The organism is Faecalicoccus pleomorphus DSM 20574 (assembly GCF_000420345.1).
In the GTDB taxonomy this organism is placed as follows: Bacteria; Bacillota_I; Bacilli_A; order Erysipelotrichales; family Erysipelotrichaceae; genus Faecalicoccus; species Faecalicoccus pleomorphus.
Map to the genome: position 1 here is coordinate 1 of NZ_ATUT01000014.1, position 54,281 is coordinate 54,281.

At 39.1% G+C, this 54,281-nt stretch carries 54 protein-coding genes, 2 tRNA genes and 1 pseudogene; 50 read left to right on the forward strand and 7 right to left on the reverse strand.

Annotated features, from left to right (window positions below):
* From G413_RS12180 to G413_RS11200, 15 genes and pseudogenes are all read left to right on the forward strand, one after another.
* Positions 1–311: pseudogene (locus tag G413_RS12180) on the forward strand (hypothetical protein); the annotation flags it as partial.
* A gap of 197 nt (positions 312–508) precedes the next feature.
* The gene (locus G413_RS11770) at positions 509–1,255 is read left to right on the forward strand and encodes a helix-turn-helix transcriptional regulator (RefSeq protein WP_022790187.1); all 747 of its coding nucleotides are present in this window, start codon (positions 509–511) and stop codon (positions 1,253–1,255) included.
* A 151-nt stretch (positions 1,256–1,406) separates the two neighbouring features.
* Complete coding sequence (locus G413_RS0106930) at positions 1,407–2,111, forward strand: gamma-glutamyl-gamma-aminobutyrate hydrolase family protein (protein ID WP_022790189.1); 705 nt, start codon at positions 1,407–1,409, stop codon at positions 2,109–2,111.
* 190 nt (positions 2,112–2,301) lie between these two features.
* Positions 2,302–2,790: a 5-(carboxyamino)imidazole ribonucleotide mutase gene (gene purE, locus G413_RS0106935; protein WP_022790190.1), complete on the forward strand. Its 489-nt coding sequence runs from the start codon at positions 2,302–2,304 to the stop codon at positions 2,788–2,790.
* An 8-nt stretch (positions 2,791–2,798) separates the two neighbouring features.
* Positions 2,799–6,491, forward strand: a complete 3,693-nt coding sequence (locus G413_RS0106940) for a phosphoribosylformylglycinamidine synthase (protein WP_022790191.1) — start codon at positions 2,799–2,801, stop codon at positions 6,489–6,491.
* An 8-nt stretch (positions 6,492–6,499) separates the two neighbouring features.
* Positions 6,500–7,879, forward strand: coding sequence for an amidophosphoribosyltransferase (gene purF, locus G413_RS0106945; RefSeq protein WP_022790192.1), 1,380 nt, complete (start codon positions 6,500–6,502; stop codon positions 7,877–7,879).
* Between the two features lie 3 nt (positions 7,880–7,882).
* On the forward strand, positions 7,883–8,914 hold the full coding sequence (gene purM / locus G413_RS0106950; protein ID WP_022790193.1) for a phosphoribosylformylglycinamidine cyclo-ligase: 1,032 nt from the start codon (positions 7,883–7,885) through the stop codon (positions 8,912–8,914).
* The gene (gene purN / locus G413_RS0106955) at positions 8,908–9,489 is read left to right on the forward strand and encodes a phosphoribosylglycinamide formyltransferase (RefSeq protein ID WP_022790194.1); all 582 of its coding nucleotides are present in this window, start codon (positions 8,908–8,910) and stop codon (positions 9,487–9,489) included. The genes purM and purN overlap by 7 nt, the downstream gene beginning before the upstream one ends.
* Positions 9,486–11,018, forward strand: a complete 1,533-nt coding sequence (gene purH, locus G413_RS0106960) for a bifunctional phosphoribosylaminoimidazolecarboxamide formyltransferase/IMP cyclohydrolase (protein ID WP_022790195.1) — start codon at positions 9,486–9,488, stop codon at positions 11,016–11,018. The genes purN and purH overlap by 4 nt, the downstream gene beginning before the upstream one ends.
* Positions 11,019–11,319: 301 nt before the next feature.
* Positions 11,320–13,827, forward strand: a complete 2,508-nt coding sequence (locus tag G413_RS0106965) for a ribonucleoside-diphosphate reductase subunit alpha (RefSeq protein WP_022790196.1) — start codon at positions 11,320–11,322, stop codon at positions 13,825–13,827.
* 8 nt (positions 13,828–13,835) lie between these two features.
* Positions 13,836–14,879, forward strand: coding sequence for a ribonucleotide-diphosphate reductase subunit beta (locus G413_RS0106970; protein WP_022790197.1), 1,044 nt, complete (start codon positions 13,836–13,838; stop codon positions 14,877–14,879).
* A 93-nt stretch (positions 14,880–14,972) separates the two neighbouring features.
* Positions 14,973–15,049, forward strand: a tRNA-Pro gene (locus G413_RS0106975).
* Positions 15,050–15,101: 52 nt separating this feature from the next.
* Entirely contained in the window at positions 15,102–15,752 is a 651-nt protein-coding gene (locus G413_RS0106980; RefSeq protein WP_022790198.1) for an HAD family hydrolase, read from the forward strand.
* A gap of 89 nt (positions 15,753–15,841) precedes the next feature.
* Positions 15,842–16,291, forward strand: coding sequence for a helix-turn-helix domain-containing protein (locus G413_RS0106985; RefSeq protein WP_022790199.1), 450 nt, complete (start codon positions 15,842–15,844; stop codon positions 16,289–16,291).
* 417 nt (positions 16,292–16,708) lie between these two features.
* Positions 16,709–17,803, forward strand: coding sequence for a PDDEXK nuclease domain-containing protein (locus G413_RS11200; RefSeq protein ID WP_022790200.1), 1,095 nt, complete (start codon positions 16,709–16,711; stop codon positions 17,801–17,803).
* Here G413_RS11200 and hypE read toward each other — a convergent pair.
* Genes hypE through G413_RS0107020 form a run of 6 tightly spaced genes read right to left on the reverse strand, consistent with a single transcriptional unit; the run spans position 17,800 to position 23,107 of the window.
* Positions 17,800–18,777: a hydrogenase expression/formation protein HypE gene (hypE, locus tag G413_RS0106995; RefSeq protein ID WP_022790201.1), complete on the reverse strand. Its 978-nt coding sequence runs from the start codon at positions 18,775–18,777 to the stop codon at positions 17,800–17,802. The two genes, G413_RS11200 and hypE, sit on opposite strands and share 4 nt — an antisense overlap.
* Complete coding sequence (gene hypD, locus G413_RS0107000) at positions 18,774–19,805, reverse strand: hydrogenase formation protein HypD (protein WP_022790202.1); 1,032 nt, start codon at positions 19,803–19,805, stop codon at positions 18,774–18,776. Before hypD ends, hypE begins: the two co-directional genes overlap by 4 nt.
* Positions 19,792–20,013 carry a HypC/HybG/HupF family hydrogenase formation chaperone gene (locus G413_RS0107005; protein WP_022790203.1) on the reverse strand — a complete coding sequence of 74 codons (222 nt, stop codon included), beginning with the start codon at positions 20,011–20,013 and terminating at the stop codon, positions 19,792–19,794. The genes hypD and G413_RS0107005 overlap by 14 nt, the downstream gene beginning before the upstream one ends.
* 4 nt (positions 20,014–20,017) lie before the next feature.
* Positions 20,018–22,201 carry a carbamoyltransferase HypF gene (gene hypF, locus G413_RS0107010; RefSeq protein WP_022790204.1) on the reverse strand — a complete coding sequence of 728 codons (2,184 nt, stop codon included), beginning with the start codon at positions 22,199–22,201 and terminating at the stop codon, positions 20,018–20,020.
* Positions 22,188–22,853 carry a hydrogenase nickel incorporation protein HypB gene (gene hypB, locus G413_RS0107015; RefSeq protein WP_022790205.1) on the reverse strand — a complete coding sequence of 222 codons (666 nt, stop codon included), beginning with the start codon at positions 22,851–22,853 and terminating at the stop codon, positions 22,188–22,190. The genes hypF and hypB overlap by 14 nt, the downstream gene beginning before the upstream one ends.
* A 2-nt stretch (positions 22,854–22,855) precedes the next feature.
* The gene (locus G413_RS0107020; protein WP_162138401.1) at positions 22,856–23,107 is read right to left on the reverse strand and encodes a hydrogenase maturation nickel metallochaperone HypA/HybF; all 252 of its coding nucleotides are present in this window, start codon (positions 23,105–23,107) and stop codon (positions 22,856–22,858) included.
* Positions 23,108–23,295: 188 nt separating this feature from the next.
* Here G413_RS0107020 and G413_RS0107030 point away from each other — a divergent pair, with 188 nt between their 5' ends.
* From G413_RS0107030 to G413_RS0107070, 9 genes are all read left to right on the forward strand, one after another.
* Complete coding sequence (locus tag G413_RS0107030; RefSeq protein WP_022790208.1) at positions 23,296–25,191, forward strand: NADH-quinone oxidoreductase subunit 5 family protein; 1,896 nt, start codon at positions 23,296–23,298, stop codon at positions 25,189–25,191.
* Positions 25,188–26,048, forward strand: coding sequence for a respiratory chain complex I subunit 1 family protein (locus tag G413_RS0107035; protein ID WP_022790209.1), 861 nt, complete (start codon positions 25,188–25,190; stop codon positions 26,046–26,048). Before G413_RS0107030 ends, G413_RS0107035 begins: the two co-directional genes overlap by 4 nt.
* Before the next feature lie 13 nt (positions 26,049–26,061).
* Positions 26,062–26,493 (forward strand): NADH-quinone oxidoreductase subunit B family protein, encoded by a 432-nt coding sequence (locus tag G413_RS0107040; RefSeq protein WP_022790210.1) that lies wholly within the window; start codon positions 26,062–26,064, stop codon positions 26,491–26,493.
* Positions 26,486–26,851 carry an NADH-quinone oxidoreductase subunit C gene (locus tag G413_RS0107045; RefSeq protein ID WP_022790211.1) on the forward strand — a complete coding sequence of 122 codons (366 nt, stop codon included), beginning with the start codon at positions 26,486–26,488 and terminating at the stop codon, positions 26,849–26,851. Before G413_RS0107040 ends, G413_RS0107045 begins: the two co-directional genes overlap by 8 nt.
* Entirely contained in the window at positions 26,833–27,912 is a 1,080-nt protein-coding gene (locus G413_RS0107050; RefSeq protein WP_022790212.1) for a hydrogenase large subunit, read from the forward strand. Before G413_RS0107045 ends, G413_RS0107050 begins: the two co-directional genes overlap by 19 nt.
* A 3-nt stretch (positions 27,913–27,915) precedes the next feature.
* Entirely contained in the window at positions 27,916–28,455 is a 540-nt protein-coding gene (locus G413_RS11205) for a 4Fe-4S binding protein (protein ID WP_022790213.1), read from the forward strand.
* 70 nt (positions 28,456–28,525) lie between these two features.
* Positions 28,526–29,233 carry an AzlC family ABC transporter permease gene (locus G413_RS0107060; protein WP_022790214.1) on the forward strand — a complete coding sequence of 236 codons (708 nt, stop codon included), beginning with the start codon at positions 28,526–28,528 and terminating at the stop codon, positions 29,231–29,233.
* Positions 29,230–29,535, forward strand: coding sequence for an AzlD domain-containing protein (locus tag G413_RS0107065; protein ID WP_022790215.1), 306 nt, complete (start codon positions 29,230–29,232; stop codon positions 29,533–29,535). Before G413_RS0107060 ends, G413_RS0107065 begins: the two co-directional genes overlap by 4 nt.
* Before the next feature lie 76 nt (positions 29,536–29,611).
* Positions 29,612–29,697, forward strand: a tRNA-Leu gene (locus G413_RS0107070).
* A 577-nt stretch (positions 29,698–30,274) separates the two neighbouring features.
* Here G413_RS0107070 and G413_RS0107075 read toward each other — a convergent pair.
* Positions 30,275–32,605 (reverse strand): hypothetical protein, encoded by a 2,331-nt coding sequence (locus G413_RS0107075; protein WP_022790216.1) that lies wholly within the window; start codon positions 32,603–32,605, stop codon positions 30,275–30,277.
* 279 nt (positions 32,606–32,884) lie between these two features.
* On the opposite strand from G413_RS0107075, the gene G413_RS0107080 reads away from it, so the two are divergent.
* The 26 genes from G413_RS0107080 to G413_RS0107205 form a co-directional block, all read left to right on the forward strand.
* Positions 32,885–33,868, forward strand: coding sequence for an NAD(P)-dependent oxidoreductase (locus tag G413_RS0107080; protein WP_022790217.1), 984 nt, complete (start codon positions 32,885–32,887; stop codon positions 33,866–33,868).
* A gap of 16 nt (positions 33,869–33,884) precedes the next feature.
* Entirely contained in the window at positions 33,885–34,541 is a 657-nt protein-coding gene (locus G413_RS0107085) for a bifunctional 4-hydroxy-2-oxoglutarate aldolase/2-dehydro-3-deoxy-phosphogluconate aldolase (RefSeq protein ID WP_022790218.1), read from the forward strand.
* Positions 34,542–34,550: 9 nt separating this feature from the next.
* Positions 34,551–35,039, forward strand: coding sequence for a PTS sugar transporter subunit IIB (locus G413_RS0107090; RefSeq protein WP_022790219.1), 489 nt, complete (start codon positions 34,551–34,553; stop codon positions 35,037–35,039).
* A 96-nt stretch (positions 35,040–35,135) separates the two neighbouring features.
* Positions 35,136–35,882: a PTS mannose/fructose/sorbose/N-acetylgalactosamine transporter subunit IIC gene (locus G413_RS0107095; protein ID WP_022790220.1), complete on the forward strand. Its 747-nt coding sequence runs from the start codon at positions 35,136–35,138 to the stop codon at positions 35,880–35,882.
* A gap of 2 nt (positions 35,883–35,884) precedes the next feature.
* Positions 35,885–36,706, forward strand: coding sequence for a PTS system mannose/fructose/sorbose family transporter subunit IID (locus G413_RS0107100; RefSeq protein WP_022790221.1), 822 nt, complete (start codon positions 35,885–35,887; stop codon positions 36,704–36,706).
* A 60-nt stretch (positions 36,707–36,766) separates the two neighbouring features.
* Positions 36,767–37,180, forward strand: coding sequence for a PTS sugar transporter subunit IIA (locus G413_RS0107105; protein ID WP_022790222.1), 414 nt, complete (start codon positions 36,767–36,769; stop codon positions 37,178–37,180).
* Between the two features lie 18 nt (positions 37,181–37,198).
* Positions 37,199–37,693, forward strand: coding sequence for a hypothetical protein (locus G413_RS0107110; protein WP_022790223.1), 495 nt, complete (start codon positions 37,199–37,201; stop codon positions 37,691–37,693).
* A gap of 14 nt (positions 37,694–37,707) precedes the next feature.
* Entirely contained in the window at positions 37,708–38,748 is a 1,041-nt protein-coding gene (locus tag G413_RS0107115; protein ID WP_027969109.1) for a zinc-dependent alcohol dehydrogenase, read from the forward strand.
* Positions 38,749–38,758: 10 nt separating this feature from the next.
* Complete coding sequence (locus G413_RS0107120; protein ID WP_022790224.1) at positions 38,759–39,589, forward strand: class II fructose-bisphosphate aldolase; 831 nt, start codon at positions 38,759–38,761, stop codon at positions 39,587–39,589.
* The gene (locus G413_RS0107125) at positions 39,586–40,416 is read left to right on the forward strand and encodes a Cof-type HAD-IIB family hydrolase (RefSeq protein ID WP_022790225.1); all 831 of its coding nucleotides are present in this window, start codon (positions 39,586–39,588) and stop codon (positions 40,414–40,416) included. The genes G413_RS0107120 and G413_RS0107125 overlap by 4 nt, the downstream gene beginning before the upstream one ends.
* A gap of 1 nt (position 40,417) precedes the next feature.
* Entirely contained in the window at positions 40,418–41,200 is a 783-nt protein-coding gene (locus G413_RS0107130) for an HpcH/HpaI aldolase family protein (RefSeq protein WP_022790226.1), read from the forward strand.
* 1 nt (position 41,201) lies between these two features.
* Positions 41,202–42,362 carry an iron-containing alcohol dehydrogenase gene (locus G413_RS0107135; RefSeq protein ID WP_022790227.1) on the forward strand — a complete coding sequence of 387 codons (1,161 nt, stop codon included), beginning with the start codon at positions 41,202–41,204 and terminating at the stop codon, positions 42,360–42,362.
* Positions 42,346–43,311: a D-2-hydroxyacid dehydrogenase gene (locus tag G413_RS0107140; RefSeq protein ID WP_022790228.1), complete on the forward strand. Its 966-nt coding sequence runs from the start codon at positions 42,346–42,348 to the stop codon at positions 43,309–43,311. The genes G413_RS0107135 and G413_RS0107140 overlap by 17 nt, the downstream gene beginning before the upstream one ends.
* A 12-nt stretch (positions 43,312–43,323) precedes the next feature.
* Entirely contained in the window at positions 43,324–43,965 is a 642-nt protein-coding gene (locus tag G413_RS0107145; protein ID WP_022790229.1) for a beta/alpha barrel domain-containing protein, read from the forward strand.
* Complete coding sequence (locus G413_RS0107150) at positions 43,965–44,903, forward strand: phosphoglycerate dehydrogenase (RefSeq protein WP_022790230.1); 939 nt, start codon at positions 43,965–43,967, stop codon at positions 44,901–44,903. Before G413_RS0107145 ends, G413_RS0107150 begins: the two co-directional genes overlap by 1 nt.
* Before the next feature lie 18 nt (positions 44,904–44,921).
* Entirely contained in the window at positions 44,922–46,100 is a 1,179-nt protein-coding gene (locus tag G413_RS0107155) for a mannitol dehydrogenase family protein (RefSeq protein WP_022790231.1), read from the forward strand.
* Complete coding sequence (locus tag G413_RS0107160; protein ID WP_022790232.1) at positions 46,100–47,239, forward strand: mannitol dehydrogenase family protein; 1,140 nt, start codon at positions 46,100–46,102, stop codon at positions 47,237–47,239. The genes G413_RS0107155 and G413_RS0107160 overlap by 1 nt, the downstream gene beginning before the upstream one ends.
* Before the next feature lie 4 nt (positions 47,240–47,243).
* Complete coding sequence (locus tag G413_RS0107165; protein WP_022790233.1) at positions 47,244–47,924, forward strand: ribulose-phosphate 3-epimerase; 681 nt, start codon at positions 47,244–47,246, stop codon at positions 47,922–47,924.
* Entirely contained in the window at positions 47,921–48,580 is a 660-nt protein-coding gene (locus G413_RS0107170; protein WP_022790234.1) for a ribulose-phosphate 3-epimerase, read from the forward strand. Before G413_RS0107165 ends, G413_RS0107170 begins: the two co-directional genes overlap by 4 nt.
* A complete protein-coding gene (locus tag G413_RS0107175) occupies positions 48,570–49,277 on the forward strand; it encodes an RraA family protein (RefSeq protein WP_022790235.1) in 708 nt (235 codons plus the stop codon). The genes G413_RS0107170 and G413_RS0107175 overlap by 11 nt, the downstream gene beginning before the upstream one ends.
* Positions 49,267–49,533: a UxaA family hydrolase gene (locus G413_RS0107180; protein ID WP_022790236.1), complete on the forward strand. Its 267-nt coding sequence runs from the start codon at positions 49,267–49,269 to the stop codon at positions 49,531–49,533. The genes G413_RS0107175 and G413_RS0107180 overlap by 11 nt, the downstream gene beginning before the upstream one ends.
* Before the next feature lie 3 nt (positions 49,534–49,536).
* Complete coding sequence (locus G413_RS0107185) at positions 49,537–50,727, forward strand: UxaA family hydrolase (RefSeq protein ID WP_022790237.1); 1,191 nt, start codon at positions 49,537–49,539, stop codon at positions 50,725–50,727.
* Between the two features lie 14 nt (positions 50,728–50,741).
* Positions 50,742–51,338 carry a hypothetical protein gene (locus tag G413_RS0107190; protein WP_022790238.1) on the forward strand — a complete coding sequence of 199 codons (597 nt, stop codon included), beginning with the start codon at positions 50,742–50,744 and terminating at the stop codon, positions 51,336–51,338.
* A gap of 44 nt (positions 51,339–51,382) precedes the next feature.
* Entirely contained in the window at positions 51,383–52,522 is a 1,140-nt protein-coding gene (locus tag G413_RS11210) for a glycerate kinase family protein (RefSeq protein ID WP_022790239.1), read from the forward strand.
* Positions 52,506–53,510: a 3-dehydro-L-gulonate 2-dehydrogenase gene (yiaK, locus tag G413_RS0107200; RefSeq protein ID WP_022790240.1), complete on the forward strand. Its 1,005-nt coding sequence runs from the start codon at positions 52,506–52,508 to the stop codon at positions 53,508–53,510. Before G413_RS11210 ends, yiaK begins: the two co-directional genes overlap by 17 nt.
* 209 nt (positions 53,511–53,719) lie before the next feature.
* Positions 53,720–54,281 (forward strand): transketolase (locus G413_RS0107205; RefSeq protein ID WP_022790241.1); only part of this gene is annotated, 562 nt, incomplete at its 3' end.

Sequence of the window (54,281 nt, forward strand, 5' to 3'; positions counted from 1 at the left end):
AAGATACGATCCGACCTAAACCGAACCAAAAAAACTATACAAGTCGGAATGGAAACAGTCTGGGCGAAGTGAATCAGCTGCATCAGGAATTCAAACAAATGATCAAGCATTATCATGGAGTCTCCATAAGACATCTTCAGCACTATTTGGATTGGCTTGTATTCCGTAAACAGATGAAATACCAAATCAGGGCGGAAGCCAGAAAAACAAAAGCTTATATGTTGGCTATGAAAGGATCTGTTTCCTTTGTGACAAAAGACATATGTTCTTTTGAGTTGCCAATTAATGTGCTTACGCTCTATCAAAATTAAAAACATCATTTTTAATTCTCTGCATCAACTTTTTAGTTGAACTTAGCGAAATCCAATAAAATGAGCTGCATAACTCAATATTCTATACATGTATAAGGAAGAAATAATTAAAATCATTGAATAAAGGGATGTTAAAGAATCTTTGCGTAACAAATTGACATGATTTTACCATACTGTAATTGAAGGAAGGTGATCTTATGTCAAATCTTTCTCAAAATATCCGTAAATATAGAGAACAGAAATCTATGTCACAAGAAGAACTGGCGCAAAAGCTTTATGTGACAAGACAGACCATATCTAACTATGAAAACGGAAAAACAGAACCAGACTTAGATAGAATTGAAGAAATGGCTGTACTGTTTGATGTGGACGTTCAGGAACTTCTACAAACAAAAAATAAGTATCCATTTCCCAAAAAGAAATTCATTCTATTGATTTTATTAGCTGCTGTTTTGGTAATTTGGATGATTATTGTATCTCATGACATAGATCAGATGAGAAAATATTATACGGTGCCATGGTCATTCTTAATTCTATGTCCGTTTGTGGCTTGTGTCTTATTATCCGGTATTGGTTATCTGATCGGTGATGTATTGACGGAAAGTCGGCTGTTGAAACGGGTATCAATGCCTTTATGGGTACATCGAGTGTTTTTGATCTTAACAAGTTTGATCTGTATAGGACTGATTATTTCTATATTGATGTATAGTTTTTACCATGTGTTTTATATCGAACTTCAAATACAAAATACAAATCAATGGATATCGCAGGGGTTTGCGTTTTGGAATCAGGTGCGCGCAAATATCATGGTGATGTTTAGTTTTCATCCTTTATTATATGGCATTTTTCCGATATTGGGATTCATATGTTCCTACAGCAAGAAAGTTGTTTCTAAAAAAAGAAATAAGTTGTTCTGTAGAGCGTTTATATTTTATGAAATCTGAATATCTTGTGGAAAAGGTAGAAGTTATGATTCCTAAATATGTTATCAGCATGGATACTATGAACTTTTCAAGAAATGAAATCTATCATATGAATATACTAGATTTTTTACAGGGAAAACCTGTATAATCGTTTTCGAAATGAGGGATGAAAATGAAAAAGATAGGAATCACAACTTCACAGATTATTATGATGGATCCATCTTTATGTGGATATAAAAAAATGAATGTGACCACAACATATGTACATGCTGTACAAAAGGCCGGTGGTCTTCCCATCATCATTCCATGTATCTGTTCTGAAGAAGAGATGAAACAATATATCGAGTTATGCGATGGTTTTGTCTTGATCGGCGGTATGGATATTGCTCCGATCTTATACGGAGAAATGCCTCATGCCAAGTGTGGTGCTTATGATTATGATGTTGATGTATCTCAGTTGGCTTTTACCAAGCTGGCAATTGAATCAAAAAAACCGTCACTGGCGATTTGTCGAGGAATGCAGCTTGTCAATATCGCTTTAGGTGGTACTTTAATTCAGGATATTCCTTCCTTAAGTCAGGAAATCAACCATGCCTTTGATTATGATGGCAATATCGTTCATACCGCATCACTGGATAAGGATGGTGGTTTATATAAGCTGTTACAAACCGATACGATTGCGATCAACAGCCTACATCATCAGGCTGTTGGTAAATTAGGACAAGGTTTACATATAGATGCCAAAGCACCGGATGGAATCATTGAAGCTATCAGTTTACCAGATCAGCCATTATTAGGTGTACAGTGGCATCCGGAAATGATGGTGGATACCGATCCTTTGATGGCAAAGCTGTTTCGTTGGGTCACTGAACACTAAAATGTGCAAATCTTCTTCAAAATAGTCATTGTATTGTAAAGAACCTTCATGTAAAATAACGTTGCAGGAAGTTTGTTTTTTGGAGGTCTTACTTATGGTCTTAAGAAGATTTACAAAACTGAAGAACATGGACTGTTTTAAGCGTGCCTAAAAAAGGTGCGCTTTTTTTAATGAAAGAGAGGACAAGAAAATGGACACAAAAAGAGTTTTGATCGTGATGGGATCACGCAGTGATCTGCCGAGCATGGAAGGCTGTATGAAACAGTTGGATGATTTTGGGGTAAGCTATACAGTACGCGTGTTGAGTGCACACCGCACACCGAATGCCGTTATCGAATTAAGTGAACAGGCGGTAGAAAATGGAGTACAAGTGATTATTGCGGCAGCCGGAGGTGCAGCTCATTTGGCCGGTGTATTGGCAAGTTCTACGCCGTTACCGGTGATCGGTATTCCGATTCAAACCAGTACTTTAGGCGGTATGGACTCTTTGTTGTCCACAGTACAGATGCCTCAGGGGGTACCGGTGGCTACCGTTGCCATTGGGAAAGCTGGTGCTCGCAATGCGGCCATCCTTGCATGTCAGATGATGGGCTTAGCCGATAAAGATCTTCAACAGAAGATCGTGGATTTCAAAAAAGCGCAGGCTGAAAAAGTATTGGCCGATTCTGTCGTAGAGTAGGAGGACGCATGAATACACGAATTTTTGTACGAAAGAAGGAACAGTTTCAGGTTGAAAGTGAATCGCTTTGCCATGAATTAAAGACTTCTTTAGGATTAAGCGATGATTTTGGTTTGGAACAATACAATATTTATGACATTTTTGAAGCGGATGAAAATGATATTGCTCTTTTAAAGAAAAATGTCTGTAGTGAAGTTGTCACCGATGAAGTGTTGGATACTGTTGATCTGGAAGGAAAGACGTATTTGGCTTATGAATATCTTCCGGGACAATACGATCAAAGAGCCGATAGTGCCATGCAGTGTTTGATGTTGCTCAACAATAAACAAAGCGTGCGTATTCATTCGGGAACATTACTGGTATTCTCTGGAACGATAGATGAAGCACAGTTGGAAAAGATTACGCAGTATATCGTGAACCCGGTAGAAGCTCGTGTTAAAGATCTTTCGGTTTTAGAAGATGATCAGGATGTAGAAGTCGCCGATGTACCGGTATTGGAAGGATTTACTTCGTTGTCTAAAGAAGAATTGGAAGTCCTTCGTCAAAAAGAAGGCTTGGCGATGAGTTTTGATGATATCGAACATGTACAAAATTATTTCCGAAATGAAGAAAAACGTGACTGTACGATGACCGAATTAAAAGTGTTGGATACGTATTGGTCGGATCATTGTCGTCATACGACCTTTGAAACGGTATTGGATTCTGTTGATTTTAAATGTTCGACTTTAAAAGAACAGATTCAAGCTTCCTATGAACGATATTTAAAGTTGCGTGAAAAGGTTCATGGCAATAAAAAGGAACAAACCTTGATGGATATGGCCACGATTGCCGGTAAATATCTTCGCAAGGAAGGCAAACTGGATGATCTGGAAGTCAGTGACGAAATCAATGCCTGCTCGGTTGAAATCAAGGTTGATGTCAACGGACAAAAGGAAGACTGGCTGTTGATGTTTAAAAACGAAACACACAATCATCCTACAGAAATTGAACCATTTGGCGGGGCTTCTACCTGTATCGGTGGTGCCATTCGAGATCCATTATCGGGTCGAAGCTATGTATATCAGGCTATGCGTATTACCGGTGCCGGAGATATTACCAAACCGATCGAAGAAACGATGGAGCATAAGCTTCCGCAGTCCAAAATTTCAAAAACGGCAGCCCATGGTTATTCCAGCTATGGAAACCAGATTGGACTTGCCACTACCTTTGTCGAAGAAGTCTTTGATGAAGGCTATGTCGCCAAACGTATGGAAGTCGGTGCCGTTGTCGGTGCGGCTCCTAAAAGTCATGTGAAACGAGAAAAACCACTGCCTGGCGATATCATCGTGTTGATCGGTGGTGCAACCGGTCGTGATGGAATCGGCGGCGCTACCGGATCCAGTAAAGAACATAATGAAACATCCTTGGAGAAATGCAGCAGTGAAGTTCAAAAGGGAAATGCCCTGATCGAGCGTAAACTGCAGCGTTTATTCAGAAATCCAAATTGTACAAGGCTGATCAAAAAGGCCAATGACTTTGGGGCCGGTGGTGTCAGTGTGGCTGTGGGTGAATTAGCCGATGGTCTGGATATCAATCTGGATGCGGTACCGGTTAAATATCAGGGCTTAGACGGAACGGAACTGGCGATCAGTGAATCACAGGAGCGTATGGCTTGTTGTATTGCGGCCAGTGATTTTGAAGCCTTCCAAAAAGAAGCCGAAAAAGAAAATCTGGAAGCCATCAAAGTGGCCGATGTTACGGATACCAATCGTCTGGTGATGCATTTTAGAGGCAAAACCATTGTCGATATGTCCAGAGCTTTCTTAGATACCAACGGTGTTCGCCAACATCAAAACGTAGAAGTTGTGGAAAGTACCTATGATGAAAAACCATTTGCACCAACACATTCTAACTTGATCGATACGCTGCAGGATCCCAATGTGGCCTGCCAGATCGGTTTAAGTGAAATGTTTGATGCCTCGATCGGAAAATCAACCGTTCTGATGCCATTTGGTGGTTTTTATCAGCTGACACCGGAAGAAGGAAGCGTACAGAAACTGCCGGTCTTTGGCATGACGCATACTTGTTCTTTGATGACCTATGGCTATGATCCAAAATTAAGCAAATATTCACCATACTTAGGAGCCAGCTATTCCGTTGTGGAAGCTTTGGCTCGCATGACCGCTTTGGGTGCCGATTATAAAACGTGTCGTTTATCCAATCAGGAATACTTTGAGCATTTAGGAAAAGATCCTGAAAAATGGGGCAATCCGATGCAGGCTTTATTAGGATTGATCGATGCCCAGCTTGCTTTTGAAACACCAAGTATCGGTGGTAAGGACAGTATGTCCGGTACCTATAAAGATATTCACGTACCGCCGACATTGATCACCTTTGCGGTTACGTCCGAAAAAACAGAAAATATTATTTCAGCCAGCTTTAAAAAGCCGGGTAACTATGTCTATTTGATCAAACATGATCCAAAAGAAGACCATACACCAAATTATGAACAGTTAAAGGATAACTTTGAAGCAGTTCGTAAAATGATGCGGGAAGGTAAGATCGTTGCGGCGAGTGCCGTTAAATTTGGCGGTATCGGTTATGCGATTGCCAAGATGGCTTTTGGAAATAAACTCGGTGTTGCCATTGAAAGCAATGAAGATCTGTACGGCTTTAACATCGGATCTTTGATCGTAGAAACAACCGAAACGATTCAGGATCCACACTTTACTTTATTGGGAATTACCAATGAAGAAAAACGCATTGTGTTAAATGGCGAAAGTGTAACAATCGATGAGGCTTTAGAAGCTTGGATGAAGCGTTATAACGAAGTGTATCCGGTTCGTGTCGATTTAGGAAAAGAAGTATTGGATACACCACTCACCGAAGCAAAAGTACCACAATCTAAAGTGGTTGTAGAAAAACCGGTCGTGGTTATTCCAATTTTCCCGGGACAGAACTGTGAATACGATACAACACAGAAATTTGAAAGAGCTGGAGCCGAGGTTCATCAAGTCGTTATCAATAATCTTACGGTAGAAAACCTGCAAAGAAGTATTGATACCTTAGCAGATGAAATTTCCAAGGCACAGATTTTAATGATCGTCGGCGGCTTCTCCAGTGGAGATGAACCGGATGGTTCGGGTAAATTTATTGCCAATGCCTTGCGAAATCCAAAGATTTGGAAAGCTATTTGCACGATGCGAGAAAACGATGGATTGATTCTGGGAATCTGTAACGGATTCCAGGCTTTGATCAAAGCAGGTCTGCTTCCATACGGTGATATTGAAAAACTGGATGCATCCAATCCAACTTTATTTAGAAATAATATCAACCGTCACGTTTCTCATATTGCCAGAACGCGCATTACTTCAAATAAATCACCGTGGTTAGCTTCTATGAAACCGGGTGAAATTCACAGTGTGGCCATGAGTCATGGCGAAGGAAAGTTTGTGGCTTCTGCCGATGTGATTGAAAAACTGGTACAGAATGGTCAGGTGGCTACGCAATATGTCAATGAAAAAGGACAGCCGACCATGGATGGTTTAGATAATATCAATGGTTCTACGATGGCTATTGAGGGCATCTTGAGTGAAGATGGAAAGATCTTTGGTAAGATGGGACATAGCGAACGTTATGAACCGGGTCTGTTCCAAAATATTGCGGGAAACAAAGACCAGAATATATTTGAAAACGGTGTGCGTTACTTTACGCATAAATAGGATCGTCTATGAAACAGACAAATGTGATTCAAGATTCTTCGGGAATCTTAGGGATCTTTGGCAGTGAGAATGCGGCCAACAGTGCGTATTATGGTCTTCATGCGATGCAGCATCGAGGACAGGATGGTGTCGGCATTGCGGTATCTAATGGAGAAACCGTTTCCTGTATCAAGGGATTAGGGCTGTTATCGGAAACGATATCCAGCGCTTCCCTACAGGATTTAAAAGGTTCGATTGCCATAGGACAGGTTCGTATGGCGACAACCGGTGATTCTCAGCTGGAAAATGTGCAGCCGATCATGGTTCGGGCCCATCAGGGACATTTTGCGATCGTCACCAGTGGCATGATCACCAATGCGATCACACTAAGAAATCAGCTGGAGGAAGAAGGATTGATCTTTCAGGGAACCAGTGATGCGGAACTGATCGCCCATTTGATTCAGATTCATCCGGGTAAATTTGTCGATAAGATTCGCGGTGTAGTGCAGATGATCGAAGGGGCGTATAACTTTATGATTGCCACAAGGGATTCTTTGTACGTGATGCGAGATCCCTATGGCATTCATCCCTTAAGTATGGGAAAAAGCGAACAAGGCTCGATCTTCAGCAGTGAAACCTGTTCCTTTGGTATCTTAGGCGCTCATTTTGAACGGGAAGTCAATCCCGGCGAACTGCTCTGTCTTTGTCCGGATAAAGTGGAATCCATACAACTGGTTCCAGCCCACAAGCAAACAACATGTGCCATGGAGTATGTGTATTTCTCTCGTCCTGACAGTATTGTCAATACACAGACGGTACATGAAGTGCGTACCCGTTGTGGAGAAGCCTTGGCAAGACAGGAGGATGTACAGGCAGATATGGTTATCGGTGTACCGGATACCGCTACCTCGGCAGCTGTAGCCTTTGCACGTATATCAGGGATGCCGTACGAGATCGGCCTGATGAAAAACCGGTATATCGGTTCGACCTTCATTCGACCGACCAAGCAGCAGCGCCAGGAAGGAATGCGCGTTCGTTTAAATGCGATCTCTTCGGTCTTGAAAGGAAAACGTGTGATCCTGGTCGATGACAGTATCGTTAAAGGATCAACGGCCAAGCGCCTTTCGGTATTGTTGAAGGAGGCCGGTGCCAAGGAAGTGCATTTACGTATCGCATCGCCTAAGATCAGCTATCCTTGTCTGTATGGAACAGAACGTACAAGACAGGAAGAACTGGCAGCCTATAATTATACCGAAGAAGAAATGTGTGCTTTGTTTCAAGTGGAATCCATTCGATTTTTAAGTCTGGAGGACTTTAAAAAATGTATTCCCGATACAAGCTGTTTAGCTTGTTTTAACGGAAATTATTCCGCAAAGCTTTGCGATTATATAAAAGAGATAAAGGAGTAACGTATGGCAGAACAATATAAAGAAGCGGGTGTCAATTTAGAGGCCGGATACGAAAGTGTTCGTCGTATCCAATCTCATGTAGCCCGTACCAAAGTCAAAGGCGCCATTGATTCATTGGGTGCTTTTGGCGGTATGTTTGATTTGAGTGTTTACAATTTAAAAGAACCGGTACTGGTATCTGGTACCGATGGCGTTGGTACAAAACTGATGTTGGCATTTGAAATGGATAAGCACGATACGATCGGAATCGATGCGGTAGCCATGTGTGTTAATGATGTGTTGGTGCAGGGAGCCAAACCTATCTATTTCTTAGACTATATTGCGGTCGGACAAAATAAGCCAGAAGTCATTGAGCAGATTGTTAAGGGTGTGGCCGATGGCTGTGTACAGTCTGCTTGTGCTTTGATTGGTGGCGAAACTGCAGAAATGCCAGATATGTACGATGTAGATCACTATGATTTGGCTGGTTTCTGTGTCGGGGTTGTCGATAAAAGTAAACTAAAAGATTCCCGGAATTTAAAAGTGGGCGATGTATTGATCGGCTTGCCAAGTACTGGTGTACATTCCAACGGATTCTCTTTGGTGCGTAAGGTCTTGTTCAAGGATAATCATCTGGATGCACATGCGACTTATGAGGAATTGGATGGTCAGGTGTTAGGTGATGTACTTTTGACACCGACTAAGATCTATGTCAAAGCTGTATCGTCTTTATTTGATCAGGTGGATATTCATGCGATGAGTCATATTACCGGCGGCGGTTTCTATGAAAATGTACCGAGAATGTTAAAAGAGGGAATGGGTGTTCGTATTGATACCAAGGCTTTCCCACGACCGAAGATCTTTGATTTCATCCAGCAAAAAGGAAAAATCGAAAATCAGGAAATGTACAATGTCTTTAATATGGGTATTGGTTTTGTGATGGCGGTCGATCCAAAAGATGTACAAAAGGTGCAGGATGCTTTACAGGCCATTGGTGAAACCAGCTATGTGATCGGCGAAGTCACGGACAGTGGCGAGGTTGATGTACAATGGTAAACATTGCGGTTTTTGCCAGTGGATCGGGAACGAATTTTGAAACTATTCTTCAACATATCGAGGATGGTTCGCTTCCGGTGCAATGCCAATGTCTGATTGTGGATAAAGAACAGGCATATGCTCGTACACGTGCCAAACAACATCAGATCGAGGACTACTATTTTAATCCGAAAAGCTATCCAAACAAAGAAGCGTATGAAAAGGATATTCTAAAAGTACTAAAAGATAAAAATGTGGATTTGATCGTATTAAGCGGTTATATGCGCTTTATCGGCAAGGTACTTTTAGAAGCCTATCCGAAAGCAATCATCAATCTGCATCCGGCCTATTTACCAGAATTTCCAGGGGCTCACAGCATTCAGGATGCCTTTGAGGCCGGTGTATCTCAAACCGGTGTCACGGTGCATTATGTAGATGAAGGCGTCGATACTGGGCCGATCATTCGCCAGGAGCGTATACCGATCGATCCAAATTGGAACCTGGAAACATTGGAAGAGCATGTACATGCCATGGAATATGACTTGTTCTGGCAGGTCATCAAAAGTGTTGCCGAAGAAATGGAGGGAAAGAAATGAAAAGAGCATTGGTCAGCGTGTCTGATAAGACAGGCTTAGTAGAATTTGTAAAAGGATTAGTGGATTGTGGTTATGAGATCATCTCGACCGGAGGAACCAAAAAAGCATTGGAAGAAGCAGGATTAAATCCAATCGGTATCAGTGATGTAACCGGTTTTCCGGAAATTATGGATGGACGTGTAAAAACATTGCATCCAAAAGTGCATGGAGCTTTACTTTGTGTACGTGATAATCCCGAACACGTCAAACAGTTACAGGAATTAGGCATCGAATATATCGATCTTGTTTGTGTAAACTTATATCCATTTAAAGAAACCGTACAAAAGAAAGGTGTAACCCACGAAGAAATCATCGAAAACATTGATATCGGTGGGCCAAGCATGTTACGAAGTGCTTCAAAAAATTATAAGAGCATCACGGTTGTCTGTGATCCAAAAGATTATGATAAAGTCTTAAAAGAAATTCAGGAAAATGGAGATACATGTCCGGTAACTCGTGAATTTCTGGCAGCTAAAGTGTTCCGTCACACGGCTCGTTATGATGCGATGATTGCCGATTATCTGACCAAGAAAACCGGCGAGGAATTCCCGGAAAGTTTAACCATTACTTTTGATAAGGTACAGGATCTTCGCTATGGAGAAAACCCACATCAGAAAGCAGCTTTCTATAAAGGTATGAATCCGCAGTACTCTTTGGCCAATGCGACACAGCTTCATGGTAAAGAACTTTCCTACAACAATATCCAGGATGGCAATGCGGCTATTGAAATCCTTAAGGATTTTGAAGGTCAGTGTGCTGCCGTTGGTTTAAAACACATGAATCCATGTGGTGTAGGTATCGGTGAAAATATCGAAGCGGCCTGGGATAAAGCGTATGAAGCCGATCCTGTCAGCATCTTCGGTGGTATTGTTGCTTTAAACGATACGGTGGAAAAAGGTTTGGCGGAAAAATTATCCAAGATCTTTTTGGAGATCATCATCGCACCGGACTTTACACCGGAAGCTTTGGAAATCTTAACGCGTAAAAAGAATATTCGTTTAATGAAGCTGGATACGACATTGTCTGTGAATACGTCTTTGAAATATACGAATGTCAATGATGGCTTGCTGGTACAGGAAATGGATATGCATCAGATCAAGGAAGAAGATCTGCGTTGTGTGACAAACCGAAAACCAACACCGGAAGAAATTAAGCAGTTGTTGTTTGGATGGAAAGTTGTCAAGCATGTGAAGTCGAATGCGATCGTATTGGTTAAAGATGATATGACGATTGGTGTCGGTGCTGGCCAGATGAATCGTGTCGGTTCTGCCAAAATTGCGATCGAAGAAGCCGGAGAAAAAGCCAAAGGTTCGGTTATGGCCAGTGATGCGTTCTTCCCGATGCCGGATACGGTCGAAGAAGCCATCAAAGCCGGTGTAACAGCAATCATTCAGCCAGGTGGATCGATTCGTGATCAGGACAGCATTGATGTCTGCAACGAACATGGCATTGCGATGGTTTATACCGGAATCCGTCATTTTAAGCACTAAGATCAGTTAAGAAGCGAAGGCGTTGTTTCTTCGCTTTTTGTATGGAAAAAGATTGAAAGACGGATTCAATATTGTTACAAATGGGGCAGAAAGCAGGTATTTGTATGTATGAAGTCAAAGAATCGGATTGGAAAATATTTAGGAAAAGAGCTCAGTGATGAACTGCAGGAATATATCAATTTCTTTATATACGGAAGGTAGCACAACAGCTATCTTCTTTTTTATATTCTCTCCATGGTCAAATCAATAGAGCAAAGCCTATATTTCTGTTATGGTAATACGGCAAGGAGACTCTAATTGTATGAATATTATTAAACGTGATAAAACCATTCAACCTTTTAATGTAGAAAAAATTAAAATTGCCATCAAAAAAGCATTTGCCTCTTTACATTCTGAGATTGATGAGGCGGTATTGGATCAAATCGTGATTGAAATACAAGATGAATTTCAGTCTCGCAACCAGACACCGACAGTTGAAGAAGTACAGGATTTAGTTGAAAGAGAGTTGATGAAACACTCTTTTTATGATGAAGCGAAGGCTTATATCTTATATCGATCCCAGCGCGCCAGACTTCGTGAACAGATCGCTCAGTTTGAAAAACTTGTTTATAATCCGGCTGTGCCAAAGATCTTGATGCAGGTGGAACGTGAATTTGGCTATGATCTATCGACTTTATATCAGAAGTTTAAGACTTTTTATAAAGCAGAGGATTCGCAAAAAGAAACAGAAAAAATGTTGGTTCGTGCCTGTGTAGAACTGATTTCCATGGAACAGCCGCAATGGGAAATGATCGCAGCTCGTTTTCAAAGTGAATTCCTTCATCAGGAAATCAAGGCTCGCATGTTAAAGTATGGTGTACATTCTTTTGCGGAAAAGATCGCTTATTTGGAAAAAGAAGGTTTATACGGTGATTATATTCGTCAGGCTTATAGTGATTCAGATATTGATGAATTAGAAGCGTATATCAAAGAAGAAAGAAATGATTTGTTTACCTATTCAGGTTTAGATTTATTGATCAATCGTTATTTGATTCGCTCTCACAGTGGTGAGATTTTAGAAAGTGTACAGGAGATGTTCATGGGGATTGCGATGCATCTGGCTTTACCGGAACAAGATCGTGTATTCTGGGCTAAACAAATCTATGATATTTTAAGTGAATTGAAAGTAACGATGGCAACTCCAACGATGTCCAATGCACGTAAGCCGTTTCATCAGATGTCAAGCTGTTTCATTGATACCGTACCAGATTCTTTAGATGGGATCTATAAATCTATTGATAATTTTGCACAAGTTTCTAAACATGGTGGAGGAATGGGTCTATATTTTGGTAAGGTTCGTGCGAATGGCAGTGATATTCGTGGCTTTAAAGGTGCTGCCGGCGGTGTCATTCGCTGGATCAAGCTGGTCAATGATACTGCTATTGCCGTTGATCAGCTAGGTGTTCGTCAGGGGGCAGTAGCTGTCTATCTGGATGCCTGGCATAAAGATTTACCAGAGTTTTTACAGCTTCGTACCAACAATGGTGATGATCGTATGAAAGCACATGATGTTTTTCCGGCCATATGTTATCCAGATCTTTTCTGGCGCATGGTCAAAGAAGATTTGGATGGCACATGGTATCTGATGTGCCCGCATGAAGTTTATACCATCAAAGGTTATCATTTGGAAGATTCTTATGGAAAAGAATGGGAAGAGAAATACTGGGATTGTGTGCAGGATGATCGCATTCATAAGCGCACGATCAATATCAAAGACTTAGTGCGTCTGATCTTAAAATCTTGTGTGGAAACAGGAACACCGTTTACCTTTAATCGGGATATCGTCAATCGTGCCAATCCAAATCCGCATCAGGGGATGATCTATTGTTCAAACTTATGTACGGAAATTGCGCAGAATATGAAACCGATCCATCATTTGCCTAACGAAGTGGTTCAAGTCGATGGACAGGATGTTGTCGTAGAACGTTATGTACCGGGTGATTTTGTCGTCTGTAACCTGGCAAGCTTAACGCTAGGAAAAATCGATGTCAAAAACGATAAGGAGTTGGAACATATCGTATCGGTTGTAATTCGTGCTTTGGATAATGTCATCGATTTGAATTATTATCCGATTCCTTATGCGAAACTGACCAACCATAAAGTACGTCCGATTGGTTTAGGAACCAGTGGATATCATCATATGTTAGTCAAGAACGGCTTCCGTTTTGAAAGTGAAGAGCATCTGGAATTTGTCGATCAGCTCTATGAAAAAATCAATTATTACGCGATTCGTACGAGCATGGAACTGGCAAAGGAAAAAGGGAAATACGAAATTTTTGAAGGAAGTGACTGGGATACCGGTGCTTATTTCACAAAACGAGGTTATATATCGGAGGCATGGAAACACTTGCAGGATGAAGTTCATCAAAACGGAATGCGTAATGGTTATTTATTAGCCATTGCTCCAACGAGCTCGACATCCATCATTGCGGGAACCAGTGCGTGTTGTGATCCGATTATGAACAAATTCTTCTTAGAGGAAAAGAAAGGTTCCATGATTGCCCGTGTGGCACCGGATTTAAACCAGCAGACTTTCTGGTTGTATAAGAATGCGCATTTGATTGATCAGACATGGTTGGTTAAGGCGGCCGGTGTTCGTCAGCGTCATATTGATCAGGCACAATCGGTAAACTTGTATATCACAACAGAATTTACAATGCGTAAGCTTTTGAACTTGTTTATACAGGCATGGGAAGAAAATGTGAAAACATTGTATTATGTGCGCTCTAAATCGCTGGAAGTCGAAGAGTGTGAGAGCTGCAGTGCATAGGAGGTCATATGGAACAATTACAGAAAAAGGCATTATTTAATGAAAATGGCGATATTGAGGTTACAAAGCGTCGTATGATCAATGGAAATACGACAAATTTAAATGACTTCAACAATATGAAATACAGTTGGGTATCGCAATGGTATCGTCAGGCGATGAACAACTTCTGGATTCCGGAAGAAATTAACTTATCACAGGATGTCAAAGATTATCGTTCATTAAAACCGGCCGAAAAGACAGCCTACGATAAGATCCTTTCTTTTTTGGTCTTCCTGGACTCCTTACAGACAGCAAACCTTCCCAATGTTGGTGAATACATCACGGCCAATGAGGTCAATTTGTGCTTGTCTATTCAACAGTTTCAGGAAGCCGTGCATTCTCAAAGCTATTCATATATGTTAGATTCTATCTGTTCTCCACAGGAACGAGATGATATTCTTTATCAGTGGAAATACGATGAAATCTTATTGAATCGAAATAAATTTATCGGTGATTTATACAATGCGTTTCAAGAACATAAAGATCCTTTCCATTTTATGCAGATGATCATGGCAAATTATATCTTGGAAGGAATTTATTTCTATTCCGGATTTATGTTCTTCTATAATTTGGGACGTATGGGAAAAATGCCGGGAAGTGCGAATGAGATTCGTTACATCAATCGAGATGAAAATACACATTTATGGCTGTTCCGTTCGATCATCTTAGAACTTCAAAAGGAAGAGCCGGAATTGTTTACACCGGAGCGTGTTGAAGTGTATCGTGCCATGTTGAAAAAAGGTGTGGAAGAAGAGATCAAATGGGGCAAATACGTCATTGGTAATGATATTGAAGGTTTGACTATGGAAATGGTAGAAGACTACATTCACTATCTGGGAAATTTCAGAGCACATAGTTTAGGCTTTGAACGCTTGTATGAAGGCTATGACAGTGAACCGGAAAGTATGAGCTGGGTATCGATGTATTCCAATGCAAATATGATCAAGACTGATTTCTTTGAGGCAAAAAGTACAGCCTATGCCAAGAGCAGTGCGATTGTCGATGATTTATAAAATCTGAGGGGTTGAAGCTTTATTTCAACCTCTTTTACTTTTTAGTTGAGATTCCCTTCAAATCGAGGTATATTATTAAGGTATCGATCTTATCGGGATGTAGCACAGCTTGGTAGTGCGTTTCGTTCGGGACGAAGAGGTCGCAGGTTCAAATCCTGTCATCCCGACCATGAAATAACAGTCGTCTGAGGACGGCTTTTTTTGTAAAAGGTAAGGAACATAATGAAAAAAGGAGCAATCTTTGATATGGATGGCTTGCTGTTTGATACAGAAAAGCTATTTGATATCGCATGGCATAGAGTGGCAGATAAACATGGTCTGACATTGACACAAGAGTTTTTTAACACATCACGTGGAACCAGCGGGGATGTAATGTTAAGAAATCTTAAAAGTTATTTTCCAACAAAGGATCCAAAAATTCTATTGAATGAGTTGTTTGAAAATACTACAGAGTTGACCAGGCATCAGGTGCCACTTAAAAAAGGTGTTTTAGAAATATTATCATTCTTTAAAGAAAATGGATTAAAAATCTCAGTTGCCAGCAGTTCTCCATTATCAATGATACAAAATAATTTACAGGTCTCAAAAACGGAATGTTATTTTGATGTGGTCACTAGTGGACAGGAAGTAGAACATGCCAAACCATCACCGGAAGTATTTTTATTGGCAGCTAAACGAATGGGAGTCGATGCCAGGGATTGTTACGTATTTGAAGACGGGATACATGGGGTCCATGCCGGAGTGAATGCAGGATGTACAACGATCATGATACCGGATATGTTAAAACCAACGCAGGAAATATTAAATATGCCGGTGCATATTTATAAAGATTTGTTAGAGGCCAAAGCAGCGATTGAAACAGGAATTCTATAAATGCATAGAAAACGGGCTCAACTGTATATTTTCATTGATAGACAATAAGAAATCCTCCATCTACAATAGAAGCAGATGGAGGATTTTATATGAGTTTGGGAAACAATTTATATAACGCAAGACGAAAAAAAGGATTATCACAAGAAACAGTCGCGGAGATTTTAGGTATTTCTCGACAGACAGTATCTAAATGGGAAACCGATGAAACACTGCCGAATGTTTTTCAGGCGAAAGAAATGGCACGACTATATGAATTGAGCTTAGATGATTTGATGGAATATGATACAGATGTGCAGGAAATCGAAAAGGTCATCCAGAATACCAGTGAAGAAACGCAAAAAAAGATCGATTGGACCAAAATGTGGTCTAAACAGTATCCGGTTTTAGGAATCTATGCAGATGTAGTGGATGTAGAGCGATATGCTGATGGCTTACAGGAGTTATTGGATGATTTAAAGAAACGATATGATTATAATCAACTGGATGCGATGTTGGTTTTAAAAGACATATTGGGTAAAACATGGAATCAGAATAAATAATTTAAATGAAAAAAATAAAACTTCTATGTAAAGTTTTATACATAGAAGTTTAGGATCGATAATTATATTTACTATCAAGATCAAAGTATATTCACGTCATTTAACTGTTTTGGAACATCAATGTCAAAAATCACTTAGCTGTGGGCAGGAATCCCTGGCTAAGCTTTTTTTATCAAATTATTCCAGTGTTTATGAATTCTCTGCGGAACGTAGAATGGTTATCCGCTTGCTCCCGCCTTGCTATATTGTTGTAGGTACTATGGCGAAGTTTGAAACTTTAGTATGTTTCTATTGTGAAATTAAAGGTTTAAAATGATAGGATTTCTGTTGAGTGTAAAAAAATGATTTTTTATGGTTTTGGTAAGAAATAGGTCACTTTTATCCGATAAAGTTGTACATAACAGGAAGGTGATCGAAATGAACAAAAACGTAGAAACAAGAAACAGCTTAATTGAGTTTACGAAAACAGATGATATTGTTTCAGATATGAAACATATTATTGATACTTCTCAAAAGAATGCTTATCAGGCCATAAATACGGCCTTGGTCTATCGCAATTGGTTAATGGGGTACCGTATTTCTGAAGAAATATTGAAAGGAGATAAACGAGCAGAATATGGTGGGCAAGTTATAAAAAAGCTTTCAAAAGAATTGACAAGGATTTATGGAAAAGGGTTTACCAAAACAAATCTATATAGTTTTTATAAATTTTATACTATGTTTCCAGAGATTTTCCACTCACTGCGTGGAAAATTTAATTCTTTTTTAAGTTGGACGCACTACCGAGTATTAATTCAGGTGGAAGATAAAAATGCCAGAGAATGGTATGCTCGCGAAGCATTTATGGAAACTTGGAGTGTTAGAACTTTACAGCGAAATGTTTCGTCTCAGTATTATTACCGCATGTTGAAAACGCAGAGAAAAGATCACGTAAAAAAAGAAATGGAGGCATTAACGGCTGAGTATCAAAAAGATCAACTGGAATTTATTAAAAATCCAGTTGTGGCAGAATTTCTGGGTTTGTCTTCCAATGCTGATTTTACAGAGGCAGATCTGGAGAAGGGGATCATTACCAATATCCAGAATTTTTTGATGGAGCTAGGTAAAGGGTATGCCTTTGTCGCAAGGCAACAACATATACAGACTGAAAAACAGGATTACTTTATCGATCTTGTTTTCTATAATTACTATTTAAAATGTTTTGTGTTGATTGATTTAAAATCCAGCAAGATCACCCATCAAGATGTTGGTCAAATGGATATGTATGTTCGAATGTATGATGAATTAAAACGTTCTTCGGATGATAATCCAACCATCGGTATTATCTTGTGTTCGGATACAGATGAAGATATTGCGCTTTATTCCGTTTTGAAAGAAAATGAACATTTATTTGCGACAAAATATAAGCTGTATCTTCCAACTCAGGAAGAATTGAAAGCTGAAATAGAAAAGCAAAAAACGTTGTTTTTGCTGCAAAAGACAGAAAACGGACAAAAGAGGCTAAACATCTAACAGATTCTGGGTAAAGGTTGACCGGACAGCTTATGAAGTTGGCGTGTTGCTCCAATCTTTGTTTTTAAATATAGTTTTTGCGGATGTTCTTTGGTAATTTTGCCGATAATTTTGGCACCATCTTTTAATTGCTCACAAAGTTGTTTGGCATCATTTTCATTCATGATACAAAGCATACGTCCTTCACAAGCTAAATATAAAGGATCAAAACCTAAAAGGTCACAAAGTGTTTGTACATTTGGATCGACAGGAAGTAAAGCTTCATAAAGTTCCATTCCAAAGTCTGATTTTTCTATCAGTTCAATGCATGTGGTCGCGACACCGCCTCTGGTTGGATCACGCAGGATTCTAAGACTATCATATGCCATGGCTTTCATAGCTTTTTCTTTTAAACAGGCACAATCGGAAAGCAACTCTCCCTGTAAATGAATATCTTCACGGGCCATGAAAATACTGGCACCATGGCATCCCATAGCACCGGATAAGACAATGACATCGTTTTCCTGATATTGGTAGGAGGTTTGTCTTTGAAGAATTCCAATACCAGCTGTGTTGATATAGATTTGATTTCCTTTTTGTCTTTCAATGACCTTAGTATCACCGGTTACGATCGAAACATCTGCGTTTTTCGCGGTCTGCTGCATGGAATGTAGGATCGTTTTTAAGTCATCGATATGAAAACCTTCTTCAACGATCAAAGAACAGGACAAATATTTAGGGATTCCTCCGGCCATGCAAAGATCGTTGATTGTGCCGCAAACGGCCAATTTTCCGATGTCACCGCCGGGAAACTTCCATGGATCGACTACAAAGCTGTCGGTGGAAAAAACTAGTTTGTTTTGTGGATCCGGCAAGATGGCCCCATCTTTTAATTCAGTCAGATGTTGATTTTTAAAGGTTGGTACGATCAGTTCATCAATCAAATCGGAAGTTAGTTGTCCTCCGCTTCCATGATCCATCAAAATATCGTTCATAATAGATCCTCGCTTTCATATAAATAACTGGCAGCGCATGCCCCTTCACTGGATACCATGCAAGGGCCAATCGGTGTTTGTGGCTTGCAGACAGTTTTAAATAAGGGGCATTGTTTTGGCTCTTTTTGTCCGCATAAAATAGAGGCACATTGACAGCCTTTGGGTTCCGTATTCGTTAAAGGGGGTAAATTAAATCGTTTCCAGGCATCCCAGGTTTCATATTCTTTTTTTAACTGTAAACCGCTTTTTGAGATGTTTCCCAAACCTCTCCAAAGACTATCCTGTGGTTCAAAGACTATCTGAATGATCGCTTGTGCTGTTTGGTTTCCTTGAGGTTTTACGATACGTCCATATGTGTTTTGAATGGCAGGTTTGTCCTGGTTCAACATTTGAATCAACAGTTCAATTGAATATAAGATGTCTTCGGGATCAAAGCCGCTGATAACACCGGGGCGATGATATTGGTTTGGCAAAAAGGAAAATCCTTGTTCACCGATAATGGCGGCGACATGTCCCGGACAAAGAAATCCATCGATTAGTGTGTTTTCTTGTTCTAACAAAGTGCATATGGCAGGCTTTGTCTGTTTTAAAAGACTCAAAAAGAAAAAGTTTTGAATGTTTTGTCGTTGGGCTTCTAAAATCGCAATGGCACTTCCAGGTGCAGTTGTTTCAAAGCCGACACCTAAAAAAATCACATTCTTAGACGGATTTTCTTTGGCCAGTGTTAAGGCATCCATGCAGGATAGACAAATTTTGACCTGTGGCAATCCTTGAAGAGATGAATATTTATTTCCGGGAATGCGTAAAAGATCACCATAGCTGCAAAGAAGGGTATTTGGTCTTTGTGCCAGATCATAAGCTAAGTCGATCAGAGATGAAGGAGTCACACATACCGGACAGCCCGGGCCACTGATCAGTTTTACATCATCCGGAAGCAGACTTTTTAGACCCGATCGGGCAATGGACATGGTATGCGTTCCGCAGATTTCCATCAACTGGATAGGGCGTTTTGGTTTACTGAAATGCATTGAATATCTCCTGATATAAATCTCTTGTCTTTTGGGCTTCCTGGGAATCGACTTTTTCAATCGCAAAGCCGGCATGGACCATGACTTCATCACCGATTTGTACATCGGGTATAAAATCGATTCGTATAGTTTGCGAAATTCCGTGAGCACCGGCTATGGCGGTGTTTCCTTCGATTTTTTCAATGGTTAAAGGAATAGCAAGGCACATGTTATCACATCCTTTTTTGTGCAATGGCTAATTGTCCTAAGGCAATACCTTCATCGTTACAACTGACTTGCGTATGCCAATAGACTGTATATTGAAGTTCCTGCAGACGATAAACGATTTCTTTCAACAAGTATTGGTTTTGAAAACATCCGCCACTTAATACGATGGGTAGATGCTTAGGATTTAAATGTAGCGTTTGATCGATGGTCATTTCAATGATTGTATTCATCATTTTGGCTGCTTGTATCTCTGGTGCTTTTGTTTCCGTTACAGCGTGATGGATCATTTCTGACCAGTCAAAGAATCGAATATTATTTTCTTCATAGAAACAAAGTGGATACGATTCCGTTGTTGCGGCGGCCATAGATTCTAATAATACAGGGGCCTGTCCATCGTAATCCTGTGCTTTTGTATGCGTAATCAGAGCATAGAAACCATCAAAAAGGCGGCCCATACCACTGGTTTGAATGCTTTTGGGCAGCATTTGTTTTAGAATCTTTTGTTTGCCGGTTTCAAAAATGGGGATTTCACAGTTGGATTCTATGGAGAGTGCCAGGGCGATTCTTCCGATTTCATGAATGGCTTTGTCGCCGCCTAATAAAGGAATCTGTTTGATGGATCCAACACGTTTAAAATCAGCATAATCACCAACTAAAAATTCAGATCCCCAGACCGTATGATCCTTTCCGAATCCGGTTCCATCAAAGATGATGCCGAAACAAGTTTCATCTAAGTTATTTTCCATCATACAGGAAGCCATGTGCGCATGGTGATGCTGCACCTGTATCAACGGAAGAGAAAGATTTTTGGCAAACCGTGTCGTTGTATAGTCCGGATGTAAATCGCAAACGATTTGTCGGGCTTCTAAATCAAACAATCTTTGATAGGTACATAATGCTTGTTTGTAATGATTGAAGGTTTCTACTGTTTCCAAATTTCCAATATAAGGGCTTAAAAACACATAGTGGTCTTTTCCCCAGGCAAAGCTTCCTTTTTGATGAGCACCTAGAGCCAGTATTCCGGTTACATCGGTTTTACTGCTTAGTGGTGTAGGAACATAACCTCGACTTCGGCGTATAAAGTAAGGTTTTCCCTGAAAGTTTCGCAACAAGGAATCATCACAGCGATTTTCAATAGTGCGATCATGAAGTAAGAAGGAGTCTGCGATGTGTTTTAAGTCTTCCAAAGCCTCGTTGTTATCGATCAAAACCGGTGTATTGCTTAGATTGGCACTGGTCATGACTAATGCATCCATTTTTTCCATCAGTAAAATATGCAAAGGACTGTACGGAAGCAAAATGCCCAGATCCTTATTTTCGGATAATTCTTTATAAGCTTCTTTCTTCTTTTTTGCACATAGTACAATCGGTCTTTGGCAAGATGTCAAAAGCTGTTCTTCATCGACTGAAACCCTGACAAATTCCTTGGCGGTATTGATATCTTTGACCATGATGGCAAATGGCTTTGTTTCTCGATGCTTGCGTTGTCGTAAGCGAAGAACGGCTTTTGGATTACGGGCATCACAGGCTAAATGAATACCGCCGATGCCTTTGATGGCTACGATCTTTCCTTCTTTTAAATCCTGAATGGCATTTTCTAAAGGATCACCTTTTTTCTGTTCTCCTTGATAAAAAAGGGTAGGGCCGCAATTGGCACAGGCATTAGGTTGTGCGTGATAGCGGCGATCTTGTATGTCTTCGTATTCCTGCTGACACAAAGAGCACATCGTAAAATCTTTCATTGTTGTATTCTTTCGATCATACGGAATGTCTTTAACGATCGTATAGCGAGGGCCGCAGTTAGTACAGTTGATGAAGGGATAGCCAAATCGCCGATTTTTAGGATTTAACATTTCGTTGATACAGTCCTGACAAGGTGCCATATCCGGAGAAATCAGCGTTTGATGGATACCGCTTTTACTTTCCTGAATCGTAAAGCTGTTCCAGGTTTCTAAAGGTTGTTTTGTTGTGTCAATCGATTCGATCTTCGAATGACAAGGCGCTTTTTGTGGCAGCTCTTTTAAGAAAGCTTGTACATCTTCTTTATGTCCTTGGATATGAAGGATAACGCCTTTGCTGTCATTATAGGCTGTACCACTTATGTGGTGTGCTTTGGCAAGTCGATGAAGGAACGGGCGAAAACCGACACCTTGTACGATTCCTTGTATCCGAATTTTAAGATGGATCATGAAGCAGTGTTTCGATCCTTTCTTTTACATGGTTGACTAATTCTTCAATGCCCTGTTGGGTAGTTGTGCTTACCGTAAAGAACGGTGCTTTTGGGTTAATGGCTTTATAGTCATTTTGCACACGATTTAAATCAAAGGAAAAGTAGGGTAATACATCGATCTTATTGATGACCAGACAATCGGTATCGGTAAACATCAACGGATATTTGACAACTTTATCATCGCCTTCTGGAACGCTTAAGATCGTAATGCGCATATTTTCTCCAATATCAAATTCAGCCGGACAGACCAGATTGCCGATATTTTCTACAAAAAGAACATCGATTTGGTCTAAATCAAACTCCGGAAGAATTTTTTGAACGCTCATCGCTTCAATATGACAGGCGCCATCTGTGTTCAATTCCACGCAGGGAATATTTAGATCATGTATGGTTTTGGCATCGATATCTGTTGTGATATCTCCCTCAATCACACCAATTGAATAGTCTTTTTTTAGATGTTGGATCAATATTTTTAACACACTAGTTTTACCGGCACCCGGTGATCCCATGATATTGATCAAGATTGTGTGATGTTGATGTAATGTTTCTTTGACTTGATCGGCTACATCTTCATTCCAATCCATGATTTGATGATATACTTTGATTTCCATAGCTATTCCACCTTTATGCTTTCTATCATACATTCCTTGCCGGATAATCGCTTGAGATCCATGCTGTGGCAATAAGGGCATTCAATATGCCTGCGATCGATCTCGGATTCTTTATGACATTGATTACAATATACTTTTAGTCCGATTTCTTTTACTTTGATCTGCACATTTTCGGCAATTGTATCTTTAGAAATGACATCCATATACATTTGAATGCACTCTGGAACAAAGCCGCAAAACGGACCTAGAATCAATGAAATTTCGGTGACTTTTTTGCCTGATGTTCTTTGGCGATTTGTAGGACATCCTGCAGGATATGTTGGGTGATTTCCATTTCATGCATATCCGTATTATACCCCCTAAAAAATAAAAATAGAATGGAAACCCTTTTCATTTAGGCATATAATGTGAATTATGAGATAGATCAGAGGGGGAATGTCGTTTGTATTTGATACCTGCTTTGACACTGATACCTTTCATAGGTGCCATTCTTATTTTTTTAGATTCAAATAGTAAAAGACGAGGGTATGTCATTTATGGAACCGTAGCTTTGATGATGTTGTGCTGTTTTTTACTGGTGGGGCAATGGATTTTGCAGGGTGCAAAACCATGGCATTTGTATCCTCAGACTGGCTTCATTGATTTATTGATGCAGGTCATAGAAGTATTTTTGATGATCTTTATTGTATATAAAAGCTTTAAGCACAAAAAGCGATGGATTTCTCTTTTAGCCATCAGTCAGACAGTCCTTACCTTATGGGTGGAACATTCTATTCCTCTTGTGGAATCGACACATACGACTGTGGATTCTTTGGCACTGTTGATGTGCATACTTTGCAGTGTGGTTGGTGGACTGATTGGAGTGTATTCGGTTGGCTACATGAAAAGTTATCATGAAAATCATCGTGGAATCATCGATCGAAGCAATACCTTTCTTGCCTTGCTGTTTGTATTTATGGCCGCCATGTTTGGACTGGTTCTTTCTTCCAATCTGATCTGGATGTATTTTTTCTGGGAAGTTACCAGTGTGATTTCTTTCTTGTTGATAGGATACACACAGACGGATGAAGCGATTGATAATAGTTTTAAGGCATTATGGATGAATTTGCTTGGCGGAATCGGCTTTGCGGTGGCCATCTGGCTTTGTGCTATGCAGAATCACAGTGTACAGATGCAGGATATCGTTTCCGGTGGGAACACGATGATCATCGGCATGCTCTGTCTTGCCGGATTGACAAAAAGTGCACAGTTGCCATTTTCTACATGGTTGTTTGGGGCCATGGTGGCACCGACACCTTCCAGTGCGCTTTTGCACAGTGCAACGATGGTCAAAGCCGGTGTCTATTTATTGATTCGCCTTGCACCGGCCTTATATGGAAATCTTTGCGGAATGGTGGTTGCCTTTATCGGAGGCTTTACCTTTATTACGACCAGTATGATGGCCATCGCACAAAACGATGCCAAGAAAGTATTGGCTTTTTCAACGATTTCCAATTTAGGATTGATTGTTGCCTGTGCCGGTATCGGAGTAGAACAAACGGTGTGGGCTGCCATCTTTTTGATGATCTTTCATTCCGTTAGTAAATCCATGTTGTTTGAAAGCGTGGGGGCTACAGAAAACAGCATCGGTTCCCGCGATATTGAACATATGCATGGCTTGATCTTACGTTTGCCAAAGCTTGCCTATATCATGGGAATCGGTATTGCCGGTATGTATCTGGCACCGTTTGGGATGTTGATTAGTAAATGGGTGGCTCTAAAGGCTTTTGTGGATTCAGGGAATGTATTATTAGTGATCTTTATTGCCTTTGGTAGTGCTTCTACGATGTTTTACTGGACAAAATGGTTAGGAAAATTGATCGCGATGCACAAACCAAATACACCGGATCATGATGCGACACGAAAAGATGAATACTTTTCCATGGGCGTATTGGGTGTGATCATGATTTTACTGTGTCTATTATTCCCGTTACTGGCCGGCTTTGTGGTCAATCCAATCGTTTTATCTTTGTTTGGAGCTACACAGGATGTCTTATCGATGAGTGAATTGACCACTATGGTCATCATGGTGTGCAGCGTTTTGTTGGTGCCTTCGATGATGTTTTTGATTACACGTATGGCACCGCGTGATTATGTGCCTACTTACATGAACGGTGTGAATGTGGGTGATAACTCTCATTTTATCGACAGCATGGGAGAATCGAAAAAACTCTATCTTTCTAACTGGTATCTGCGCTTTGAGTTTGGTAGAAGACGATTGCTTCGGCCATCACAGATCGTTGCCGCCAGTGTTTTGATTGTGACTTTTGCGATTCTTTTGGGAGGTGCAATCGGATGAATCGATATATATCTTTGATCTTATATCTGCTTTTGGCTCCTTTTATCGGTGCTTTTTTGGATGGCATCGATCGTAAGATCACAGCTCGTATGCAGGGGCGCAAGGGACCATCGATCTGGCAGCCGTTTTATGATTTATATAAGTTATTCTCTAAACAGATGATTGCGGTCAACAGTGTGCAGCTGTTGTTGAATTGCAGCTATTTGATCTTTTTGGCGATTGCTGGCGGTATGGTATTTTTCGGAACCGATATTTTGATGTCGTTGTTCATCTTATCGACAGCTGATATGTTTTTGATCCTTGCGGCAAGCAGTGATTCATCGCCATTCTCCAATATTGGGGCCAGTCGTGAAATGATGCAGATGATGTCGTATGAGCCGATGACTCTTTTGATTGCGGTCGGCTTTTATCTGGCAACCGGATCGTTTCGTGTGGATGAGATCATTGCCCAAAACAGCGCTGCTTTTTGGATGATGCCCGGATTGTTTGTTGGCTATATTTTGATCATGGCCATCAAATTAAGAAAATCACCCTTTGATCTTTCAACTTCGCATCATGCCCATCAGGAAGTTGTCAAAGGGATCACGACCGAAATGTCAGGGCCGACGCTTGCGATTATGGAAATCGGCGAGTATTACGAAAAGATGTTATTGTTGGCGGTGGTTGCTTTGTTCTTTATTCATGGTGAGCCATGGAGCTGGATCATCGGTATTCTGGCCTGCCTTGCGGTGTACTTCATCGAAATTTTGATCGATAATATCAGTGCTCGTGTAAACTGGCGAAAGCTTTTGGATATATGCTGGTTGATTACTTTGTTGTGTGGCGGAATCAATGTTTTGATTCTGATGTTGATATAAAGGTGGTGTCGTCATGGATCGTTTAAAAAAATCGCCATGGATGTTACATTATGATGCCAGCAGCTGTAATGGCTGCGACATTGAAGTATTAGCTTGTACGATGCCACGTTTTGACTTAGAGCGTTTTGGCATTATTAATACCGGAAATCCGTTTCATGCCGATATTTTATTGATCACTGGGGGTGTTAACCATCAAAGTGCGCAGGTGGTAAAACAAATTTATTCCCAGATGCCTAACCCAAAAGTGGTGGTGGCTGTGGGAATTTGTGCCTGCAGCGGTGGTATCTTCAAAGATTGTTACAACATATATGGCGGCGTGGATACCGTGATTCCGGTCGATGTGTATGTGCCTGGCTGTGCCGCAAGACCACAGTCCATCATCGATGGTGTCTTACAAGCAGTAGAATTATTGGAGAAGAAAAAGGAGGAAGCGCATCATGAGTGATCGAATCCTGAAAATTGAAAAAGGCGATCTGCTGCAGATGGCAGTGCAAAAGAAAATGGATGGATGGAGACTGGCGCAGATTTGTGCTGTTACGATCGATCAAGCGTATGAAATGAGTTATACCTTTGTCAAAGATAAAGATATGGAAACCCTGCGAATCCATCTACAGCCTAAAGAGCCGATTATTTCTTTAACGCAGATTTACCCTTGTGCTTTCTTACAGGAAAATGAGGCGGCCGAGCTTTTTGGAGTTTTGATTGAAAACATTACGATGGATTATAAACATAAGCTATATCGTATTGATGTGAAGGCGCCTTTTGGGCCAAAGGAGGATGCATCATGGCAAAACGAAGCATAATTCCTTTTGGTCCACAGCATCCGGTTCTGCCGGAGCCAATCCACTTAGATCTCGTATTAGAAGATGAAGTGGTTGTAGAAGCCATTCCCAATATCGGATTTGTGCATCGAGGCTTGGAAAAGCTGGTAGAAACCAGAGATTTCAAACAATATGTCTATGTGGCAGAAAGAGTCTGTGGTATCTGCAGCTTTGGTCATGGATTGGGGTATTGTGAAAGTGTAGAGCATGTCATGCATATTGATGTTCCTAAAAGAGCACGATATCTTCGCACACTTTGGATGGAATTAAGTCGCATTCACTCTCACTTGTTGTGGCTGGGGCTACTAGCCGATGCGTTGGGGTTTGAAGCTTTGTTTATGCAAAGCTGGCGATTGAGAGAAAAGGTTCTTGATATTTTTGATAACACGACAGGTGGAAGGATCATTTTCTCCGTTAATCAGATCGGAGGCGTTTTAAAAGATATCGATGCTTCCATGTTAAAGGAAATCGATACGATCTTATATGATATGGAAACGGATTTAAAACCGATCATGGATACTTTTTTAGAAGATATGCTGGTGAATTCCAGGTTACGAGGATTGGGTGTTTTATCCAAAGAACAAGCCTATTTAGCCGGTGCTGTCGGTCCTATGGCAAGAGCCAGTGGAATAGATTATGATTCCAGAGAAACCGGATATGCGGCCTATGCCGATTTAAACTTTGGTCCGATTACAGCTACAGAAGGCGATTGTTACGCAAGGTGTAAAGTAAGACTGGCGGAAATTTTACAGTCCTTTGAGATCCTGCATGAACTGATTTCAAAAATACCAGGTGGAGATATCAATGTACCGGTTAAAGGAAATCCAAATGGAGAATGTTTTATTCGTATTGAACAACCACGAGGGGAAGCCATTTATTATACAAAAGGAAATGGTACAAAATATCTGGATCGCTTTCGATTGCGAACACCGACAACCTCCAATATACCACCTATGTTAGATTTGTTGAAAGGGTGTCAGCTTGGGGATGTGCCGCTTTTGATTTTGACGATCGATCCTTGTATCAGCTGTACAGAGAGGTAGAGTATGCGATCTAAAAAACTGTTTGTATTTACTCGTCAAGTTTTAAAGAATTTAACTTCTTCTCCGGTGACTGAAGCCTATCCATTTCAGGAAGCTTCTTACAGTGATCGTATGCGAGGCCATATTTCCATTGATATCGATCAATGTATTTCTTGTACCTTATGTGCACAAAACTGTCCACCTCGTGCCATACAGGTCGATCGAAAATCCGACACCTGGAGTATCGATCGATTCTTATGTGTGCAGTGCGGCAACTGTGTTCAGGTTTGTCCGAAACATTGTTTAAAAATGGAGAAAGGGTATACAGCACCCAATACAAAAAAGACAATGGAAACCTATACACGTCCACCACAGAAAAAGAAGATCCCCCAAGCTGGTGAATCGTGTGTATTCTGCGGTCTATGTGCTAATAAGTGTCCCAGACAGGCAATTCATGTAGATCGAGAAACAAAAGAATGGCTTCTTAAAAAAGAGGATTGTGTGCATTGTGAACTTTGTGCTAAAGTGTGTCCAAAACATTGTATAGAAATGAAAGAAGAGTAATGAATGCATTGAATTTATTACTCTTTTTGATAATGATGGGGCGGGTGTATAATCGTATCCGGTGATATGTATGATTCTTAATTCGTGGAAACAAGGACTTCAAGACGGTATTCCGATAGCGTTAGGCTATGTTTCCGTTTCTTTTGCGTTTGGTATGATGGCAAGTAATCAAGGCATACCGGTTTGGGCAAGCGTATTGATTTCTTTTTCTAATTTAACCAGTGCCGGACAGTTTGCCGGACTGGGGATCATTGCGGCCAACGGTTCTATGATGGAGATGGCCTTATCGCAGTTTGTCATCAATCTTCGTTATTTTTTGATGTCTTTATCTTTGACACAGAAGCTGGATGAAAAAACCAAAACTTTACAGCGAGCTGTAATAGCACATGGCATTACCGATGAGATCTTCGCACTTTCTTCCAGTAAACCCAAGAAAGTAGGATTTCTATATATGATTTCATTGATGTTTCTGCCAATTTTAGGCTGGACAGGCGGCACATTCTTAGGAGCCGCAGCCAGTACCTTATTACCGGTTATATTACGCGATTCTCTGGGAGTCATGATCTATGGCATGTTTTTGGCGATTATTATTCCCCCGTGCAGAACTTCTAAAAATATCGGAATTGTTGTATTGATGGCAGCAGTGACAAGTTGTTTGTTTCAAGTGTTGTCCGCTTATATATCCATAGGAAGTGGATTTGTGATCATTCTTTGTACGTTGTTTGCGGCTGGGGTTGGTGCCTTTTTATTTCCAATAGATGGAGAGGAACAGAGATGAATCGGTTATTGATATATATTGTGGTGATGGCTGGTGTCACCTATTTGATTCGATGCTTACCATTGATTTTCTTTCGTAAAAAGATTCAAAATCGCTATATTCAATCTTTTTTATATTATGTACCTTACGCGGTATTAGGCTCTATGACTTTTCCTGCCATTTTTACATCAGGAGGCGATCTTCTTCCTTCCTGCATAGGGTGTATAGTTGCATTATTCTTAGCGTACCAAAAACGAAGTTTACTGGTCGTTGCCTTAGCGGCATCTGCTGCCGTTTGTATCAGCACTATCTTTATTGGGTAGGCTCAGATTACATCCAGGCACACCAAAAAGATATTGAAAAAACATAGACTTTATGCCATAATATTAAAGCACAAATGCAGAAGTGGTGGAACGGCAGACACGCTGTCTTCAGGCGGCAGTGCGAGCAATCGCGTGAGAGTTCAAATCTCTTCTTCTGCACCATAGTCTCTAAAGCCCTTTATCTAAAGGACTTTTTTTGATTTTATATGGTTTAATGTCAGTTTTACTGCCAGGTAGAACAGTTTATCTATGAACTATAGAAAAATTATTCATGAACCATAAAGGGGCATTGATTTTACAAAAACCAGGTTACTGCAGAGTGTATCATTGTGCTTCTGGATCATATTCGTATTTACAGCGACAGCAAATAAAATGGATTTTTTATTTATGATGAGGAAGATACGGCAGACAAAACGAAAGTGGTTTGAAAAGAGGATCACTGAATTTAGATACTGATCCTCTTTTCTTTAGTGATATCCTTTTTACAAAGTTGAGGCATTATCTATTCCTTATTTATGGCTATGCTGTTCTATATAATGTGATATTAATTATGTTGGGTCACTATTTTGCAGGTCAAGCCAAAAATAAAGGTAATCAATTTAATAATATTTAATCTTGTGAAAAAAGATTGGAAAAGATAAATTGATAAATTTTCTAACGACTTTTCATAAATAATACAAATCTGAAGATTTGTATAAGAAATTAAGGTTTCGTCTTCTTATTACTTTTTTCCGATTTTTTATTTGGAGATATTTTCAATTTGAGAGAATAAAGATTGATAAAGAATCTCTATGTCTCCGCTTTCAAAATGGATATCTTTGAATTGGTAGAACATGTGTAAACTATTGGCAATAACTGGAAAGACTTCCATGTCTTCATCTCCTTCTAAGCTGAAATGTTCTTTTTTATTTAGGATCTTGTTCAATAGACAGTTTCCTTGAAATAAGAAATCAATGATCATGGAGTTTGTGATAGAAATCTTCAATTGTTTACAGAGATATTCCAAACTTAAATAGAAAAGGTTATTTGTTAACCTGGTATTTAAGGAAGGAAATATTATCTGCATTGATTTTAAATAAGTGTTACTTTCGCGAGTGTCTTGTAAACACAAAGAATTACTTTGCACAAAATCTTGACTTATATGTGTGTTTTTTGTGATCAGTTTAGAAAAAGTGATCGAGTTCATTTTAGTGCTATCTAACTGGGTGATTAAATCTAAGAATACTGATAGAGATCCAAAAGTGAATAAAAACACAGGAACTTTTGTATAAGTAAAGATGTTACTTCCAAGTTTTGATATTAGTTGTTGGTTAGCGATCATGTAGATTCCTTTGCCACGATTTAAATGTGTAACAACATTGTAGATTCGTGATTTGACGGCCTCGATATTTTTATTGGTGTCAAAATCCGAAAAATCCACTGAATAAAAAATTCTTTTCCTTGCGAGAATATTAAACTGATGCGCATAATTTTCCGAAAGATGACTGGAATGTGTAATGATCAATATTGGGGTTGGTGATTCGTTTGTGATCACAAAACATTCATTGATCAATTGTGCAAAGATGTATTTTTCGCTTTCCATGAGATGGAACACTTCCGGGGAGGAATTTGATATGATTCGTAATATAGAATCAATCATATTTTGTACATTGGGTTTGATTTCCTTAGGGTAGGGGATTTTAAATTTTTGTATTGAAACACGGTTGTTGATGAATTCGCTAATGGTATTGATGATAAAATCCACTAAGAAAATATCGGTGTATAATGTTGTATTTTTTATAATATTTTCGATTTTATCTGCTAAATCGCTCTTTTCATTCGTTAATGAGGTAGGATCCTTAAAGTTTGTTGGTGCATTCAATATGGCATACTGTAAATTATTTTCAAATTCAGAGGATAGATTAATATTGATTTGCTCATTTTCATAATTTAAAAGTTCGTTTAACTGTGTAGAAGGAGCGATATGAATCGTGTCTGCCAACTTTGATAAATATAAAGATAATTTTGGGTCTTCTTTGGTGTATTTGATATTGTTGGGCATATAGGAATCATCTAAAACTAAAGGAATTCTAGGATTTTTTGATGTATGAAAGAAACACAGAGCGATAATTCCGTAAATGGTTTTGTTTAGTTTTTCTACATTTTCATTTTGCCCATATTGTATGAGTTTGTTGATAAACAAAGGGGTCAATTGGATCTCCTTTTTAAAAGAAGAGGCATTGGATATCAGAAAGTTGAGTATTAGCTCCAGAATTTCTATGGTGGGGCGTTCATTTAGGGGCTGTATAGTGAAGTTCTGGGAATAATAATAGTCGGATAAATCAAACAATCTATTCATATTATTATGAAAAATAATGGAAATCGCATTAAGCTCTGTACCTTTGTTCGAGTATAGATCAATCATTTCTGTCAAAAAAGAAGAGAGTTTGATTTTCTCATAATGATCAAAGATTTCTATAAGGATCCATTTATGAACAATAGGGTCGATTGCATTTAATATATAATCTGGATTTCGTACAATCAGTGAGTAATTTGCATAAAAAATAGATACCTTCTTTTCTAAGTGTTGGTGATTTTTTGCGTATTGAAATAAGTTTTTGGCCAAATATTTTTTCCCTATTCCTGAAGGGCCGGAAAAAGAAAACAGATAGAGATTATTATTTCTCCTTGATATCATAGGCAAAATGGAAGAGATGGTTTTATATAAAGAACCATTTTTTTTAGATCCAACTACTTGCGAAAGTTCATCTTTTTTTTCTTCTTTTTCAGAATAGAGATAATTCTGCAGTGAATCATCCTGATTTAAGATGGAAGGAATCTCTACAAAAGGATAAAGATTTTCAATGATTTTCCGAGAAATATACAAAGTAGGACGACCACTGGTCTTGATTAGTTTTCCTTCCTGGAAAAGCTGGTTCAAAATACGGGAAATATTGGAGCGGTCAATATGCAAATTCAAAGACAAAATATGTGCATTGCAGCTAGAAAAATCTAGATTGTTCTCTACGATAGCTTTTGATGTGTACTCTTGAATGGTTTGAAAGATTAATTCTTTACGGGATGTAGGCATGTTTATTCTCCTTTCCAAATGGCAAGTTTACATTTTAGTAAAGATTTTAGTTTGTTTTTCACTGTTTATTTTACACGAAAACATAATACTGTGAATACATAAATATTAATTTCGTATTTAATCCGTGTAATGTGCGCGTAATATATCCATAAAATGCTTTATTTTTGGCAGTTTAAGGATATTTATTTTGTGTAACACACTATTTTTATAGTGTGTTTTGACTTCCTTTTTTAGTGTATGTATAAAAGAAATAGGCAAAGAAAGGAGAGACTTTAATTCATGGAAAAAGTTGCGATTGTGAATGTGAAAAGTTTTGGAAGAGAGTTTCCAGAATTTTTAGATGAGCTAAAAGAAAAAGTTGGTTATGTGGAAAAGTTTATATTTAGCCAGGATGCTTCTCAACAAGAGTTGATCGATAAATTGAAAGATTTTCACTATATCATTTTAGGAAATGATCCAACCTTCAAAGCGGAATTCTTTGAAAGTTGTCCAAATTTGAAATTGATTGCCCGTCATGGACTAGGTTTCAATAACGTGGATCTGGAAGCGGCCAAAAAACATAATGTATATGTAACAAAAGAAGAAAATATCATCGAACAAGATGCTGTGGCTGAACATGCCGTTTCTTTATTAAATGTAGTGGCTAAAAACATTAACATTGCCAACCAGATGGTGCATCAAGGTGAATGGGGGGTTCGCCGTGAACGTTTAATGGGGTATCAGATAAGAGGAAAAGTAACCGGTGTTATTGGATATGGAAATATCGGAAGACGATTTGGGGAAATCATGAAATATGGTTATAAAAATCGAATTTTAGCTTATGATCCATATTTACCGTCAGAAAAAGCCGAAGAGTATGGTATCGAGTTGGTTACCTTAGAAGAGTTGATGGCCAAATCTGATTTCATTTCGATGCATTGTAACTTAACAGATGAAAATAAGAAGATGATTAACAAAGATACTCTAAAGAAAGTTAAGAAAGGGGCCATCTTGATCAATTGTGCTCGTGGCGCTTTGGTCGACGATGAAGCAGTTTTAGAAGCAGTCGAAAGTAGAGATTTGTTTGGATACGGAGCCGATGTGTGTTCTCAGGAACCAATTCATCCAGATAATCCGTTATTAAATCATGACCATATTGTATTAACACCGCATGTTTCTGTTTATAACTTAACTTGTACAGAAAACATGAATCGAAAAGTTATGGAAGATATTTATCTAATTATGGAAGGTAAAAAACCCAATGTCATTGTAAATGGACTATAGAGAAGGAGGAGAAGAAATGACAAGACAGGAAACGATTCAAACAATTGAAAAAGAAAAGATCGTAGTGATCACTCGAAACATTTATGATGAAGACTTATTGAAGCTGGCGCAAGCTTTGTATGAAGGTGGAATTCGTTGTTTTGAAATCACATATGATCCAGCTGATCCAAACACAATGACAAAAATATCAGAAAATATGAAAATGCTCGAAGATCATTTTCATGGAGGATTAACTCTTGGTGTGGGAACGGTACTTAATCCAGAACAAGTAATCAATGCCAAAAATGCAGGGGCAAAGTTTATTGTTTCGCCAAATTTCAAAAAAGAAGTGGTAGAGGAAACTTTGAAACAAGGATTGGTTTCTATGCCAGGTGCTATGACGCCTACAGAAGTCTTAGCTGCCGATGAAGCAGGAGCCGATTTTATTAAGCTGTTCCCAGCAGGAACGTTAGGAATCAAATATTGTAAAGATATTTATGCTCCGATTCATCATGTGAAATATATTGCTACGGTATCGGTTACAGAAGAAACATTTGAAGAATATTTAAAAATTGGATTTGCCGGGGCTGGAATCAGTTCACGTTTAATTGATAAGAAATTGCGTGAAGAAGGCAATTATCAGGAATTAACGAACAGAGCTAAGAGATTTGTAGAAATTGCAAAAAAATATTAGGAGGAAAACATGGACAATTTAAAACTAACTCGTATCGATTTTCGTTTGATACATGGACAGGTAATGACGCGTTGGGTAAAGAAATATGATATTGAATCTATCGTGGTTATTGATGACAGATCCGCTAAGAGCGCTATTTTGAAAAAAATCTTGTTGAATGCCGCTCCAGCAGGGGTCAAGGTCGAAGTGGAAAGTATTGAGAACGCTGCAAAAAGGTGGCAGGCAGGAGAAATGCCAAAGAACAATTTGTTGATTTTATTTAAAGATCCTGCATCCGCTGCTAAAGCCTATCAGGCAGGCGTAAAATATCCTTCTCTACAGGTCGGTGGTGTTGAAGGTGCCGGTGACAAGAAAAACATTTGTCGAAATATTGTTATGTCACAGGAAGATATCAACGCTTTGAAACCTGTATATGAAGCTGGGGTAAACATTTTCTGTCAGCCAATTCCAGAAGATGCGGAATATCCATTTAAATCAGCTTTAGAGAAATTTGACTAGCAGCGTTTCTAAAAGAAAAGGAAGGAGGAATCAAATCAAGAAACTCTTAAAATTTAATGCTTAAGTAATTCAAATAGTAAAGGAGAGAAAAATAATATGGTACAAGCATTATTAATGGCTTTACTGGCGTTATTCAACGGAACACAGGGACCAACATTCTGGTATTTCTTCCGTGAACCAGTTATGGCCGGTTTTTGGGTAGGATTGATCTATGGTGACCCTGTAATGGGTACTATGATCGGTGCGACAATCAACGTTTCCTATTTAGGTTGGATCAGTGCTGGTGGAGCCAATGCATCTGACTTATATTGGGCAGGTTTGTTAGGAACATTTGTTGCCATCCAGGGTGGCATGGATATTCAGCAAGCTGTTGCGTTTGCCGTTCCAGTTGGTTTGTTAGGTAACTACATGCATGTTGCTTACATGACAATTGCTTCTATCTGGCCAGTACGTATGGATAAATTGGCTGAAAAAGGAAATTGGAAGGGCATTCGTAGATTACAGTTGTTAGGTGGACCTTCCGTCGTTGTATTAGTACGTTGTATTCCAGTATTCGTGATTGCTTACTTTGGTAGTGAATATATTCAAATCTTAATTGATAGTTTACCAACATGGGCTATGAATGGTTTGAGCGCAACCGGAAAACTTCTTCCAGCTCTAGGTATGTCAATGCTGATGAAGTTTATGTGGAAAAAGGAATTGGCAATTTTCTTCGTGCTAGGTTTTACAGTTGCAGCTTACTCTGGAATGACAGACTTGTTGCTGTATGCCATCTTAGGTACAGTACTTGCGGTTGTCCTTCTTAAACTTGGATTCCAGGCAAAACCTAAGGAGGTTGAATAATTATGGAACAAATTCGTTTAACTAAAAAAGATGTCAATAAAGCCGTTGGCTGGTGGTGGTTCACATCCCACATGACATATAACTATCAACGTCTTCAGGCTGGACCTTTGGCCGGGATGATGGGGCCAATCTTAAATAAACTTTATAAGGGTGATAAAGAAAAGGTTTCTGAAGGTCTAGTAAGACATATGCAATACTTCAACACAGAACCACGTTGGGGAGCTATCCTTCCTGGTATGGTTGTAGCGTTGGAAGAAGGTATGGCAAACGATGCTAGTGGTGAAATTGATGGTTCAATGATTACCGAAATCAAAACTGCTTTAATGGGTCCATTGGCTGGTATCGGTGACACGATTTGGGCTGGCCTGATCAAACCGGTAATCCTTTCCATTATATTGTCCTGGGCACAAGAAGGTAATGTTTGGGCAGCATGGTTGTATGGTATAGGAGTTACTGCTTTAGACTTTGCGGTTACATACATTATGTTTACTCAAGGTTATAAATTAGGTATGGATTCTATTGACAAGTTCCTTGAAGGTGGATTCATTGCGAAAGTTACTACATTCTTAGGTATTGTTGGTTTGTTCTGTCTTGGAGCCATGATTGTTAAATACGTTACGATTTCAGCAGTTTTGACACTCGAAATGACAACGACAACTTTGGATTTTGGAGCTATTCTAAACCAGATTTTCCCATGTTCCGTTCCTCTAGCTTTAACGTTCTTAGCTTATTGGCTGCAAGTTAAAGGCAGAAGCGTTACCACTGTATTACTGATTTTGTTCGTGATTGGTTTTGCTGGTGGTGCTATCGGATTCTTAGGATAGGACATAGAAATCAGGAAAGGGGATAGCTCCTTTCCTGTTCATAGAGTATTTGGAGGATTTATGATTCGAATTTTAATTGTGACACATGGAGAATTGGCAAGTGCCTTAAAAACAAGTTCCAAGATGTTCTTTGGCGAAATGTCTGACAGTTTGGAAACGATTGGATTGTTTCCTACTGATAGTCCAGATAGCTTGCAGGTAAAAATCAAAGAAAAGATCAATGAGATCGATGACGGCTCTGGTGTATTGATTTTTGTGGATATTTTCGCAGGTTCTCCATTCAATAATGTGGCGATTGTTTTAGATGAGTTAAAAGAAGACCACAAGTTACAGTGTTTTACAGGTGTCAATATGCCATTACTTATGGAAGCTTTGGCAAGTTGCCAAACGATGGATATTGAAAGCCTTACAGACCATTTAGAAAAAGTTTCTAAAGATACGATCGTTAATTTAAGAAAAGCATTGGACATTTAATAGAAAGTTGGTGACATCATGCTCTTTGGTATTCAGACAGAAGTATTTGAAGATACAAAATCACGAAAATTATTACATGTAAAGAAAAAAGATCTTTATTATCAGATCACAAAAAGCGATGAGGCAAAAGTATTCTTGTTCTCAAAAGGCTTGATTAATGCGGTTTCCCTGGCTCTTATATTCGGTTTAATCTTACGTTGGCCAATTTGGGCTTATGTGGTTACGGCATTACTGATTTACGGATTTATTTTATATATGTTTAACGATAAAGTTTTACCAAAGATGCCTGTTGTCAACGCGAAAACAGTTGTCCGAAAAGAAGTGCCAAAAAAAGATAGAGGTTTTTCAATAGCTGGTATTGCTTACCTTGTCATCGCGTTTGGTCTTCTTTATTGCTTCTTTACTAATCAAGTTGAAAAGGGAATGATGACATATATCGTAATTGGGGCCATAGCTATTTCATTGGTTATGGGGGTTATGAACTTGTTTACTTACGGAAAAAAAACCGAATAACATAGGAGAAATGTATGGAAATATCAAAAGCATTGGTCGTTGAAAGCGTGAACCATTTGAAGTTTGTTGATTTGCCAAAACCGAAAATCGGTGATTTTGAAGTGTTATTCAAAACACAATATTGTTCATTGTGTACCGTAGATCGAAGAACCTATAAAGGGACACGTAAGAAAAAACTTCCTTTCCTAGGTGGGCATGAATGCAGCGGTATCATTGAAGAAGTGGGAGATGGAGTGGTAGGTGTAAAGGCTGGAGACAAAGCCATCTTTACTTCCGGTTATTGCATGCAGTGTGAGCTCGATCGAACAAATCGCGGTACCCAGTGTAATAAAAAAAGCGAAATGCCTCCTCGTGCTGTTTTTGATGGAACGATATTAGGTGGTGGATTAAGTGAGTACTTGGCTATACCTGCGTGGCAAGTGATCAAAGTTCCGGATGATGTGGACCTAAAATATGCCTGTTTGACGGAACCCTTGGCTTGTTGCATACACAGTATCCGTAAATCAAGAATAAAAATTGGGGAAACTGTTTTGATCATAGGTCTTGGGGTCATGGGATATTTTCAGTTAAAACTAGCTCTTATGCAGGGAGCACGGGTTATTGTCAGCGAACCCGATCCAAAACGTCAAAAGAAAGCTTTAGAGAGTGGAGCTTGGGCAGTGTTGGATCCCACACAAGAAGACTTAGCTCAAAGAATTCATCAATTAACCAACGGATTAGGGGCTGACGTGGTCATTAATACGATTCCTGCTTCTTCGATTTGGATGTCTTGTTTTGATATGTTGGCTCCTTATGGACGATTGATTGCGTATAGTTCTCAAGATGAGAAAAAAGGAATTCCAGTTGATTTTGGACAAATTCATGGAAAAGAATTTGAAATCATTGGGACACTGAATCCTAACTTAGATGATAACGATGCTGCTGTAAAATTGATTAGTTATGGAATGATCGATATGGAACAGGTGATTGATGAAATTTATCCATTTGATCAGGGAAAACAAGCTTTTGATAAAGCTTGTGAACCAGGAATGTATAGAGTGCTAATTTCATATTAGGAGATTGTTTATGTTAGTGACTTTAAATGAACTTTTACAAGATGCGAAAAAAGAAAACTATGCCATTCCCGCAACCAATGTGGATAATGAACATAACGTAAGAGCGGCTATACAGGCTGCAGAAAATAAGCACTCTCCTTTGATTTTGAATGTGACACCGGTTGCCAATCCGGATCTTGTCTTGTTCGGAAGTATTTGCAGGCGATTGATTGAAAAGGCCAATGTACCGATTGTTCTCAATCTGGATCATGGAAAAACATTTGAACAATGTATGTTGGGGATCCGCGCAGGATTTACCAATGTCATGATTGACCGCTCGTGGCTTCCATATGAGGAAAATGTAAAAGAAGTAAAAGAAATGGTGAAGATGTGCCATACCCTTGGTATCACTGTAGAAGCAGAGCTTGGACATGTGGGAATTGGTGAAAACTACCAACACGATGGCAATACAGCATTTACTCGTGTCGATGAGGCCATCGAGTTTATAAAAGAAACAAAAGTAGACGCTTTGGCTGTTGCGATTGGAACAGCACACGGTGTATACCAGGGAACACCTCATATTCATTTTGATTTACTTCATGATTTATCTAATGCGCTTCCAATTCCTTTAGTGTTACATGGAGGAAGTGGAACGGGAGATGAAAACTTGAAGCGATGTGCTCGTGAGGGAATCAATAAGATCAATTTGTCAAATGATTTAAAAAGGGCGGCAATCAATAACTTGATCGCAAAAGATCTTTCGGGTAACGAAGTCTATAATCTCTATCCGTTATTAGCAGAAGGCTTCCAAAAGAAGATCGAATATTTCATTGATTTGTTTGGATGTGCGAATCGAGTATGATCAAATACATTTTTGTTGATTTGGATGGTACATTTTTGGATTCAAACAAACAAGTTTCCAAAGATTGTGTTCAATTTATTAAAGATTTGAAAAAACAGTATGATGTTCATTTTGGGATTGCATCTGGACGTGCACTAACTTCTTTGCTTCCTTTGGTACAGAAACAAGAGCTCGATGAAATCATAGATGTCATTGTTGCAAACAATGGAGCTGAAATTTTGGACTGGGAATCAAAAAAAATCATAAATCTTCCCTTTGTCCAAAAAGAAGAGATTCAAATAATCTTAAACACGTTTCAAAACTGGAAGGGTCTTACGATTTGTTTCCATAATAAAAATAAGTTATTTGCTTCAAGAACAACAGAACGAATTCTTGGCATACAACGATTTAATAATGAAGAATACTTGTCAAATCCTTTGAAAAACAACTCCTACCTGTCAACTCCTAGAGTAATGTTGATTTTAGATAAACCCGTTGATGAAGAGTATGTTAAGAAAATTCGTACCGTTAGTTTTGAGGGACTAACGAGTTGTCGTTCAGAAAATGATGTATATGAATTTATGAATAAAGAAACATCGAAGGCCAATGGTATTAAACAATATGTGACACAAAGAGATTCTTCTTTAGACGAAGTTATGGTGTTTGGCGATAGTGACAATGACATTGAAATGCTGAAAGAATGTAAGCTGGGTATCGCAATGAAAAATGCCCGGCCAATGATTCAGAATGTGAGTGATGATATCACATATAAAACCAATGATGAAGAAGGAGTAATGGATTACTTGCTCCATCATATAGACTTATTTGAAAGAGTAATAGAGGGATAAAATGGAAAATACAATTCGTGAAGCTTTTGAGAAAAAAGATATGGTTCTTTCAACTCGAATCAACAGTACTTGGCCTGTGATTACAGAAATCGTAGGGTCCTCTGGAATCTACGACTATATCGAATTTTTGGCTGAATACGCACCTTTTGATCATTATGATCTGGAAGTGCTTGCGATGGCTTGTGAATTACACAATATTGGATCTTTGATTAAGGTAGACTATGCTAATCGAATTTATGTAGCTCAAAAAGCTTTGGCTTCCGGATTCCAGGGTGTTTTATTTACCGACCATACAAAGGCGGATGAAGTAAAGGAAACAATCCGAGGAATTCGAGCTGCCACTCCTGAACTGGGTGGAAAGTTAGGCTATGTGAGCCGCAGATGGATTCGCAATGCGACATTTTCTTCGCAACAAGAATATGCCAAAGAAGTTTCTAAAACCGTGATTGGCTTTATGATCGAAAAAAAAGAGGCGGTAGAAAACATTGAAGAAATCTGCAAGGTACCAGGTGTCGATTTTGTACAGTTTGGGCCAGCTGACTATTCAATGAACTGTGGCTACGCCAAGAATTCGAAAGAAGTAAAAGAAGCAGAGAAGCATGTTATTAAAACAGCTTTAAAAAATGGGGTACAGCCTCGTGTGGAAATTACACAAGCCCAACAAGCGCAACCTTATTTAGAGATGGGGGTTACTCACTTTTCCTTAGGTACCGAAGTAAAAATCTTAAAAGAATATTGGAATAATGAAGGTTCTAAACTTTTGGATATTCTAAGGGGAAAGTGAAATGAAAAATTTTGTTTATGACATACCCACAAAAGTTTATTTTGGAAAGGATCAAATTCAGTCTTTATCTGAGTTGGTTAAAAATTTAGGAAAAAAACTGTTGATTGTCTATGGCGGTGGAAGCATCAAGAAAAACGGAATTTATGATTCTGTACTTGAACAGTTAAAAAAAACGGGTGGGGAATGGTTTGAACTTTCGGGTATAGAACCAAATCCACGTATCACAACCGTAAAAAAAGGCATCCAGCTTTGTAAAGAAAAAAAGATTGATGGAGTGCTTGCTGTTGGAGGAGGTTCGGTTATCGATTGTTCTAAGGTGATTTGTGCAGGGGCCTATTACAACGGTGATCCTTGGAATCTGGTGATGAATCCTTCTTTAATTGAAAATGCTTTGCCTCTAATTGCGATTCCAACCATGGCTGCTACGGGCAGTGAAATGGATCATATTGCCGTAATCACCAACGAAGATACAGATGAAAAGATAGGAACCCGACATCCTCTTCTTAGACCTATAGCTAGTATTTTAGATCCAACATATACATTTTCGGTATCTCCTTATCAAAGTGCAGCTGGAGTAGCCGATATCATGAGTCATATCATGGAGTCTTATTTTTCTAAGGAACCTGGATTGATTCTGGAGAATGTTGCGATTGGGCTATTGAAAACGTGTATGGATTCTGGACTTAAGGTGTTAGAAGACCCAGAGGATTACGAAGCACGTGCCAACTTAATGTGGGTGAGTTGTTGGGCTATCAATGACTTTCTTAAATTAGGAAGACCGGTAGCATGGAGTGTTCATCCAATCGAACACCAACTCAGTGCTGTTTACGATATTACACATGGTGTTGGATTGGCTATATTGACCCCACACTGGATGGAATACGTTCTTAATGAGAATACGGTAGATATTTTTGAAGGTTTCTTTAGAAAACTATGGGACTGGCAAGATAAAGAATTGGATTCATATGAACTAGTCCATAAAGGAATCGAAGAATTGAACAAATTTTATGCCAAATTGAATTTACCAATGACATTACACGAGTTGGATATTGATTCTTCTCAATTTAGTGCCATGGCAAAAAAAGCGGAAAAACAAGTTCAACAAGGATTTGTTCCTTTGAGTGAAAGTGACATAGTGAAAATTTATGAAGCAAGCTTATGATTTAAAAATCGTTATATTGGATGGGTATACAGAAAATCCTGGTGACCTTTCATGGGCGGGCCTGAATGGCTTTGGTCAGGTGGAATACTATGATCGCACCAGTGAAGATGAAATCTTATCCCGAATTCAAAAGGCCGATATTGTACTCACGAATAAAACGCCGCTGCGTAAGGAAAACTTGAGTCAGTGTCCTTCTTTAAAATACATCGGGGTGTTGGCAACTGGATATGATGTGGTGGACATCAGGTATTGTAAAGAGCACAACATCGTAGTAACCAATGTACCTGGCTATGGGACAAAAGCAGTTGCACAGTTTGCTATTGCGCTGTTATTGGAAGTTTGTAATCGAGTAGGATATCATGCTAAAGCGGTTCAAGAAGGAAAATGGAATGCACAACCTGACTGGTGTTTTTGGGATTATCCTTTGATTGAACTGGCGGATAAGACGATGGGAATCATTGGCTTAGGAAGAATTGGACAAAGTACAGCAAAAATTGCATCGGCATTAGGTATGAAGGTCCAATATTTTGATGAATATGTTAATACGGATATTTATAAAAAAACTTCATTAGAAGAGTTGTTGAAGACCAGTGATGTGATTTGTTTGCACTGCCCTTTGACAAAAGATAATTACCATATCATATCCAAAGAAAGTCTTCAGCTGATGAAGAAAAATGCCATTTTAATCAATAATTCCAGAGGAAAACTGGTAGATGAACAGGCATTGGCAAAAGCGCTGGAAAATAATGAGGTCTTTGCGGCAGCATTGGATGTGACAAATGATGAACCAATCGATAAAGATTCTCCATTATTAAAACTGGATAACTGTATCATTACACCCCATATTTCATGGGCGGCCAGAGAGTCTAGACAAAGAATAATGGATACGACAATTGAAAATTTAAAAGCTTTTTTAGAAGGTAAAACATTAAATCGAGTAGAAGAATAGGAGATAAATATTATGTCAAAACCAGAAGTAGAAGTAAGAATGAAAAAAACAGCAATCATGGCTGTTGTACGTGTAGAAACAGTAGAAAGAGGATTGGAAATCGCAAAAGGATGCATTGACGGTGGTGTAGATGTGATGGAAATCAGTTATACCAACGCTAATGCTGGTGATGTGATTCGTGCTATTAAGGAAACTTATGGTGACAAAGTATGTGTTGGTGCCGGAACGGTATTGGATGCAACTACCGCAAGATTAGCTATCATGAATAAAGCCGAATTCTTTGTTGCTCCTAACTTTGATCCGGCTGTTCAGGAAATGGCCAACTTGTATCAGATTCCTTATGGGCCTGGATGTACAACATATTCCGAATGCCTGAACGCATTAAAAGCTGGTGCCGCTTTCATCAAAATGTTCCCGATTTCAAATTACTATGGACCAGATTTGGCCAAAGTGTTCAAAGTGCCATGTCCTCAGATCCCTGTATTGGCAAGTGGTGGTATTAACTTAGACAATGTAAAGACTTGGGTGAAGAATGGAGCCGAAGTTTTAGGCGTTGGAGGTTTGTTGTCAAAGGGAGATTCTGCTCAGATCGCTGAAAACGCTAGAAAACTATGTGCTTTAGTGGAAGAAGCCAGAAAAGAGATGGGTAAATAATGAAAAAGATCTTAGTAACGCCTAGAGGCTATGCCAAATATGGCCAGGAAGCTAGAAAACGCCTGGAAGCTCTTGGATTTGAAATGGATATCAATGAGACAGGGAAACCATTACCTCGCGAAGTCTTTATTCAAAAGGCAAAAGAATCCACCGGCATCATCGTTGGTGTGGATGAACTGGATAAGGATCTGCTTGCCCAGTGCAAGGACTTGAAGGCCATTGTAAAGTTTGGGGTCGGAACTGACAATATTGATGTTGATTACTGCAAGGAACATGGAATACAGGTAGGAAGATGTTTGGGGACTAATTCCAATGCGGTTGCGGAATATACCATTGGTATGATGTTCAATTGTGCTCGTTTTATAGTCAGTGATGCGATGTGCGTGAAAAATGGTGGTTGGGATAAGCCAACTGGCATGGAATTGACCGGGAAAAAATTAGGAATTATCGGTTTTGGGAACATTGGTAAGCAAGTTGCCAGAATGGGGTATGGAATAGGTATGCAGATCTATGCTTATGATGCTTTTGATATTCCAGGAGAAGCTCTAAAACCATATAAGGCAAAGAAATCGAATCCAGAAGAAATCTACAAAGAGTGTGATTTTATTACGGTTCATGTACCTTTGACACCAGAAACCGAAAATATGATTTCGGATGAAGAATTTGACAAGATGAAAGATACGGCCATTTTGATCAATGCGGCCCGTGGAGGCATCGTAGATGAAAAGGCACTTTTGAAAGCTTTGAAAGAAAAGAAGATCTTTGCGTGTGCCAGTGATGTGTTTACCAGTGAACCTCCGGCAAAGGAAGATTGGGTGCAAGAATTATTAGGAATGGATAATTTCATTTTAACGGCGCATATTGGTTCTCGTTCAAGAGAGTCTGAGATCAATACGGTAAACCGCGCTACGGATGTAATGATTGATTTTTTAAAGTAATTGGAAGGAAGTGTATATATGAAGGCAGTTATTTTAGGCGCAGGACGAATTGGTAGAGGCTTTGTGACGCAACTATTGACATTGAATAATGTGGACATTACTTATTTTGATGCCAGCGATGCGATGGTTGAACAAATGAATCAAATAGGACATTATACGATCCATGTGTTAGGACATTCGGATCTTGATTTAGAAGTGGATCATGTGAAGGCATATCCAACTTCAGACATTGATCAGTTGGCTGCTTGTTGGAAAGAAAGTGATTTTATCTTTACGGCTTGTGGTGGAAAAAATATGCCTTCAGTAGGAAAAACCATTGGTCAGGCATTTAAAAAATTAGTTACGATCGGTGGTGTACACCTTTCTAATATTATAACTTGTGAAAACTGGATCGATCCGGCCAAAGACCTGGAAGAAGCCATCTTAAGCTGTTTGGATGAAAAAGAAGCAAAGTTATTTAAAGAAAACGTGGGTGTAGGAGAATCGGTAATCCTTTGTACGGGAACAGGGGCACCAGATCCTTCTAAAGTGATAAATCCAATTGATACGTGGGTTCAAAACTTTAAATACTTGCCAATTGATAAAGATGCTATAAAAACAGAGATTCCAAATTGGGAATATATTGAGTTTGTAGACAACTTTGGGCATTTATTGACACAGAAATTGTACACAAATAACACAAGCTGTGGTTCGGTAGCGTATCTGGGGCATTTAAAAGGTTTGACTTATATGGCCGAAGCTGCCAATGATGTGGAAATCGAACCAATCATGGATGAAATTTATAATGAAATCAACCAAGCTTTGATTCAAGGAATGGGTATCGATGCAGAGAGTCAATACGCTTTTTCTAAACGTGCCAAGGCTAAGTATACCGATAGAGATATTGTCGATAAATTGACGCGTATTGCTCGGGATCCTCTAAGAAAACTTCGTCCCGAAGATCGTTTGATTGGCCCAAGTAAAATTGCGTTGTCCATTGGTGTAAAACCAACTGCGATTGCATTGGCAACGGCAGCGGCTTTATTCTATGATGAACCTGATGATGAATCCGCTATGAAGCTTCAGCAAATGCGAAAAGAACATGGTGTGGAATACATCTTACAAAATGTTTGTCAGTTAAAACCGGAAGAAGAATTGTATCAAATGATTTTAAGCAGCATTGATGAACTAAGAGCGAAAGGATGGCTAAAAGAATAATGAAAAAGGCAGTTGTGATTGGAGCTGGTCAAACAGGGCGTGGATATTTAGTTCGTTTTCTGTTTGAAAAAAATTATGATATTACTTTGATCGATAAAAATGAGCGGTTGATAGATTATCTCCAAGAAGATAAAGCATTCTGTATTCATTTTTATTCAAAAGATAGAACACCTTTATATGTGCATGGGCTGAAAGCGTATTTAAGTTATTCTACGGAAGCCAAACAAGCAATTCATGATGCAGATATTATTTTTACTTCTGTTGGTGAACAAAATTTAGGCGATGTAGCCAAACAGATTCAGGAAGGCATTGCCGGGCGTGAAGATAAGGTAGTTATGTTGACGGCGGAAAATGGAATCAATCCAGGGAAAGTGCTGACCAATCATTTAAAAGATTTAGGAGTAAAAGAAAATTTTACCGTATCTATGACGGCCGTCTTCTGCTCAACGGTTGCCTTAGATAAGACAAGATTGGATATCTTGTCTATGAATGAATACTACTTCCCGTTTGATGCGGACGCCCTTGATGAAATTGATTTTGAAGGAGCGGTTCCTATTCATGACTTTGAAAAGTTCTTAAAAAGAAAGATTTATACGTATAACTGCTTGGCAGGTTTGATCTCTTATTGCGGATATATCAAAGACTATGAAGTCTATGGCGATGCTGCTAATGATCCCGACATTGCCGAAATGATGGATATTCTTTTAGAAGATTTAAATCCGGCTTTACAGGATTATTTCCAGATTACAAAAGAAGATCAGGAAGAGTTTGCCCAACGCGCTATGCGTAAGATGAAAAACAAAGATATTCTAGATTTCAATGTAAAAAATGGACGTGCCGCAAAACGTAAATTAGGACCAACAGAGAGAATCATGTCACCTATGAAAATTTTAAAAGAGCATGACAAAGATACACGAATCATGGAATTCGTGGCGGCAGCTGCTTTGGTGTATTGGGAAGAACTCCAAGGAAATGGCAGTGAACCTGTATTAACAAAATCACCAATCGAAACATTCTGTGATATAAATGGTCTTTCTGTAGACGATGCCATGGTGAAACGGGTGGAAAAATATTATGAGTTGATCAAGGCCAATCGCCATAACATCTGCATGAAAGAGCTTGTCTATTCTGTGGAGTAGTGAGATGAGTAAACATAGAGAAATTAAAATCAGCGGTTCCTTGTCTTGTATCGATTTATTGCATATAAAAGACCAGATGGATTTGATTAATCAAACCCATCTGTCTTTTCTACATTATGATGTGGTGGATGGGAAGTTCAACGATTGTTTTGTGTTCGGAGATTTAATTTTAGAAAAGCTTCGACCTTTGACTACAAAGCCTATCGTGGTGCATTTGGCAGTGGAAGATATCAAGCCTTATATCAAACCGATGATCAAAGCAGGTGCTGATTATCTTGCGGTGCATTATGAAACACCTTGCGATCATAAAGAAGTATTTGAAGAGATTCGCTCTTTAGGAGCTAAACCCATCTTGGCTTTTCGATGTGAAACACCCGTTCCAGAAGATTTCTTAGAATTGGTTGGCCAGGTTGAAAGTATTTTGAAATTGACGGTCAATCCGGGGTATGCCGGACAGCCTATACAAAAACAAGCTTTAAAACATATTCAAATTATGCGCGAATACTTGGATAAGGCGAATATAAATATGGATATTGAAGCTGATGGCAATATCAATGTGCATACAATCCCTGAAGTAGTTCAGGCGGGGGCAACGATCCTGACAGGGGGAACTTCTGGTTTATTTAATGATAAGGCAAGCATACAAGAAAATTATGATTTGATGATGGAGGCGGCAAAGATATGAAGCCAATATTATGCCCTAGTATGATGTGTTGTAACTTTTCCAATTTAAAAGAGGAGATGGCTCTATTGGAAGAAGCGAAGATCGATATGTATCACTGCGATATCATGGATGGAACCTTTGTTCCTAATATGGCTTTGGGAATTTCAGATATCCAGGCGATACGCTCTTTGACAAACAAAAAGATCGACGCACATTTGATGATTGATTCACCAGCAAATAAAGTGGATTGGTTTATAGATGCCGGTGCCGATATCATTTATCTGCATCCAGAATCTGAGATGTATGTCATCAAAACTATTCAGCACATTCATGAACGAAAAAAAGAAGCGGGCGTTGCAATCAATCCCGATATTAGCCTTGTTTCTTTGGAGGAGTTGTATCCTTTCTGTGATTATATTTTAGTGATGACAGTGAATCCGGGCTTTGCGGGACAAAGTTTTATAGAAAGTATGGATCGAAAAATTGAAAGACTGGTTCATCTGAAACAAAAATATGGTTTTCAAATTATTATGGATGGTGCTTGTTCTCCTGAAAGAATTAAAGCTTACTCTTGTTGCGGTGTAGATGGGTTTGTATTAGGAACTAGCGCGTTGTTTAAAGAAGATAAAAAATATAAAGAACGATTGGATGAATTGAGGGGTGTTTGTGGCAGATAAGAGATTGGAGATTTTAAAACAATTCGATACACCAAGTATTACCAACGTGGTCGCAACGTATCCGGAAAAAGACTATTGTTTGGGTCTTTATGATCCCTGGCAAGAATCTTGGTACACCAATCAGAAAGCTAAAGTGATGTATCCAGAATTAGGACCGGTGACAGGGTATGCCATAACTTGTACATATGGTTTGCCCGACCAACATTATCAACGACTTTCATTTCCAGATGTGCTGAGAACTATTTCCGCATTAAATGAGCCTGTTGTGTTAGTTGTGAAACAGAATTTGCCAAAACGAATTAAAAATAAAAATGGTTTACTTGGTGGGAATATGATGACAGCGCTTAAATCAGTGGGTGTCGTTGGGGTAATCTCAGATGGGCCAAGTCGGGATATTGATGAAGTAAGACCATTAGGAATGCAATATATGCTTAGTGGCGTATGTCCAGGACATGGTAAATGGTCCATCAAGTCGATCAATACACCCGTGAAAGTGTTTGATATGGCAGTTTCTCCAGGAGAAATCATTCATATGGATGAAAATGGGGCGGTTAAATTTCCAGCTAGCGTTTTAGATGATGTGATCAAAAATGCCCAAAATCTTCGTATTATTGAAGAAAAACGGCAAGCACAAATGCGCCGAACACAAGATGTGAATAAGATTATTGACATTATGGCAGGACTTTATGATGACTAATGAACAGGTTTTAAAAATCGATGAAAATGACAATGTCGTGGTTGCTATACGGGATATTAATAAAGGGGAAACGATTGTTGTGTCTTCTTTAAAAATACAGGTACAGGATGAGATTCCCATATATCATAAAATGGCAATTGAGGATATTTCTTTAGGAAGTCCTATTCTAAAATATGGGGAATGTATAGGCTTTGCGTATAAAGATATAAAGCAAGGGCAACATGTTCATACACATAATTTAAGGAGCAAGAATTGAGTTATGAAGATCAATGGATACAAGAGGGAATGTGATGGGATCTATGGGATTCGAAACCATGTACTGATTTTACCAACTAGTATTTGCGCCTCGGATGTGGCGCGAATCGTATCGGAAAAGGTGGATGGGACCATCACCTTCCATAATCATCTGGGTTGTTCACAGACAAAAATTGATACAGCTTATACAATATCTACCATGGCAGGAATGGCTGCCAATCCCAATGTGTATGGTGTTGTTGCGATTTCCTTAGGATGTGAGAACTGTCAAATGGATCGAGTGGTTACCGAGATCAAAAGTCGAACCAAAAAACCATTAGAGACATTTATTATCCAGGAAGTCCCAGGAGTTGAAAAAACCATTGAGTTAGCTACTAAGGCGGCTATAAAAATGGTGGAAGAAGCCAAGGCAATGTCTAAAACAGAGTTCGAAATCTCCAATTTAATTTTAGGAACAGAATGTGGCGGTTCGGATCCTACCAGTGGTCTTGTGTCCAACGTTTTGGTGGGCCATGTTTCCGATCGAATGGTTTCTTTAGGTGGAACTTCGATTTTATCGGAAACTACAGAATTTATTGGAGCACAGCACATTTTAAAAAAAAGGGCTCGAAATACTTCGGTAGCCACTCACATTGATGAAATTATTGAGCGATATGAAGAAAGTCAGTACAGTGTGGGAGATGATATTCGTATGCGAAATCCTTCTCCAGGCAACCAAAGAGGTGGGATTACCACTTTGGAGGAGAAATCTTTAGGATGTATCAAAAAATCAGGCTCTAGCATGATTCAGGATGTTTTTGATTATGCCCAGCCCATCAGTTGCAAAGGCCTTGTAATCATGGATACACCGGGGAATGATTCTATCAGTATGATGGGAATGGTGGCAGGGGGTTGTTCCTTGATTTTGTTTACGACCGGACAAGGCACACCATTAGGCAATCCACTTGTACCAGTGATCAAAATCACCGGTAATCAGCAAACGGCAGAAAAAATGAAAGAATCAATTGACTTCGACTGTAGTGAAGGATTAAATTCAAACAATATGGATGAGCTGGAGAATGCTTTGTTCTCGCTGATTCTCGATGTGTGTAATGGAAAAAAGACCAAGTCGGAAATCTATGGAATATGTGAATGTTCAATCGTTCGGGTTTCAAAATATGTAAAAGACGGAGTTGTTCGAAAGACTTATTTTTGAGAGGGGTATCTAGTATGAATCCAACTGGATTAATTTTGTTATTCTTTGTGATTCTTGTGTTTATGACGCCTTTTATAAGAAAGAGCTTAAAAAACAGGAAACAATATTGGTTTGCGCATTTATTAAACACAAAATCATACGAGGAGATGGAAAAGGGACTAAATGCATTTTCTTCCAAAGCTTTGTTTCCACGATATGAACTTGAATGTTATAGACTACAGATGTATTTAGTTCAAAATAATTCAAAAAAAGTTGATGAACAGTATCAAGTCACAATTGAATCGGCTGTAACTAAGAAACAAAAAATAGAGATTTATACTAATGCGTTTGAACATTATGTTATGTTGGCGGATAAGTCAAAAAGTCTTGAATTGAAAAACAAGTTAAAGGAGTTCAATGATGAGTCTTTAAATGCACGATGTCAAATGTTGTATGATATTTTTGTGAATAAGAAGTCAAAATACATTGATCAACTGGAGAAGAATTTTGATAAACTCCAAGACTCTGAGAAAATGCTATCTGCTTATTTGTTGTCGGTACAATATACGAATAAAGGGGATACAAAAAAGGCGGATTACTATAGTAATCTTTCTAAAGATTTTTTTGAATAGCGGTTTTCTCTTAGGAGAGAATCGCTTTTTTTGAAGGAGAATTTATGAATGTATTGATAGCGATTGATTCCTTTAAAGGAGCGGTTTCTTCTTTAGAAGCTGGTCTTTCTTTAAAATCGGGATTATCTATTAATCCTGATTTAAAGTTACAAGTTTGTGCGGTTTCTGATGGTGGAGAAGGAAGCTTGGAAGTTTTGTCCCAAAATGGCATAGGGACTTATCAGAAAATGATGTGTAAAGATTCCTTTGGTAGAGATACTATGGTAAATGTTTTGTTCTTTGAAGAAGAGGATAAGAAATGTTGCGCCATTGAAACGGCTTCGATGATAGGAATTCAGGGACAAAATCCGACTCCTAATACAGTGATGACCACTTCTAGTTATGGCTTAGGGCAATTGATTTGTCATTTGATGGAAAACCAAATCAGTAAAATCATTGTATTTGTCGGAGGTACGATAACTACCGATGCCGGTCTGGGGGCATTACAGGCATTGGGCCTTTCTTTATATGATGAGAAACATGAACTTTTAGCGAATCATGCAAATCCTCTTATGGACTTTGATCATTTTGATAAAGAGAAGCTGCAACAAATCCAAAATCATTTAAAAAAAATCGAACTTGTTGTCGGAGTGGACGTCAATGCTCCTTTGTATGGAACTTATGGTTGTTCTCAAATGTATGCTCGGCAAAAAGGGGCTGATGAAAAACAAATCCAACAAATGGAAGGCCATTTAAGAAAGTTGGATGAACAATGTGATTTAGATTTGATGGAACCTGGCTGCGGGGCCGGAGGAGGCTTGGCAGCTGGATTAAAAATAATTGGCGGAGATATTGTGCCAGGTTTTGATATCGTGAAACATTTCATTGATTTAACAAGTAAAGTACAATGGTCAGATCTGATCATTACTGGAGAAGGGACAATCAATGATCAAACTCTGCAAGGGAAATTGCCTTTATGTATGGCAGAAATGGCTAAAAAAGAGAAAAAATCAATCATAGCCTTGTGTGGGCAGAAAAATTATACAGACAAGTCGTTAAACGATTGGTTTGATGGTATTTTCTCGATCCAACCGAGTATTTGTTCATTACAAGAAGCTATTCAAAACACAAAAGTAAATCTAGAAGAAATCGGATTCCAATTTGGGAAACTGTTTAAGAGGAATCATCATGAGAATCGAAGCTAAGGAAATGCACTCTATATTTTTTAAAATTTTAGTAAACCATGGTGTACCCAAAGAATACGCTGGCGATTGGGCGCAGATTTTTGTGGATAATAGTTTGGTTGGTGTTTATAGCCATGGGATCAACCGTTTTAAAAAAATTATAGAATATTTAGATAAGGGTCTTATCAATATCCATGAACAATGTACTTGCGAAGTAAAAATAGGAAATATCGAACGTTGGAATGGGCATTATGGAATTGGTCCGCTCAATGCGAAAAGAGCAGTTTTAAGAGCTTGCGAGCTTGCCAAAGAACAAGGTATCGGTATCGTTGCAGTAGGTAATAATAATCACTGGCTTCGTGGTGGATATTATGGTTCTCTGGCTGCTGATCAAGGTTGTATATGTATCTGTTGGTCTAATACTAAGCCCAATATGCAAGCTTGGGGAAGCGTGGATACCAATATTGGAAACAATCCCGTCGTGCTCGCTGTACCAGATATCTCTAAAGAACATATAATTTTAGATTGTGCTGTTTCTCAGTTTTCCTATGGAAAAATCGAAGAATGTATGTTGAAGAATATTGAGCTTCCAGTTCCTGGTGGCTTCGATGAAAAAGGAAAGCTTACGAGGGATCCCTCTATTATTTATCAAACCAAAAGAGTTTTACCTATGGGATATTGGAAAGGAAGCGGATTATCCATTTTATTAGACTTGATTGGCACGATATTAAGTAATGGGAATTCTGTTATGAAGATTGGAAGCTTTGAAAGAGAGATTGGACTTACACAGATTTTTATTGTGGTTGATCCTTTAAAATTTATTAGCATAGAGAAAATGAATCGAATAGTTCATGATCTTAAAAAATCATTAAAAGATTCTCATCCTATCCAAGAAGGAGAAGAAGTCTATTATCCTGGTGAATTAGAAACCAAGGCAAGAAAAGAAAATCTGAAAAAAGGCCTGCCTGTCATAGAGGCTAAATGGAAAGAAATCTTGAATCTACTTTAAATGATAAAAAATGTATGGATTTTAACGAACTCCAACACAATATTTTTTTAAGCAAATTATAACGATATCTCGATGCTTAAACAAGTCGAGACCAACTATGAAGAAGAAAAAAGAAGAGTGCTGAAGTGAAAAAGAAGAGCCAACAACGAGGTGTAATCCAATAAGGAGGATGAAGTTGTCTGGCTTATTGAAAACGAAAGGAAAAAAGAATGACAGAACTTCAAAAACATGCAATTAATATTCGAAAGAATATATTAAAAATGGTGTACATCGCTCAATCTGGGCATCCGGGCGGCTCTTTATCCGGGGCCGATCTGCTGACGGATCTGTATTTCAGAGAAATGGATATCAACAAAGATAATGTGGATACGATCGAAAGGGATCGTTTTGTACTGAGCAAGGGACATGCCTCCCCGCTGCTGTATGCCGTACTGTGTGAAAAGGGATTTCTGCCGGAAGAAGAGCTGCAGGGATTCAGACAGGTGGATTCCAAACTGCAGGGCCATCCCAACATGAACTATGTGTCCGGAGTGGATATGTCTACCGGTTCTCTGGGACAGGGGATCTCGGCGGCGGTAGGTATGGCCATCGCCAATAAACATATCGACAAGAATGAACACCGAATCTATTGCCTGCTGGGTGATGGAGAAAGCGAGGAAGGACAGGTATGGGAAGCCTGTATGGCAGCCTCCCATTACAAGCTGGACAACCTCTGTGTGATGTTAGATTATAACCATCTGCAGATCGATGGCAACATCGACGATGTAATCG

Bases quoted from the DNA above. Each gene is read 5' to 3' on its own strand.
- G413_RS0106965 (WP_022790196.1), top strand. From the start codon at position 11,320: ATGAATATTATTAAACGTGATAAAACCATTCAACCTTTTAATGTAGAA.
- G413_RS0106940 (WP_022790191.1), top strand. From the start codon at position 2,799: ATGAATACACGAATTTTTGTACGAAAGAAGGAACAGTTTCAGGTTGAA.
- G413_RS0107130 (WP_022790226.1), top strand. From the start codon at position 40,418: ATGGAAAATACAATTCGTGAAGCTTTTGAGAAAAAAGATATGGTTCTT.
- G413_RS11205 (WP_022790213.1), top strand. From the start codon at position 27,916: ATGCGATCTAAAAAACTGTTTGTATTTACTCGTCAAGTTTTAAAGAAT.
- G413_RS0107100 (WP_022790221.1), top strand. From the start codon at position 35,885: ATGGAACAAATTCGTTTAACTAAAAAAGATGTCAATAAAGCCGTTGGC.
- G413_RS0107115 (WP_027969109.1), top strand. From the start codon at position 37,708: ATGGAAATATCAAAAGCATTGGTCGTTGAAAGCGTGAACCATTTGAAG.
- G413_RS0107135 (WP_022790227.1), top strand. From the start codon at position 41,202: ATGAAAAATTTTGTTTATGACATACCCACAAAAGTTTATTTTGGAAAG.
- G413_RS0107190 (WP_022790238.1), top strand. From the start codon at position 50,742: ATGAATCCAACTGGATTAATTTTGTTATTCTTTGTGATTCTTGTGTTT.
- G413_RS0106930 (WP_022790189.1), top strand. From the start codon at position 1,407: ATGAAAAAGATAGGAATCACAACTTCACAGATTATTATGATGGATCCA.
- G413_RS0107155 (WP_022790231.1), top strand. From the start codon at position 44,922: ATGAAGGCAGTTATTTTAGGCGCAGGACGAATTGGTAGAGGCTTTGTG.
- G413_RS0107090 (WP_022790219.1), top strand. From the start codon at position 34,551: ATGGACAATTTAAAACTAACTCGTATCGATTTTCGTTTGATACATGGA.
- purM (WP_022790193.1), top strand. From the start codon at position 7,883: ATGGCAGAACAATATAAAGAAGCGGGTGTCAATTTAGAGGCCGGATAC.
- G413_RS0107045 (WP_022790211.1), top strand. From the start codon at position 26,486: ATGAGTGATCGAATCCTGAAAATTGAAAAAGGCGATCTGCTGCAGATG.
- G413_RS0107140 (WP_022790228.1), top strand. From the start codon at position 42,346: ATGAAGCAAGCTTATGATTTAAAAATCGTTATATTGGATGGGTATACA.
- G413_RS0106985 (WP_022790199.1), top strand. From the start codon at position 15,842: ATGAGTTTGGGAAACAATTTATATAACGCAAGACGAAAAAAAGGATTA.
- G413_RS0107040 (WP_022790210.1), top strand. From the start codon at position 26,062: ATGGATCGTTTAAAAAAATCGCCATGGATGTTACATTATGATGCCAGC.
- G413_RS11210 (WP_022790239.1), top strand. From the start codon at position 51,383: ATGAATGTATTGATAGCGATTGATTCCTTTAAAGGAGCGGTTTCTTCT.
- purH (WP_022790195.1), top strand. From the start codon at position 9,486: ATGAAAAGAGCATTGGTCAGCGTGTCTGATAAGACAGGCTTAGTAGAA.
- G413_RS0107160 (WP_022790232.1), top strand. From the start codon at position 46,100: ATGAAAAAGGCAGTTGTGATTGGAGCTGGTCAAACAGGGCGTGGATAT.
- G413_RS0107120 (WP_022790224.1), top strand. From the start codon at position 38,759: ATGTTAGTGACTTTAAATGAACTTTTACAAGATGCGAAAAAAGAAAAC.
- G413_RS0107185 (WP_022790237.1), top strand. From the start codon at position 49,537: ATGAAGATCAATGGATACAAGAGGGAATGTGATGGGATCTATGGGATT.
- G413_RS0107065 (WP_022790215.1), top strand. From the start codon at position 29,230: ATGAATCGGTTATTGATATATATTGTGGTGATGGCTGGTGTCACCTAT.
- G413_RS0107075 (WP_022790216.1), bottom strand. From the start codon at position 32,605: ATGCCTACATCCCGTAAAGAATTAATCTTTCAAACCATTCAAGAGTAC.
- G413_RS0107165 (WP_022790233.1), top strand. From the start codon at position 47,244: ATGAGTAAACATAGAGAAATTAAAATCAGCGGTTCCTTGTCTTGTATC.
- G413_RS0107080 (WP_022790217.1), top strand. From the start codon at position 32,885: ATGGAAAAAGTTGCGATTGTGAATGTGAAAAGTTTTGGAAGAGAGTTT.
- G413_RS0107085 (WP_022790218.1), top strand. From the start codon at position 33,885: ATGACAAGACAGGAAACGATTCAAACAATTGAAAAAGAAAAGATCGTA.
- purF (WP_022790192.1), top strand. From the start codon at position 6,500: ATGAAACAGACAAATGTGATTCAAGATTCTTCGGGAATCTTAGGGATC.
- G413_RS0107105 (WP_022790222.1), top strand. From the start codon at position 36,767: ATGATTCGAATTTTAATTGTGACACATGGAGAATTGGCAAGTGCCTTA.
- G413_RS0107150 (WP_022790230.1), top strand. From the start codon at position 43,965: ATGAAAAAGATCTTAGTAACGCCTAGAGGCTATGCCAAATATGGCCAG.
- G413_RS0107005 (WP_022790203.1), bottom strand. From the start codon at position 20,013: ATGTGCCTTGCTATTCCTTTAACCATTGAAAAAATCGAAGGAAACACC.
- purE (WP_022790190.1), top strand. From the start codon at position 2,302: ATGGACACAAAAAGAGTTTTGATCGTGATGGGATCACGCAGTGATCTG.
- G413_RS0107035 (WP_022790209.1), top strand. From the start codon at position 25,188: ATGAATCGATATATATCTTTGATCTTATATCTGCTTTTGGCTCCTTTT.
- G413_RS0107125 (WP_022790225.1), top strand. From the start codon at position 39,586: ATGATCAAATACATTTTTGTTGATTTGGATGGTACATTTTTGGATTCA.
- G413_RS0107095 (WP_022790220.1), top strand. From the start codon at position 35,136: ATGGTACAAGCATTATTAATGGCTTTACTGGCGTTATTCAACGGAACA.
- G413_RS0107145 (WP_022790229.1), top strand. From the start codon at position 43,324: ATGTCAAAACCAGAAGTAGAAGTAAGAATGAAAAAAACAGCAATCATG.
- G413_RS0106980 (WP_022790198.1), top strand. From the start codon at position 15,102: ATGAAAAAAGGAGCAATCTTTGATATGGATGGCTTGCTGTTTGATACA.
- G413_RS0106970 (WP_022790197.1), top strand. From the start codon at position 13,836: ATGGAACAATTACAGAAAAAGGCATTATTTAATGAAAATGGCGATATT.
- hypD (WP_022790202.1), bottom strand. From the start codon at position 19,805: ATGCATTTCAGTAAACCAAAACGCCCTATCCAGTTGATGGAAATCTGC.
- hypF (WP_022790204.1), bottom strand. From the start codon at position 22,201: ATGATCCATCTTAAAATTCGGATACAAGGAATCGTACAAGGTGTCGGT.
- purN (WP_022790194.1), top strand. From the start codon at position 8,908: ATGGTAAACATTGCGGTTTTTGCCAGTGGATCGGGAACGAATTTTGAA.
- G413_RS0107110 (WP_022790223.1), top strand. From the start codon at position 37,199: ATGCTCTTTGGTATTCAGACAGAAGTATTTGAAGATACAAAATCACGA.
- G413_RS0107170 (WP_022790234.1), top strand. From the start codon at position 47,921: ATGAAGCCAATATTATGCCCTAGTATGATGTGTTGTAACTTTTCCAAT.
- G413_RS11770 (WP_022790187.1), top strand. From the start codon at position 509: ATGTCAAATCTTTCTCAAAATATCCGTAAATATAGAGAACAGAAATCT.
- G413_RS0107060 (WP_022790214.1), top strand. From the start codon at position 28,526: ATGATTCTTAATTCGTGGAAACAAGGACTTCAAGACGGTATTCCGATA.
- G413_RS0107050 (WP_022790212.1), top strand. From the start codon at position 26,833: ATGGCAAAACGAAGCATAATTCCTTTTGGTCCACAGCATCCGGTTCTG.
- hypB (WP_022790205.1), bottom strand. From the start codon at position 22,853: ATGGAAATCAAAGTATATCATCAAATCATGGATTGGAATGAAGATGTA.
- hypE (WP_022790201.1), bottom strand. From the start codon at position 18,777: ATGAACGATATTTTGATGGATCATGGAAGCGGAGGACAACTAACTTCC.
- G413_RS0107180 (WP_022790236.1), top strand. From the start codon at position 49,267: ATGATGACTAATGAACAGGTTTTAAAAATCGATGAAAATGACAATGTC.
- G413_RS11200 (WP_022790200.1), top strand. From the start codon at position 16,709: ATGAACAAAAACGTAGAAACAAGAAACAGCTTAATTGAGTTTACGAAA.
- yiaK (WP_022790240.1), top strand. From the start codon at position 52,506: ATGAGAATCGAAGCTAAGGAAATGCACTCTATATTTTTTAAAATTTTA.